General features: G+C 72.0%; 51 protein-coding genes and 1 tRNA gene. 22 read left to right on the top strand and 30 right to left on the bottom strand.

Going from position 1 to position 47,376, the window contains the following annotated elements:
- From GC722_RS18375 to GC722_RS10870, 7 genes are all read right to left on the bottom strand, one after another.
- The coding region (locus GC722_RS18375; protein ID WP_331714695.1) for a hypothetical protein at window positions 1-1,038 on the bottom strand (1,038 nt) is incomplete at its 3' end.
- Window positions 1,039-1,492: 454 nt separating this feature from the next.
- Window positions 1,493-3,112 carry a chaperonin GroEL gene (groL, locus tag GC722_RS10895; RefSeq protein WP_156610052.1) on the bottom strand — a complete coding sequence of 540 codons (1,620 nt, stop codon included), beginning with the start codon at window positions 3,110-3,112 and terminating at the stop codon, window positions 1,493-1,495.
- Window positions 3,113-3,318: 206 nt separating this feature from the next.
- Window positions 3,319-3,777, bottom strand: a complete 459-nt coding sequence (locus tag GC722_RS10890; RefSeq protein WP_156610051.1) for a hypothetical protein — start codon at window positions 3,775-3,777, stop codon at window positions 3,319-3,321.
- Entirely contained in the window at window positions 3,774-4,577 is an 804-nt protein-coding gene (locus GC722_RS10885) for a polysaccharide deacetylase family protein (RefSeq protein ID WP_156610050.1), read from the bottom strand. The genes GC722_RS10890 and GC722_RS10885 overlap by 4 nt, the downstream gene beginning before the upstream one ends.
- 2 nt (window positions 4,578-4,579) lie before the next feature.
- Window positions 4,580-4,894 carry a hypothetical protein gene (locus GC722_RS10880; RefSeq protein WP_156610049.1) on the bottom strand — a complete coding sequence of 105 codons (315 nt, stop codon included), beginning with the start codon at window positions 4,892-4,894 and terminating at the stop codon, window positions 4,580-4,582.
- Window positions 4,891-5,532 carry a hypothetical protein gene (locus GC722_RS10875; RefSeq protein WP_156610048.1) on the bottom strand — a complete coding sequence of 214 codons (642 nt, stop codon included), beginning with the start codon at window positions 5,530-5,532 and terminating at the stop codon, window positions 4,891-4,893. Before GC722_RS10875 ends, GC722_RS10880 begins: the two co-directional genes overlap by 4 nt.
- 82 nt (window positions 5,533-5,614) lie before the next feature.
- The gene (locus GC722_RS10870; RefSeq protein WP_197430003.1) at window positions 5,615-5,917 is read right to left on the bottom strand and encodes a DUF3263 domain-containing protein; all 303 of its coding nucleotides are present in this window, start codon (window positions 5,915-5,917) and stop codon (window positions 5,615-5,617) included.
- A 20-nt stretch (window positions 5,918-5,937) separates the two neighbouring features.
- On the opposite strand from GC722_RS10870, the gene manA reads away from it, so the two are divergent.
- Complete coding sequence (gene manA, locus GC722_RS10865; protein WP_156610046.1) at window positions 5,938-7,203, top strand: mannose-6-phosphate isomerase, class I; 1,266 nt, start codon at window positions 5,938-5,940, stop codon at window positions 7,201-7,203.
- A 33-nt stretch (window positions 7,204-7,236) separates the two neighbouring features.
- On the opposite strand, the gene GC722_RS10860 is transcribed toward manA, so the two are convergent.
- The 4 genes from GC722_RS10860 to GC722_RS10845 are packed head-to-tail and all read right to left on the bottom strand — an operon-like array spanning window position 7,237 to window position 12,440.
- Window positions 7,237-9,207, bottom strand: a complete 1,971-nt coding sequence (locus tag GC722_RS10860; protein WP_197430001.1) for a glycoside hydrolase family 76 protein — start codon at window positions 9,205-9,207, stop codon at window positions 7,237-7,239.
- A 43-nt stretch (window positions 9,208-9,250) separates the two neighbouring features.
- Window positions 9,251-10,591, bottom strand: coding sequence for an ABC transporter substrate-binding protein (locus GC722_RS10855; RefSeq protein WP_156610045.1), 1,341 nt, complete (start codon window positions 10,589-10,591; stop codon window positions 9,251-9,253).
- Window positions 10,588-11,466 (bottom strand): carbohydrate ABC transporter permease, encoded by an 879-nt coding sequence (locus GC722_RS10850; RefSeq protein WP_156610044.1) that lies wholly within the window; start codon window positions 11,464-11,466, stop codon window positions 10,588-10,590. Before GC722_RS10850 ends, GC722_RS10855 begins: the two co-directional genes overlap by 4 nt.
- Window positions 11,467-11,471: 5 nt before the next feature.
- Complete coding sequence (locus tag GC722_RS10845; RefSeq protein ID WP_331714694.1) at window positions 11,472-12,440, bottom strand: carbohydrate ABC transporter permease; 969 nt, start codon at window positions 12,438-12,440, stop codon at window positions 11,472-11,474.
- A gap of 148 nt (window positions 12,441-12,588) precedes the next feature.
- Here GC722_RS10845 and GC722_RS10840 point away from each other — a divergent pair, with 148 nt between their 5' ends.
- Window positions 12,589-13,791, top strand: a complete 1,203-nt coding sequence (locus tag GC722_RS10840) for an ROK family transcriptional regulator (protein ID WP_156610043.1) — start codon at window positions 12,589-12,591, stop codon at window positions 13,789-13,791.
- 71 nt (window positions 13,792-13,862) lie between these two features.
- Window positions 13,863-16,886: an alpha-mannosidase gene (locus tag GC722_RS10835; RefSeq protein WP_156610042.1), complete on the top strand. Its 3,024-nt coding sequence runs from the start codon at window positions 13,863-13,865 to the stop codon at window positions 16,884-16,886.
- 65 nt (window positions 16,887-16,951) lie between these two features.
- Here GC722_RS10835 and GC722_RS10830 read toward each other — a convergent pair whose 3' ends face one another.
- Complete coding sequence (locus GC722_RS10830) at window positions 16,952-17,716, bottom strand: D-Ala-D-Ala carboxypeptidase family metallohydrolase (RefSeq protein ID WP_156610041.1); 765 nt, start codon at window positions 17,714-17,716, stop codon at window positions 16,952-16,954.
- A gap of 93 nt (window positions 17,717-17,809) precedes the next feature.
- A complete protein-coding gene (gene argG / locus GC722_RS10825; protein ID WP_331714693.1) occupies window positions 17,810-19,225 on the bottom strand; it encodes an argininosuccinate synthase in 1,416 nt (471 codons plus the stop codon).
- Between the two features lie 148 nt (window positions 19,226-19,373).
- Here argG and GC722_RS10820 point away from each other — a divergent pair, with 148 nt between their 5' ends.
- Window positions 19,374-20,015 carry a class I SAM-dependent methyltransferase gene (locus GC722_RS10820; RefSeq protein ID WP_156610040.1) on the top strand — a complete coding sequence of 214 codons (642 nt, stop codon included), beginning with the start codon at window positions 19,374-19,376 and terminating at the stop codon, window positions 20,013-20,015.
- Window positions 20,016-20,040: 25 nt separating this feature from the next.
- Here GC722_RS10820 and GC722_RS10815 read toward each other — a convergent pair whose 3' ends face one another.
- Window positions 20,041-20,730 carry a peptidoglycan recognition protein family protein gene (locus tag GC722_RS10815; protein WP_156610039.1) on the bottom strand — a complete coding sequence of 230 codons (690 nt, stop codon included), beginning with the start codon at window positions 20,728-20,730 and terminating at the stop codon, window positions 20,041-20,043.
- Between the two features lie 91 nt (window positions 20,731-20,821).
- Between GC722_RS10815 and GC722_RS10810 the strand changes: the two genes are divergently transcribed.
- Complete coding sequence (locus GC722_RS10810; RefSeq protein WP_156610038.1) at window positions 20,822-21,307, top strand: hypothetical protein; 486 nt, start codon at window positions 20,822-20,824, stop codon at window positions 21,305-21,307.
- Here GC722_RS10810 and GC722_RS10805 read toward each other — a convergent pair.
- From GC722_RS10805 to rpmB, 5 genes are all read right to left on the bottom strand, one after another.
- Window positions 21,240-21,806: a DinB family protein gene (locus GC722_RS10805; RefSeq protein ID WP_156610037.1), complete on the bottom strand. Its 567-nt coding sequence runs from the start codon at window positions 21,804-21,806 to the stop codon at window positions 21,240-21,242. The two genes, GC722_RS10810 and GC722_RS10805, sit on opposite strands and share 68 nt — an antisense overlap.
- A 66-nt stretch (window positions 21,807-21,872) precedes the next feature.
- Complete coding sequence (locus GC722_RS10800; protein ID WP_156610036.1) at window positions 21,873-22,082, bottom strand: hypothetical protein; 210 nt, start codon at window positions 22,080-22,082, stop codon at window positions 21,873-21,875.
- 49 nt (window positions 22,083-22,131) lie between these two features.
- The gene (rpsN, locus tag GC722_RS10795; protein ID WP_156610035.1) at window positions 22,132-22,437 is read right to left on the bottom strand and encodes a 30S ribosomal protein S14; all 306 of its coding nucleotides are present in this window, start codon (window positions 22,435-22,437) and stop codon (window positions 22,132-22,134) included.
- Complete coding sequence (gene rpmG, locus GC722_RS10790) at window positions 22,437-22,604, bottom strand: 50S ribosomal protein L33 (RefSeq protein WP_156610034.1); 168 nt, start codon at window positions 22,602-22,604, stop codon at window positions 22,437-22,439. The genes rpsN and rpmG overlap by 1 nt, the downstream gene beginning before the upstream one ends.
- Complete coding sequence (gene rpmB / locus GC722_RS10785; RefSeq protein ID WP_156610033.1) at window positions 22,604-22,840, bottom strand: 50S ribosomal protein L28; 237 nt, start codon at window positions 22,838-22,840, stop codon at window positions 22,604-22,606. Before rpmB ends, rpmG begins: the two co-directional genes overlap by 1 nt.
- 78 nt (window positions 22,841-22,918) lie before the next feature.
- On the opposite strand from rpmB, the gene rpmF reads away from it, so the two are divergent.
- From rpmF to GC722_RS10765, 4 genes are read left to right on the top strand one after another with little or no spacing between them, the layout of a single operon-like run.
- A complete protein-coding gene (gene rpmF / locus GC722_RS10780) occupies window positions 22,919-23,092 on the top strand; it encodes a 50S ribosomal protein L32 (protein ID WP_114127898.1) in 174 nt (57 codons plus the stop codon).
- Window positions 23,089-24,189: a GTP-binding protein gene (locus GC722_RS10775; protein ID WP_331714692.1), complete on the top strand. Its 1,101-nt coding sequence runs from the start codon at window positions 23,089-23,091 to the stop codon at window positions 24,187-24,189. Before rpmF ends, GC722_RS10775 begins: the two co-directional genes overlap by 4 nt.
- 35 nt (window positions 24,190-24,224) lie before the next feature.
- Window positions 24,225-24,347, top strand: coding sequence for a type B 50S ribosomal protein L36 (gene ykgO, locus GC722_RS18360; protein WP_114127897.1), 123 nt, complete (start codon window positions 24,225-24,227; stop codon window positions 24,345-24,347).
- Between the two features lie 22 nt (window positions 24,348-24,369).
- Entirely contained in the window at window positions 24,370-24,618 is a 249-nt protein-coding gene (locus GC722_RS10765) for a type B 50S ribosomal protein L31 (protein WP_156610032.1), read from the top strand.
- Between the two features lie 241 nt (window positions 24,619-24,859).
- On the opposite strand, the gene GC722_RS10760 is transcribed toward GC722_RS10765, so the two are convergent.
- Window positions 24,860-27,274 carry a beta-N-acetylhexosaminidase gene (locus GC722_RS10760; protein WP_156610031.1) on the bottom strand — a complete coding sequence of 805 codons (2,415 nt, stop codon included), beginning with the start codon at window positions 27,272-27,274 and terminating at the stop codon, window positions 24,860-24,862.
- A 165-nt stretch (window positions 27,275-27,439) separates the two neighbouring features.
- Between GC722_RS10760 and GC722_RS10755 the strand changes: the two genes are divergently transcribed.
- Window positions 27,440-28,228 carry a sulfite exporter TauE/SafE family protein gene (locus GC722_RS10755; protein WP_156610030.1) on the top strand — a complete coding sequence of 263 codons (789 nt, stop codon included), beginning with the start codon at window positions 27,440-27,442 and terminating at the stop codon, window positions 28,226-28,228.
- A gap of 47 nt (window positions 28,229-28,275) precedes the next feature.
- Window positions 28,276-29,286: an NAD-dependent epimerase/dehydratase family protein gene (locus GC722_RS10750; protein ID WP_156610029.1), complete on the top strand. Its 1,011-nt coding sequence runs from the start codon at window positions 28,276-28,278 to the stop codon at window positions 29,284-29,286.
- A gap of 13 nt (window positions 29,287-29,299) precedes the next feature.
- Here the strand turns inward: GC722_RS10750 and GC722_RS10745 are convergent, their stop codons facing one another.
- Entirely contained in the window at window positions 29,300-29,485 is a 186-nt protein-coding gene (locus tag GC722_RS10745; RefSeq protein WP_156610028.1) for a hypothetical protein, read from the bottom strand.
- On the opposite strand from GC722_RS10745, the gene GC722_RS10740 reads away from it, so the two are divergent.
- The gene (locus GC722_RS10740; RefSeq protein ID WP_156610027.1) at window positions 29,484-30,080 is read left to right on the top strand and encodes a MarR family winged helix-turn-helix transcriptional regulator; all 597 of its coding nucleotides are present in this window, start codon (window positions 29,484-29,486) and stop codon (window positions 30,078-30,080) included. The two genes, GC722_RS10745 and GC722_RS10740, sit on opposite strands and share 2 nt — an antisense overlap.
- A gap of 205 nt (window positions 30,081-30,285) precedes the next feature.
- Here the strand turns inward: GC722_RS10740 and GC722_RS19260 are convergent, their stop codons facing one another.
- The 3 genes from GC722_RS19260 to GC722_RS10730 all read right to left on the bottom strand — a co-directional run bounded on the left by GC722_RS19260 (window position 30,286) and on the right by GC722_RS10730 (window position 33,147).
- Window positions 30,286-31,107 (bottom strand): TIR domain-containing protein, encoded by an 822-nt coding sequence (locus tag GC722_RS19260; RefSeq protein ID WP_197430000.1) that lies wholly within the window; start codon window positions 31,105-31,107, stop codon window positions 30,286-30,288.
- Between the two features lie 38 nt (window positions 31,108-31,145).
- A complete protein-coding gene (locus GC722_RS17780; RefSeq protein WP_197429999.1) occupies window positions 31,146-32,642 on the bottom strand; it encodes a P-loop ATPase, Sll1717 family in 1,497 nt (498 codons plus the stop codon).
- Between the two features lie 432 nt (window positions 32,643-33,074).
- Window positions 33,075-33,147: transfer RNA gene (locus GC722_RS10730), tRNA-Thr, on the bottom strand.
- A 190-nt stretch (window positions 33,148-33,337) separates the two neighbouring features.
- Here GC722_RS10730 and GC722_RS10725 point away from each other — a divergent pair.
- From GC722_RS10725 to GC722_RS10705, 5 genes are all read left to right on the top strand, one after another.
- On the top strand, window positions 33,338-34,372 hold the full coding sequence (locus GC722_RS10725) for an ABC transporter substrate-binding protein (protein WP_197429998.1): 1,035 nt from the start codon (window positions 33,338-33,340) through the stop codon (window positions 34,370-34,372).
- Window positions 34,373-34,382: 10 nt separating this feature from the next.
- On the top strand, window positions 34,383-35,426 hold the full coding sequence (locus GC722_RS10720; protein ID WP_331714691.1) for a FecCD family ABC transporter permease: 1,044 nt from the start codon (window positions 34,383-34,385) through the stop codon (window positions 35,424-35,426).
- A complete protein-coding gene (locus GC722_RS10715; protein ID WP_331714690.1) occupies window positions 35,423-36,496 on the top strand; it encodes a FecCD family ABC transporter permease in 1,074 nt (357 codons plus the stop codon). Before GC722_RS10720 ends, GC722_RS10715 begins: the two co-directional genes overlap by 4 nt.
- The gene (locus GC722_RS10710; RefSeq protein ID WP_331714689.1) at window positions 36,493-37,317 is read left to right on the top strand and encodes an ABC transporter ATP-binding protein; all 825 of its coding nucleotides are present in this window, start codon (window positions 36,493-36,495) and stop codon (window positions 37,315-37,317) included. The genes GC722_RS10715 and GC722_RS10710 overlap by 4 nt, the downstream gene beginning before the upstream one ends.
- Before the next feature lie 79 nt (window positions 37,318-37,396).
- Window positions 37,397-37,726 (top strand): YciI family protein, encoded by a 330-nt coding sequence (locus GC722_RS10705; RefSeq protein WP_156610024.1) that lies wholly within the window; start codon window positions 37,397-37,399, stop codon window positions 37,724-37,726.
- A gap of 1 nt (window position 37,727) precedes the next feature.
- Here GC722_RS10705 and GC722_RS10700 read toward each other — a convergent pair whose 3' ends face one another.
- The 3 genes from GC722_RS10700 to tdh are packed head-to-tail and all read right to left on the bottom strand — an operon-like array spanning window position 37,728 to window position 40,783.
- Window positions 37,728-38,531 (bottom strand): DedA family protein, encoded by an 804-nt coding sequence (locus GC722_RS10700; RefSeq protein ID WP_156610023.1) that lies wholly within the window; start codon window positions 38,529-38,531, stop codon window positions 37,728-37,730.
- Window positions 38,524-39,714 carry a glycine C-acetyltransferase gene (locus GC722_RS10695; protein WP_156610022.1) on the bottom strand — a complete coding sequence of 397 codons (1,191 nt, stop codon included), beginning with the start codon at window positions 39,712-39,714 and terminating at the stop codon, window positions 38,524-38,526. The genes GC722_RS10700 and GC722_RS10695 overlap by 8 nt, the downstream gene beginning before the upstream one ends.
- A gap of 46 nt (window positions 39,715-39,760) precedes the next feature.
- On the bottom strand, window positions 39,761-40,783 hold the full coding sequence (gene tdh, locus GC722_RS10690) for an L-threonine 3-dehydrogenase (protein WP_331714688.1): 1,023 nt from the start codon (window positions 40,781-40,783) through the stop codon (window positions 39,761-39,763).
- A 63-nt stretch (window positions 40,784-40,846) separates the two neighbouring features.
- Here tdh and GC722_RS10685 point away from each other — a divergent pair, with 63 nt between their 5' ends.
- Window positions 40,847-41,815 carry an aldo/keto reductase gene (locus GC722_RS10685; protein ID WP_156610021.1) on the top strand — a complete coding sequence of 323 codons (969 nt, stop codon included), beginning with the start codon at window positions 40,847-40,849 and terminating at the stop codon, window positions 41,813-41,815.
- 139 nt (window positions 41,816-41,954) lie between these two features.
- Complete coding sequence (locus tag GC722_RS10680; RefSeq protein ID WP_156610020.1) at window positions 41,955-42,581, top strand: LysE family translocator; 627 nt, start codon at window positions 41,955-41,957, stop codon at window positions 42,579-42,581.
- 116 nt (window positions 42,582-42,697) lie between these two features.
- Here GC722_RS10680 and GC722_RS10675 read toward each other — a convergent pair whose 3' ends face one another.
- From GC722_RS10675 to GC722_RS10665, 3 genes are all read right to left on the bottom strand, one after another.
- Window positions 42,698-43,483 carry a DUF899 domain-containing protein gene (locus tag GC722_RS10675; protein WP_156610019.1) on the bottom strand — a complete coding sequence of 262 codons (786 nt, stop codon included), beginning with the start codon at window positions 43,481-43,483 and terminating at the stop codon, window positions 42,698-42,700.
- Window positions 43,484-43,564: 81 nt separating this feature from the next.
- The gene (gene purE / locus GC722_RS10670) at window positions 43,565-44,065 is read right to left on the bottom strand and encodes a 5-(carboxyamino)imidazole ribonucleotide mutase (protein WP_156610018.1); all 501 of its coding nucleotides are present in this window, start codon (window positions 44,063-44,065) and stop codon (window positions 43,565-43,567) included.
- Window positions 44,058-45,221: a 5-(carboxyamino)imidazole ribonucleotide synthase gene (locus GC722_RS10665; protein WP_331714687.1), complete on the bottom strand. Its 1,164-nt coding sequence runs from the start codon at window positions 45,219-45,221 to the stop codon at window positions 44,058-44,060. Before GC722_RS10665 ends, purE begins: the two co-directional genes overlap by 8 nt.
- Window positions 45,222-45,552: 331 nt before the next feature.
- Here GC722_RS10665 and GC722_RS17775 point away from each other — a divergent pair, with 331 nt between their 5' ends.
- The 3 genes from GC722_RS17775 to GC722_RS10650 form a co-directional block, all read left to right on the top strand.
- Window positions 45,553-46,035, top strand: coding sequence for an NADPH-dependent FMN reductase (locus GC722_RS17775; protein ID WP_197429997.1), 483 nt, complete (start codon window positions 45,553-45,555; stop codon window positions 46,033-46,035).
- The gene (locus GC722_RS10655; RefSeq protein ID WP_331714686.1) at window positions 46,032-46,559 is read left to right on the top strand and encodes a flavin reductase family protein; all 528 of its coding nucleotides are present in this window, start codon (window positions 46,032-46,034) and stop codon (window positions 46,557-46,559) included. The genes GC722_RS17775 and GC722_RS10655 overlap by 4 nt, the downstream gene beginning before the upstream one ends.
- Before the next feature lie 60 nt (window positions 46,560-46,619).
- A partial coding sequence (locus GC722_RS10650) for an SWIM zinc finger family protein (RefSeq protein ID WP_197429994.1) occupies window positions 46,620-47,376 on the top strand: 757 nt, incomplete at its 3' end.

The raw sequence follows: 47,376 nt of genomic DNA, 5'->3' as shown, positions 1-47,376 counted from the left end.
GGGTTGGCCGGTGCGGGGGTCGTTGAGGATGGAGGCGGTGTTGTTGTCCTTGCCGACGGTCTCCAGGACCGGCAGGCCCTGGGGGTTGGTGCGGCCGTAGGCGTAGCGGTAGGTGCCCTCGGGGGTGGTCTGGGTGATCAGCTCGTCGTTGGTCAGGCCGGCGTGGTCGTAGGTGTAGGTGGTGCCGGACCTGGTGACGGTGTCGAGCTGGTTGGCCGCGGTGTAGGTCATGGTGCCCTTGCCGGGCTGTGCGGTCAGGTTTCCCGCCCCGTCATAGGCGAACCCGCTGGTGGTGATCTGGTTGGCCGGGTTGTAGGTGAGGGTCTGGGTGGTGGCACCGGTGCGGGCGGCGGTGAGCCGGTTGCCGTTGCTGTTGTAGGTGTAGGAGTGGGTCTTGGCCCCGGCACCGGTGGTGACCGCACTGGTGAGCCGGCCGGAGGTGTCGTAGCTGTAGGTGGTGACGGCGCCGGTGATGTTGTCCCGCTGCCACTGCAGCTTGGAGCGGTCGCCTGCGGTGTTGGCGGTGCAGTTGGGCGCGGTGGTCGACTTCACGTAGCAGTAGGAGACGTCGACGGTGCGGGTGTAGCTGTTGTCGCCGGTGCCGGTGTCGGCGGTGACCTTGGTGACCCGGCCGGCGGCGTCGTAGCTGGTGTTGGTGCGGGCCCGCCAGGCCGAGGCGCTGTCGCTGTTCATCGTGGTGGCGGTGCGGCGGCCGTTGTCGTCGGTGGTGATGGTCAGGTAGGCCCGGTCGTCACCGTCGGGGTAGTCGATCTTGGTCGGCACCCCGGAGTCGTCGTAGTCGTAGAAGATGACCCCGCCGGCGTCGGTGGTCTGGGCCTGCAGCTGCGATGCCTTGTCCCACACGTAGCTCATGCCTCCCCCGAAGCTCGCGCCGTTGCCATCTGTGTGTTCCCGGTAGGTCAGCCGGTACAGCTGATCGTAGCCGTAGGTGGTGGTGCCGGTGGGGTCGGTTCGGGTAGCCACGTTGCCGGCGGCGTCGTAGGTGTAGGTGACGGTGGTGCCGTCGTCGAACTCCACCCCGGTGACCCGGACACGAGCACGAACCTGCACCACCGGAATCCCCCTGGGAGTGCAACGGAGAAGAGCACACGCAACCGTCGCTCCATTTCTGGAACGGCGAACCGAGAACACGTCGTTGCGCCTGTGTATGTGCGCTTCCGTTGCAGCGACGCAGGCTCATGCCTCACCAGATCGCGCTGCTTGCCCCTGCCGAGACGGTGACAAGCCACTCGCGGATCGCCAGCGTTTTGCGTCTGGGGCCCGAACGCACGGCTGGCGTGTTGAGGCCACGGAGACGAGCACCGCGGCGACAAGCAGTCCCGGCGACACCGCCGATCGCGGTCGCCGTCGACGTCCCCCGTTGCAGTTCATCCGGGTGCGCCCGCACCGTCGGGGGGCGCAGACGCCACGAGGGCGGCTCCCTGGAGTGGGGAACCGCCCTCGCGAAGCCCTGAGCAGGGCCGGGTCGGACTCAGAAGTCCATGCCACCCATGCCACCGTCGCCGGCCGGGGCCGGAGCGGCCTTCTCCGGCTTGTCGGCGATGACGGCCTCGGTGGTCAGGAACAGCGCCGCGATGGAGGCGGCGTTCTGCAGCGCGGACCGGGTGACCTTGGCCGGGTCGATGATGCCGGAGCCCACCATGTCGACGTACTCGCCGGTGGCCGCGTTCAGGCCCTGGCCGGCGGGCAGCGCCGCCACCTTCTCGACGACCACACCACCCTCGAGGCCGGCGTTCACGGCGATCTGGCGCAGCGGCGCGGCGCAGGCGGTGAGCACGATCTGCGCACCGATCGCCTCGTCGCCGGACAGGTCCAGCGAGACGTTCTTCGAGGCCTGCAGCAGGGCCACGCCGCCACCGGCGACGATGCCCTCCTCGACGGCCGCCTTGGCGTTGCGGACGGCGTCCTCGATGCGGTGCTTGCGCTCCTTCAGCTCCACCTCGGTGGCCGCACCGACCTTGATCACCGCGACACCGCCGGCCAGCTTGGCCAGCCGCTCCTGCAGCTTCTCGCGGTCGTAGTCGGAGTCCGAGCGCTCGATCTCGGCGCGGATCTGGGCGACCCGGCCGGCGATCTGGTCGGCGTCACCGGCACCGTCGATGATGGTGGTCTCGTCCTTGGTGACGACGACCTGACGGGCCTGGCCCAGGTCCTCCAGGGTGACGGCGTCCAGCTTCAGACCGATCTCCTCGCTGACGACCTGGCCACCGGTGAGGATGGCGATGTCGGCCAGCATGGCCTTGCGGCGGTCGCCGAAGCCCGGGGCCTTGACGGCGACGGACTTGAAGGTGCCACGGATCTTGTTGACGATCAGGCCGGCCAGCGCCTCGCCGTCGGTGTCCTCGGCGATGACGACGAGCGGCTTGCCCGACTGCATGACCTTCTCCAGCACCGGGAGCAGGTCCTTCAGGGTGGAGATCTTGGAGTTGGCGATCAGGATGTACGGGTCGTCCAGCACCGTCTCCATGCGCTCGGCGTCGGTGACGAAGTAGTGGCTGGTGTAGCCCTTGTCGAAGCGCATGCCCTCGGTGAGCTCGAGCTCCAGGCCGAAGGTGTTGGACTCGTCGACGGTGATGACACCTTCCTTGCCGACCTTGTCCATGGCCTCGGCGATGATCTCGCCGACCTGCGGGTCCGCGGCGGAGATCGAGGCGGTGGCCGCGATCTGCTCCTTGGTCTCGATCTCGGTGGCGGCCTCGGACAGCTTCTCGCTGATGGCCGCGACGGCCTTCTCGATGCCGCGCTTCAGACCCATCGGGTTGGCGCCGGCGGTCACGTTGCGCAGACCCTCGCGGACCATCGCCTGGGCCAGCACGGTGGCGGTGGTGGTGCCGTCGCCGGCGACGTCGTCGGTCTTCTTGGCGACCTCCTTGACGAGCTCGGCGCCGATCTTCTCGTACGGCTCCTCGAGCTCGATCTCCTTGGCGATGGAGACGCCGTCGTTGGTGATGGTGGGGGCGCCCCACTTCTTCTCCAGCACGACGTTGCGGCCCTTGGGGCCAAGGGTGACCTTGACCGCGTCAGCGAGCTGGTTCATGCCCCGCTCGAGGCCACGGCGTGCCTCGACGTTGAATTCAATGAGCTTTGCCATGTGTTCCGGGAGTCCTCCCGCGTCGGGGGCGAGCAGCCCCGTGGGTTGATGGTCTGTCGTTCGTGCTCGTTGACGCCAGACGGTGCCCGCGACGGACGGGACCCGCACGAGGCCCCTCACCGGACTGACGGTGGCACTCGGGGTACCCGAGTGCCAACTCCATGTTTAGCACTCGGCCATGGGGAGTGCAAACAACTCGTGCGGTTTCAGCCGCGGCGCAGCGTGAGGTTCATCAGCAGCAGCACCATGGCCAGCAGTCCGCCGACCACGACGAGGACCACCGTCGGCAGCGCCCAGCCGAGGACCGGTGCCCCGACCACCCAGCCGAGGAGCACGAAGACGAGCAGGACGGAGGCGGCGGCCACACCGGCCACGGCACGACGCGCCTCCCGGGCCTGCAGCACGCTCGTCCAGCTCACGGCGGCCCAGACCATCACCGCCGCCACCAGCAGCCCCGTGCCGGCGAGGAAGAACCCGGTGGTCCACGGCGACTCCGTCACGGCCACCCAGGCGCCGACCAGGGCGATCAGGACGCCGGCACCGACGCCGACCCGTGCGCGCGTGACGCGGGCGGCCGCCGCCTCCAGGGCGCGCAGCTGCGTGGCGTCGACCACGACGCCCCTGGCCTCCCAGGCCCGGCGGTACGGCCCGAGGTCGCGGGTCATCCCCCGGTCGACCAATCCGTCCCGTCGCCGTCGCTCGCGCTGCCGTCGGAGTAGCTGGAGCCCGCCGGCTCCGGCCACCCGCCGGCCAGCGCGTCGGCGGCGTCGGAGAGCGCGATGTAGCCGCTCACGTTCTGGCCGAGCGCGGCCAGCACGGCGGTGACGACACCCGCCACCTCGGCGAAGCCCACTCCGGCCGCGGCGCCGGCGGCCGCCGGCCCGCCGGGTCCGGTGACCGGTGTGCTGGCCGTGCTCGCCGTGGCGACGGTGATGAACTTGACGACCGCGACGGCGATCCCGAGGTAGCAGGTCAGTCCCGCCGCGGCGGTGGCCCAGCACTGGGTCCGCATGCTCTTGGCGAGCTCGGCCGCCGCCTCCACCTGCGCCACCTGCTCGCCGGCGTGGACGGCGAAGGCCCGCTGGCCGCGCCCGGTCCACGTGACCGACACGGCGTCGACGGCCTCCTGCAGGTTCGAGGCGTGGGTGGAGAGCGCCTCGTGCTGGTCGGCCCAGTAGCGCCCCCTGAGGAAGGCCGTCACCGGCACCAGCATGCCCTCGAACAGGTCGACCAGGCCGTTGACCAGGGACTCGAGCATCTCGAAGGCCCACTCGACCACCTTGTAGCCGGCCTGCCGGATGAAGTCCGGGACCGGTAGCAGGAAGGCGTCGAAGAAGACGTCGATCAGCGGGCGCAGCTGCGGGAAGACGGCGTCGACCGCCTCGTCGATGCCCTGGCGGATCTTGTCGCAGGCCTCCTCGAAGGCCGCGGGGTCGAAGTCGACCTCGATCGCGGGGATCCCCATGGTCACCACTCCCCCTGGCTGAGGTGGACGTTGTTCTCCTCGTCGCGCTCGTAGGCGTCGGCCACCGACCTGAGGGTGGTGGCGACCTCCTGCAGGGCTGTCCCGCCGGCCTCCGCCGCACCGGCGAGCGCGGTGCAGCCCCGGTCGTAGGCGGCGCCGACGGCCAGGAAGATGCCGAAGCTCAGCGCACCGGTGCCCTGGGCGCCGAACTCCCCTGCCCGCCCGGCCAGCGCGACGCCCTCGCTGTCGAAGGCCTCGGCACAGGCGCGCAGGTCCGACAGCGACCGTGCGATCTCCTCCGCGCTGGGTCCGCTCACGACCGGGCCTCCCGGTGGTCCTCGAGGGGTCGGTTGAGCGCCTCCAGGAGGCGCGGCAGCGGAGCCGACCGCTGCCAGGACTCGGGGACCGAGCAGGCGACGATGCCGCCGAGGGCGTCGAGCACCACCTCGACCTCGTCACCGCCGGCACTCGTGGTGGCCGTCGTGGCGGTCGGGGGCGTCGTGGGGGTGCCCGCCTCGCGGGCCCGACGGACGCCGGCCAGGGCCTCGGCGAGCTGGGCGTCCACCTCGGCCAGCGACGGCAGGGTGCGCTGCAGCTGGGCCAGGTCGACCGGGGCCGGGGTGGCGGCCGCCAGGTCCGCCTCGGTGACCGGCACGTCGTCCAGGCGCTCCGGCAGCCGGGCGACGTTCTCCAGCCCGGCGACGACCTGGGCGCGCCGGGCGCTCTGGTAGGCCTCGACCACGGCCTCGCCGAGGGGGCCGGAGACCCGGTTGCGCCACCCGTCGTCGAGCAGGACCGCGGTGGCGGCACCGGTGGCGTCGACCTGGACGGCGACGGCGCCGTCGCCCGCGCGTCCCTCGACCGCCTGCACGCCGTCGTGCATCGCCCGCATCGCCGCGGTGAACGCCGCCAGCTTGCGGATCCCGCGCTGCATCCGCTCCTCGATGGGTTCCATGCTCCTCCTCGTGGCCGCGGCCACTCTGGCACGGCCGGGGTTCACGCGAAGGCCGCCGCGGAGCGCGGCGAGGGGCAGCAGGTCAGGCGTGCGCGTCGGGGTCGAGGCCGAGCCGGCGGGCGGAGCGGGCCCGCATCCGCTGGGCGCGCAGGCGCTGCAGCCGCTTGACCAGCAGCGGGTCGTGGGCCAGGGCCTCGGGCTTGTCGATGATGGTGTTGAGGACCTGGTAGTAGCGGGTCGCCGACATCGAGAACCGCTCGCGGATGCCGTCGTTCTTGGCGCCGGCGTACTTCCACCACTGGCGCTCGAAGTCGAGGATCTCGGCGTCACGCTCGCTGAGCCGCGCGCCGCCGTCGGTGCCGACGTTCTCGATCTCGGGCTGCATGGGCGCCATCGTACGCCCGAATGACACAGGTGTCATTCGTCGCCGCTGCCGCCGAGCGGCTCGGCGGGCGGGTGCACCACCGGTTCTGGTTGGATGACGACGTGCAGCGACTCACCGGCCAGGTCCAGGAGTACGCGTGGGGGTCCACGGTGCTGATCCCGGAGCTCCGGGGCCAGACACCGACCGGCCGGCCGCAGGCCGAGCTGTGGCTGGGGGCCCACCCGGGAGCACCCTCGACGCTCGAGGACGGCCGGACCCTGGCCGAGCTAGTCGAGAGCCGGCCCGAGGTGGTGGGGCGGGAGTCGGTGCGGCGCTTCGGGCCGCGGCTGCCCTACCTGCTCAAGCTGCTGGCGGCCGCCGCTCCGCTGTCGCTGCAGGCGCACCCCACCCGCGAGCAGGCCGAGGCCGGCTGGGCCCGGGAGGAGGAGTCGGGTCCGGACCGCGGGGACCCCACCCGCAACTACAAGGACGACTGGCCCAAGCCGGAGATGATCGTCGCCCTGACCGACTTCGAGGCGCTGTGCGGCTTCGCCGACCCCGGCACGACCGCGCGGCTGTGGCGCTCGCTGGGGGTCCCCGCGCTGGAGCCTCTGGCCGAGCTGCTGGCCGGTGCCTCCTCCGACGCGGTGGCCACGGTCGTCCGCCGGCTGCTCTCGGAGGACGGCTGGGGGGCGGTGTGCGAGGACGTCGTCCGGGCGGCAGGAGAGGTGACCCGTGACGGCGGGGCCGGGGAGCCGCTGGCGCGGTTGTGCCGCACCGCCCTCGAGCTGGCCGAGCACTACCCCGGCGACCCCGGTGTGCTGGTCGCCCTGCTGATGAACCGGGTCTCGCTCCGCCCGGGCCAGGCGCTGTTCCTCGGCGCCGGCAACCTGCACGCCTACCTCTCCGGGCTCGGGGTGGAGCTGATGGCGAACTCCGACAACGTGCTGCGCGGCGGCCTGACCCCCAAGCACGTCGACGTCGAGGAGCTGACCTCGGTACTGGACACCCGCACCGGCGCACCGGACCTGGTCCGCACCGTCGACGAGGGCGAGGGGCGCACCCGCTTCGACACCCCGGCGCCGGAGTTCACGCTGTGGCGGGTGGACTGCAGCGACACGCCGACCACCGTGCCGGCTACCCCCACCGGACGGGTGGTGGTGGTGACCTCCGGACGCGTGCTGCTGCGCACCGGGGACACCGCCACCACCCTGCACCGCGGCGAGTCGGCCTTCCTGGCCGCCGGCGAGCAGGTCGCCGCCAACGGCGCCGGGGTGGCCTGGGTGGCCGCCCCCGGCGTCCGCTGACGGCCGTCCGCTGACGGGGTCCGCCGACGGGGGTCAGCGCACCGAGAGCAGGGCGCTCAGCCCGCTGGCCTGGGTGCGCCAGTCGGCGACGTTCGGCCGTCCGGGCTCGGACGAGCCGTCCCAGCGGACGCCCATGCGGTTCAGCGGGTCGCGCGCCTGGTTCCAGACGGCGTCGGCCTGGGCCGCCGACACCGACCGGTACTCCCCGCCCGTGGCGGTATCGAGCTCGGTCAGATAGCGCATGAAGATGCCCTTGAACTGCTTCTGGTTGTCGTCGCAGGGGTTGCCGCCGGCGTCGCAGGACTCGGTCAGCACGCCGTCGACGAACAGGGTGCCGGAGCCGATGGCGGCGTCGGCGAGCTCACGGGCGGTGTCGAGGTAGGCCTCGTCACCGGTGATCCGGTACAGCTCGACCCCGGCGCCGATCGGCAGACCCTGGTTGTAGGTCCACACGGTCTGGCCGTTGTTGCGGCAGTCGTCGGTGAGGCCGTCGTCGACCAGCCCGTCCTCGCCCACCATGCCGATCTGGGTGTACCAGTCCCAGGCGGTGACGGCCCGGTCGCGCCACTGCCAGTCCCCCGGTATCCGCCGGTGCAGCATGGCGGTCAGCTTGATGTACTGCCCGTTCGTCACGGCGTTCTTGTAGGTGCGCTCGGCGTTCCACCACACCCCGCCGCCGCAGGTGGAGGGGTCCCAGTAGCCGTGCATGAACTCGCCGATGGTCTCGGCCATCTCCAGGTACTTCGCGTCCCCGGTCAGGTCGTAGGCGTTCAGCCAGGCCAGTCCCCACCAGCCGGCGTCGTCGATCGCGCGGCTGAGGAAGTTGCCCTCGATCTCGTCGGTGCTCTTCTCACCGGCCGGGAACGGGACCCGGTTGACCTCGAAGGTCCGATCGATCATCCAGGCGTAGGAGTCGTCGCCGGTCTGGCGCTGGTAGTCGATCACGGTGCTGATGGCCACGGCGGAGTTCCACCAGCTCGACGGCCACCAGGCGGTGTAGGGGTCGTAGTCGTAGACCAGGGCGTCCACGGCCGCGGCGGCCCGGTCGACGGCCGGGCGCGCCCAGCCGGTGCAGCCGGTCTCGTCGGTGGCCGCCACCCGCACGCAGGCCCGCAGCGAGCCGCCGGCCATCTTGAGCCGCGGCTCGGCGGCCACGAACACCGGGGTGCTGGCCCGCGACGCCCCCGTCGGCACGGCGGTGCGGCCCAGCCGTCCGCCGCGGTTGCTGGTGCCCTCGTCCCAGGAGCGCTCGACCCAGACCTCGTCACCGGCGGTGGCCCGGTCCAGCTCGGCGTAGCCGACGCCGGTGGTGTCGACCTGCAGGCTCACCCGGCGCTGGCCGACGGTGCGCGGGTCGACCGGAGACGCGCCGGCCCGGCCCAGCGGGGCGTCGCCGTCGCAGGCCTCGGCGCACACCTCGCGGTAGGCCCAGTCGGTGCAGCCGACCTCCTCGCCGGCGTAGAGGCAGGCCCGGACCACGCCGCGGCGGTGCTGGCCCGGGTCGGTGAGGTTGGTGGTGGGGGTTTCCAGCCGGGTCCGTCGCGCCGCGGTGGTGGGCTCGACGGTCTGCTCGCGGGTGGCTCCGGCGTCGAAGGAGCGCTCGAGCCAGACGCGGTCGCCCTTGCGGGGCCGCTCCACCACGGCCCAGCCGACGACGTCGTCCAGCGAGGTGCGCAGCTCGACCGTGCGGCCGGCCACGGTGACCGGGTCCACCGGTCGCTCACCGGCGACGTCGGGGGCCTCGCCGCCGTCGCAGGTGAGCACGCAGACCACCCGGGCGGCGACGAGCTCGACCTGCGCGGCGTCGGGTGGTTCGGCCGTCCAGGCCGGCATCGCGGCTGGTCCGGTGGGGCGGGGTGGCAGGGCCCGCTGCTGGACGCCCGCGTCGTCGCGGTCCTCGGCCGAGGCCGGGGCCGGGACGGCGACGAGCAGTCCGGCGAGCAGGGCGCCCGCGGCCAGCAGGGCCGTGAGCGGGCGTGCCGAGGTGGGGTGGGTGAACATCATCGGTCTCCCGGGGGTGGGGGTGGGGGTGGGTGGTGCGGCGGGATCACTCCCGCTGGGTGAGGGTGATCGGGCAGTAGGGGTCCAGCTGGGGCTGGATGCGCCGCTCGATCTCCTGCATGACCTCCTCGGGGGTGGAGTCCCCGAGCAGGACGGCTTCGCGGCCGGTGTTCATGGTCTCCCACAGCTCGGAGCCGACCGGCAGCGGCGGGCGTGAGCTGGAGTAGCCGTCGAGCAGCAGCTGGGCGAAGAACTCGGCGTCGTCGCCGATCACCGTCGGGTCGTCCAGCAGCGAGGCCTGGGTGGGCAGGAACTGCTGGGTGCTCGACCACTCCCGCTGCCCCTCCTCACCGGTCATGTACTTGGCCAGCTCCCAGCCGCCGTCGGCGTTGGTGGCCCCGGTGGGGATGGTCCAGGCGGGCCCGCCGGACCAGGTGATCGGGTCGTCGCCCTCGTCCAGCACCGGCGGGTAGGTCACGCCCCAGTCCAGGTCGGGGGCGTACTTCTCGATGTTGGGCGCGAACCCGGAGTAGACGATCTGCATGCCGATCCGCCCGCTGTAGAAGGGCGAGGTGCCCTCGGGCGCGGTCTCGGGGGCGTAGGTGGCCATGAACGCGTCGGTCTTGGTGTAGTCGAGGTCGGCGGCCCACTCCTGGTAGAGCTCGTAGATGCCGCGGAAGCCGGGGTCGTCGACGTCGATGGTGCAGGTCTGCTCGTCGAAGTAGTTGGCCCCCAGGATCTGGCCCCAGGTGAACGGCCACGCCTGCTGGTCCCAGGGCACGAAGCCCATCCGCTCGTAGTTGCCGGAGTCGTCGGTGACCGTGATCTGGTCGGCGATCTCGCGCAGCTCGGCGATGGTGAGCGGACCGTTCTCGGGGTCCATCACGGCCGGGTCGACGCCGGCGTCGCGGAGCACCTCCTTGTTGTAGAAGAGCCCGCGGGTGTCGGTGTGCCAGGGCAGCCCGTACAGCTCGCCCTGGTAGGTGGCCTCGTCGAGGGCGAAGGGCAGGTAGCCGTCGGTGAAGCCTGGGCCCTCGGCGTCCACCCGCGGCTGCAGGCTCTGCAGCAGGCCGAGGGAGGCGAACTGGTTGGTGGTGAAGCGGTCGGCCACGAAGACGTCCGGGCCGGTGCCGCCGCGGACGGCGGTGATCAGCGCGGTGGCGTCGGCGTCGCTGCGGGTGGCCACCGGCACGAGCCGGGTGGTGACCCCCGGGTGGTCGGCCTCGAAGGCGTCGAGCATGGCCTGCTGCTGGGCGAGCTGGTCGGTGCCGATCTCCTTGGTCCACACCACGATCTCGTCGGGCTGGCGGGCCGGCGCGCAGCCGACGGCGGCGGCGGTGACCGCGACGGCGAGGGCGAGGCCGGCGGCCCTCAGAACTCTGCTCATCGGAACCCTCCCACGTTGAGGCCCTTGACGAAGTAGCGCTGGAAGAAGATGAAGAGGACCACCATCGGCAGCACCGTCAGCGTCGAGGCGGCCATCAGCTGGTTGAAGGACGTGTCGGTCTCGGTGGAGAAGGACTGCAGCCCGATGGCCAGGGTCTGCACCGAGGGGTCCTGCAGGTAGATCAGCGGGCCGAGGAAGTCGTTCCACGAGGCCACCGCGGCGAAGATCGCCACCGCGATCAGGGCGCCGCGGGCGGTCGGGAACACCACCTGCCAGCAGATCCGCCACTCGCTGGCCCCGTCGACGCGGGCGGCGTCCATCGCCTCCACCGAGGCCTGCAGCAGGAACTGGCGCAGCAGGAAGATGTAGAAGGCGCTGCCCAGGGCGTTGGGGACGATCAGCGGCAGCAGCGTGTTGACCCAGCCGAGCCAGGCGAAGAGGTCGAACAGCGGGATGATGGCCACCGGGAAGGGGATGAAAATGGTGGCCAGCACCAGGTAGAAGACCTTGTCGCGGCCCGGCCAGTCGATGCAGGCGAAGCCGTAGGCCACCACGTAGCTGGACAGCACGGCCAGCACGGTGCCCAGCACGGTGACGAGCAGGCTGTTGCCGAACTGCAGCCAGAACGGGAAGGCGTTCACCGCCTCGCCGAAGATCGACCAGTTCCAGCTCTGCGGCAGCAGGCTGGGCGGGAAGTCGGCCAGCTCCTCGTCGGTCTTCATGGCCGTGATGACCATCCAGTACAGCGGCACCAGGAAGAGCAGGGAGACCGCGATCAGGATGGCGCGGGCGATGATGCCCGTGGTGGTGCGGCGGACGCGGTTCTGGGTCTTCAGCGAGACCCGGCGCCCGGGTGCGGTGGCTGCGGTGCTCATCGGCGTCACCCCGTCACGTCGTAGTTGACGAACCGTCGGGACAGTCCGTAGATGATGAGGGCCAGCACCATGCCGACGCCGAACAGCACCACCGCCAGCGCGGAGGCGTAGCCCAGCTGGGCGTAGGAGAAGGCGGAGTTGTACAGGTGGAACATGTAGAACAACGTCCCGTTGTTCGGTCCCCCGCCGGTGACGATGTAGGCCTGGGTGAACACCTGCAGCGCCCCCGACACCCCCGTCACCAGGTTGAACAGGATGCTGGGCGAGAGCAGCGGCAGCGTGATGGAGAAGAACTGCCGCAGCGTGCCGGCGCCGTCGACGGTGGCGGCCTCGTACAGGCTGTCGGGGATGTTGTTGAGCCCGGCCAGGAAGATCAGCGCGGCGTTGCCGGCACCGAGCTGGGCCATCGTGACGATGATGAGCTTGGCGGAGGTGGGATCACCCAGCAGGTTGGTCTCGGGCACCCCGAACAGGGCCAGGAACTGGTTCAGCAGCCCGAAGCTCGGGTTGACGAAGACGATGAAGATGAAGCTGAGGGCGAAGACCGGCACCAGCGAGGGCAGGTACAGGGCGGTGCGGTACAGCCCGACCTCGGGGACCTTCCGGTTCATCGCCAGCGCCAGCACGACGGCCACCACCAGCCCGATCGGCACGGCCAGCGCCGCGTAGAACAGCGTGTTGGCCGAGGAGATCGCGACCAGCGGGTCCTGCACCAGCCGGGAGTAGTTGCCCAGCCCCACCCACTCCGGGGTGCGGAACCCGGTGTGGTTGAACAGCGAGATCCCCAGCGAGTACACCAGCGGGTAGGCCACCAGCACGAGGAAGCCCAGGATCCAGGGGCTGATGAACAGCAGCCCCAGCCGCAGGTTGCGGCGTTGCCGGGCGGTGTAGCGCCGGCGGCCGCCGGGGCGCACGCCCCCGGCCGGACCCGGCAGCTCGGCCGGGTCGGCCAGTCCGGTGACGGTGGTGGTCACGGCCCCTCACTTCCTGACGTCGGTGTCGGTCCCGCAGAACAATTACTCACTTCGATGGATAAACTCTGCGACGAGACGTGACAGTAGGCTCCTCCTCCAACCAGGTCAAGGGGGTCGCCACCCACCTGCACCCGGCGGAGGAGGACGCGTGGCACCCCGAGGGACGAACCAGCCCAGGCTGGGCGACTACAACCAGAACGTCGTGCTCGACGCCATCCGGCGCCACCCCGGCGGTGTCAGCCGGGTCGAGCTGGGACGGCTCACCGGGCTGACGCCGCAGACCATCAGCAACATCACCCGGCGGCTGATCGAGCAGGCCGTGGTCGACGAGGGCGAGCGCGTGGTGGCCGGTCGCGGGAAGCCGCGGACGCTGCTGCGGGTCCGCCCCGAGCGCTGGCACGCGATCGGGGTCCACATCGACCCCGCCACGCTGACCGTCGTCTCGCTCGACCTGGCCGGCAACGTGCAGGCGCGGCTGACCCGTCCGGCCCCCCGCTCTCCCGAGCCGGAGGAGGTGGTGCGGCTGATCGTCGCGCTGAGCGAGGAGGTCGGGGCCGAGCTGGACCCCGGCAGCGTGCTCGGCATCGGGGTGGCGGCACCGGGGCCCATCGACGTGGTGGCCGGGCGGCTGCACCGCCCGCCCCAGCTGCCCGGCTGGGAGGACGTCCCGCTGCGCAGCGAGCTGCACCGCGTCACCGGGTGGCCGGTGCTGCTGGACAAGGACGTCACCGCCGCGGTGACCGGGGAGCACTGGAGTCCCGAGGGCACCCGCGGGGACTTCCTCTACCTCTACCTGGGCAGCGGCATCGCCGCCGGGGCCGTGCTCAACGGCTCCGTCCACCGCGGCGCCACCAACAACGTGGGGGAGGTCGGCGACATGTACGTGTCGCGGCGCCGGACCGACTCCGACCCCCGGCTGTCGGGGATGCTGCACACCACGACCATGCCGTCGTCGCTGGTCCGCAAGGCCCGGGCCGCGGACGTCCTCGCCCGCCGGGAGGGCCCGGCGAGCGCGGAGGAGTTCGCCGAGCTGTGCCGGCTGGCCGACACCGGCCACCGGGGTGCGCTGCGGGTGCTGCGCACGGCCGCCCGCGACCTGGCGCGCGGCGTCGCCACCCTGGTCAACTTCCTCGACCTCGGCACCGTGGTGATGGGCGGCCCCTCCTGGCCGGCCCTGGCCGAGCACCAGCTCGAGGTGCTGCAGCGCGAGGTCCCCGCCATGCTGACCGCCCGCGAGGACCTCGAGGTCCGCAGCAGCCGGCTCGCCGACGTGGGCGCCGCCCGAGGCGCGGCGGCCCTGGTGCTCGACCACTTCCTGGCCCCGCGGCCGTCCGGGCTGATGATGGAGTGAGGGTTATTAACTCAACCTGTTTGAGTTAGTGTCGGGGCATCCCCTCTTCCCGAACCGAGGAGCCCAACAGCATGCACGATCAGTCGACCCTGCTCGAGGGTCGGGTGCGCCGCTTCGTCGTCGACCACCTGATGCCCGCCCTGCACCGCGGCCGGGCCGCCCTGGACCTCACCGCCTGGCACGTGCCCGACGAGCCGGTGCCGGTGTCCGAGGCGCTGGCGGCCGACTACGAGCCGATCGAGGTGGGCGCCCGGTGGGGCCGCCCGTGGAGCACCACCTGGCTGCACGTCACCGGCGCGGTGCCGGCGGAGTGGTACGTCGACGGCGCGCTCCCCGAGGGCACCCGGGCCGAGCTGTCGGTCGACCTCGGCTTCACCGGCGGCCCGGGCTTCAACGCCGAGGCGCTGGCCTGGCGTCCCGATGGCACCACCATCAAGGGCGTCGCCCCCGACAACAGCTGGGTGCCGGTGGAGGACCCGGCCGCCATCGACCTCTACCTCGAGGCCGCGGCCAACCCCGACGTCGCCCGCGGCTGGGGCTTCCGGCCCACCCCGCTCGGCGACAAGGCCACCGCCGGCGACGAGCCGCTGTACCAGCTGCGCGCGGTCGACGTGGTGCTGCTCGACGTGGCCGTGCAGGAGCTGCTGGCCGACGTGGCCACCCTCTCGGGGCTGATGGTCACGCTGGACCCGGCCGACCCCCGGCGCAGCGACATCCTGCTCGCGCTGCAGCGGATGGTCGACGCGGTCGACCCCGCCGACGTGGCCGGCACCGCGACGGCCGGCCGCGAGGCGCTCGCCGGGGTGCTGGCCTCCCCCGCCGTCCCCAGCGCGCACCGCGTGGCGGCGGTCGGCCACGCCCACATCGACTCCGCCTGGCTGTGGCCGCTGCGCGAGACCGTGCGCAAGTGCGCCCGCACCTTCAGCAACGTCGCCGACCTCGCCGACGCCCACGACGACTTCGTCTTCGCCTGCTCCTCGGCCCAGCAGCTGGCCTGGATCGAGCGGGACTACCCGGCGCTGTTCGAGCGGATCCGCGACCTGGTGCGGCGCGGGCAGTTCGTCCCGGTCGGCGGCATGTGGGTCGAGTCCGACACCAACATGCCCGGTGGTGAGGCGATGGCCCGCCAGTTCGTGGCTGGCAAGAGCTTCTTCCTCGACCGCTTCGGGGTGGAGACCGAGGAGGTCTGGCTGCCGGACTCCTTCGGCTACTCCGCGGCGCTGCCGCAGATCGTGCTGGCCTCCTCCTCGCGCTGGTTCCTGACGCAGAAGATCTCGTGGAACCAGACCAACACGATGCCGCACCACACCTTCCGCTGGGAGGGCATCGACGGCTCGCAGGTCTTCACCCACTTCCCGCCCGCCGACACCTACAACGGCACCATCTCGGGTGAGGAGCTGGCGCGGGCGTCGCGGCAGTACCGCGAGAAGGGCCACGGCTCCATCTCGTTGCTGCCCTTCGGCCACGGCGACGGCGGTGGCGGACCCACCCGCGAGATGGTGGCCAGGGCGCGGCGGACGGCCTCGCTGGAGGGCTCGCCCAAGGTGGAGCTGATGAGCCCGCGGGACTTCTTCACCGCCGCCGAGGCCGAGTACCCGCAGCCGCCGGTGTGGTCGGGCGAGATGTACCTGGAGCTGCACCGCGGCACCTACACCAGCCAGCTGCGGACCAAGCAGGGCAACCGGCGCAACGAGCACCTGCTCCGCGAGGCCGAGCTGTGGGCGGCCACCGCGGCCAGCCGGACCTCTTTCGAGTACCCCTACGCCGAGCTGGAGGAGCTGTGGCAGATGCTGCTGCTGCTGCAGTTCCACGACATCCTGCCGGGCAGCTCGATCGCCTGGGTGCACTCCGACGCCGAGCGCAACCACGCCGCCATCACCGAGCGGGCGCAGGCGGTGACCGACGCCGCGCTGGCCGCCCTGGTGGGCGAGGGCGACCAGGTGCTGCTGGCCAACGCCGCCCCGCACCCCCGCGACGGCGTCCCCGCCCTGGGCGTGGGCCCGGTGGTGGTGTCCGGGTCGGCCTCCCTCGAGCAGGACGGCGACGGCTGGACGCTGCGCAACGAGCGGCTGACGGTGCGGGTGGACGCCGACGGCCTCGTCACCTCGATGGTGGACGCCGCCACCGGGCGCGAGGCGATCGCCCCGGGCACGCGGGGGAACCTGCTCCAGCTCCACCGCGACGAGCCGGTGGCCTGGGACGCCTGGGACATCGACGAGTACTACCGCCGCACCGTCCGCGACCTGACCGAGGCGGAGTCGGTGGAGCCGGTGGAGGCCGGCGAGGCGGCCTGCCTGCAGGTCACCCGTCGCTTCGGGGAGTCCACGGTGGTGCAGCGGCTGGTGCTGGCCCCGGGAGCGGAGAGCCTGCGGGTCGAGCACGACCTGGACTGGCACGAGCGGCAGAAGCTGCTCAAGCTGGCCTGGGGCTTCGACGTGCACGCCGACCGGGCCGCCTCGGAGACCCAGTTCGGGCACGTGCTGCGCCCCACCCACACCAACACCTCCTGGGAGGCGGCCCGGTTCGAGACCTGCGCCCACCGCTGGGTGCACGTGGGTGAGCCGGACTACGGCGTGGCGGTCAGCAACGACTCCACCTACGGTCACGACATCCGCCGGCACGCCCGCCCCGACGGCGGCACCACCACCACGGTGCGGCTGTCGCTGGTGCGCGCGCCGCTGTTCCCCGACCCCGAGGCCGACCAGGGCCGTCACAGCCTGGCCGTCACCGTGCGTCCGGGCGCGCTGGTCGCGCACGCGGTCGAGGAGGGCTACCGGACCAACCTGGCGCCGCGCCAGGTGACCGGTTCCGGGCCGGTGGAGCCGCTGGTGACGGTGTCGGACCCGGCCATCGTGGTCGAGGCCGTCAAGCTGGCCGCCGACCGCAGCGGCGACGTGGTGGTGCGGCTCTACGAGTCCCGCGGCGCCCGCGCCCGCGGCACCGTCGCCGTGGCGGGCGCGACCTCGGTCCAGGCCGTGGACCTGCTCGAGCGGCCCGGCACCCCGGGCGTCCGCCCCTGCGGCGACCTGTCGGGAGCGACGGCCCAGCTGGAGCTGCGTCCCTTCCAGCTGGTCACCCTCCGCTTCAGCCGCTGAGGCCCGCCGCAGACGCGACAGGCTCAGCCCGCAGCACGCGGGCTGAGCTTGTCGGCGTCCGGGGGTCAGACCGCCCAGTAGTAGCTGGCCGAGCCGTAGGCCGGGTACTCGGCCCGGCTGTCGACGTGGGTGAAGGTGCTGTAGCGGATGATCCCGGAGAACCCGGAGGTCTGGGCGTAGCCGATGGTCTGGCTCACCGAGCGGCCGCTGATCACGATGTCGGCGGCGATGCCGTACATGTGCTGGCTGTTGGAGGCACCACCCACGGCGGCGTTGTGGCTGGCGCTGCGGAACCCGCTGTTGACGGTGATCGGCGCGTTCCCGGCCTTCTTGCGGACGGCCTCCAACTTGTACATCAGCCGTCGCACGTTCTCGCGCACCTCGGCCGAGCCGACCTTGCCGCCGCTGAAGCCGGCGCCGTCCTTGGAGTGGAACTCGGCGAAGTCGAAGTGGCGGGTGGAGCCGTCGGCGTCCTCCAGCGCGTTGAGGGCGGCGTGGGTGGCGGGGCCGACCACGCCGTCGGCGGTCAGGCCGTAGGCGCGCTGGAAGCGGACGACGGCGGCCCGGGTGCCGGGCCCGAACTGGCCGTCGACGGCGACGTGGGTGCGTGACGGTCCGTCGGCGGCCCAGCCGGCGACGCGGATCTGGAGCTCGCGGACGTCGGCGCCGCTGGATCCCTCGCGGAGCGTGCGGGTCCAGGTGTAGGCCGAGGCCTCGGGCGCGGACACCAGGCCGACGGTGCCGAGGGACAGCAGCGCGGCCAGCAGCAGGGTGAGGACGCGCACCGCGGCGCGGGAGCGGGCGGGCGAGGGTGTGCGGGGGTGGGTCATGACGAGCCTTCGGGGGTGGGGGCAGGGACAGCTGCCAGGCTAGGCAGCGCCCGCCTCCCCCGTACAGGGCCAAACTCGCCGACCCCCGTCCGGTCAGTCGGTGCCGGACTCCATGGCGGCGCGGTCGAGCAGCTCGGCCTCGTCGTCGGGCCCGGAGCCCCGGGCGATGGCGAGGTACTCCCCCGGGTCCATCGAGCCGACCAGCTCGCCGGTGGCGCCGCCGACCAGGCCCTGCGCGGCGTACTGCTCCAGCCGGGCGCGGGAGTCGGCGATGTCCAGGTTGCGCATGGTCAGCTGACCGATGCGCTCCTCGGGGCCGAAGGGGGCGTCCTCGACGCGCTCCATCGACAGCTTGTCGGGGTGGTAGCTCAGACCCGGGCCGGTGGTGTCGAGGATCGAGTAGTCCTCGCCGCGGCGCAGCCGGACGGTCACCTCGCCGGTCACGGCCGAGCCGACCCAGCGCACCAGCGACTCGCGCAGCATCAGCGACTGCGGATCCAGCCAGCGGCCCTCGTACATCAGCCGGCCGAGGCGGCGTCCCTCGGAGTGGTAGGTGGCGACGGTGTCCTCGTTGTGGATGGCGTTGAGCAGCCGCTCGTAGGCGATGTGCAGCAGGGCCATGCCCGGCGCCTCGTAGATGCCCCGGCTCTTGGCCTCGATGATGCGGTTCTCGATCTGGTCGCTGACGCCGAGGCCGTGGCGGCCGCCGATGGTGTTGGCCTCGTGCACCAGGTCCACCGCGGAGCCGAAGGTCTTGCCGTTGATCGCCACCGGGCGTCCCTGCTCGAACCGCACCGAGACGTCCTCGGGAGCGATCTCGACCGCGGGGTCCCAGGCGGCGACGCCCATGATCGGCTGGACGATCTCGACACCGGTGTCCAGGTGCTCCAGCGACTTGGCCTCGTGGGTGGCGCCCCAGATGTTGGCGTCGGTGCTGTAGGCCTTCTCCGCCGACGCCCGGTAGGGCAGCTTGCGGGCCAGCAGCCACTCGCTCATCTCCTGCCGGCCGCCGAGCTCGCGGACGAAGTCGGCGTCCAGCCAGGGCTTGTAGATGAGCAGCCGCGGGTTCGCCATCAGGCCGTAGCGGTAGAAGCGCTCGATGTCGTTGCCCTTGTAGGTGGAGCCGTCGCCCCAGATGTCGACGCCGTCCTCCTTCATCGCCCGCACCAGCAGCGCGCCCGTGACGGCGCGGCCGAGCGGGGTGGTGTTGAAGTAGACCCGGCCGGCGGAGCGGATGTGGAAGGCTCCGCACTGCAGCGCGACCAGCCCCTCCTCGACCAGCGCCTCCCGGCAGTCGACCAGCCGGGACAGCTCGGCGCCGTACTCGACGGCACGGTCGGGCACGGAGTCGATGTCGGGCTCGTCGTACTGGCCCAGGTCGGCGGTGTAGGTGCAGGGGATGGCGCCCTTCTCACGCATCCAGGCGACGGCGACCGAGGTGTCAAGACCGCCGGAGAAGGCGATGCCGACGCGCTGGCCGATGGGCAGGGAACGGAGGACCTTGGGCACGGACCCACTCTAGGCATAACTATTCCATCTGTCGAATAACTATGCCTCGCACGGGCCAGGCTTCGCAGTCTTGCCGTTCTCGCAAGCACCCTTGCCTCATGCGGGCGGACGACGCACCCTCGACACGTCCACCAGCACGAGGAGACCGATGACGCACGCACCTGACCACGGCCACGCGTTCGACCAGGACTACTGGCAGCAGCACTGGCGGAGCAGGACGAGCGGTCCTGGGTCCATGGCGACGAACCCGCCGAACCCCCACCTCGTCCGCGAGACCGCCGGCCTGACCCCCGGCACGGCCCTGGACGCCGGCTGCGGCGTCGGCGCCGAAGCCCTCTGGCTCGCCGCCCGCGGCTGGCGGGTGACGGCCGTGGACATCTCGGCCGAGGCGCTGGCTGTGGCCGCCGGACGTGGTGCCGGCTCGGGCGTGGAGTGGGTCGAGGCCGACCTCGGCGACTGGGAGCCGGAGACGAGCTTCGACCTGGTGATGACGCACTACGCCCATCCGGCGATGCCGCAGCTCGACTTCTACCAGCGCATCGCCGGCTGGGTGGGCGTCGGAGGGACGCTGCTGGTGGTGGGCCACCTGCCGAGCGCCGCCGGGACCGCCGGCCACCAGCACCAAGCCCCCGCGGAGGCGACGGCCACGGTCGCGGGCATCACCGCGCGGCTGGACGCCGACCGATGGGAGGTCGTCACCGCCGAGGAGCGGTCGCGCACGGTGCCCGGCCACGACGGGAGGGAACGGGCCCTGTCCGACGTCGTCGTGCGGGCCAGGCGGCGCGGCTGACCCACGGCGGCCGGCCCGCCCGGGCTCAGCCGGGGCGTCCGCCCCAGGTCTTCAGCCAGTCCTGCGCCCGCCCGTAGACGGTGGGGATCTGGTTGATGAACTTGTTGGTCGGGCACGTCTTGCCCTGGGCGCTGGACCAGACGGCACCGGTCTGCTTGCGGCACCAGGTCCGACGGTCGTCGGGGTCGTAGGCGCCGAAGTTGCCGTCGATGCCCAGCCGGTGCCAGGCCAGCCCGCTGAGGTTGCCGACGGTCGCGATCCGGTTGGGCACCCCGCAGTGGATGACGGCCCAGGCGAAGATCTTGGCCAGGTTCGTCAGCTGGCTGTCGGTCATCGCGTCGCCGACGAGGCCGGCGTGCTCGACCGAGATGCTCGCGTTGCTGCCGTTGAGGTCGGCGGCGGCGCGGCGGTCCATGGTCTGGTGCTGCCGGGGTGCACCGGAGCGCGGGTTGTAGAAGTGCGCGTAGCTGCCCCCGGCTCCCTTCTGGGGGCCGTAGATGTCGGCGCTCCGGGTGACGGCGATGTGCACCGTGACGCGCCGGGGACTCATCGCGGTGGTCGAGCGGTCGGTGATCGGGTCCCAGACGGCGAAGCGGGCTCGGCGTCGGGGATCGAGGGCCGCCTCGGCCGGGAGGGCGTCGAGTCCGGCCACGGCTGCCGCGGCGGCGGAGCCGATCATGAGCGTCCTGCGCGGGATCTTGCGCGGTTCTGTCATGTCGGGACGCTAACCGGCGCCCGGGTCAGCGCCGCCTGCCGGCACGCGGCTCCTCCGACCACTTATGCCGGCCTGCTGCCACACTGGCCGGATGGAGCGGCGTCACCGGCTGCGGGAGGTCGGCAACTGGCTCAACCTGTCCACGCCGCTCGGGCTGGCCGTCGCCCGGGTCGGCGGCGCCCGGGTCGGCCGCGGACCGCGCGGGCTGTGGCTGGCCGGCGGCTACCGTCCCCGGTTCCCCTTCGCCGCGGCGTTCACCGTGGGGAACGTGATCATCAGCCGGGGACGGCCGGAGCAGCTGCGCGGCGGTCTGCTGGACCACGAGGAACGGCACAGCTGGCAGTGGTTCGCGCTGCTCGGCGTGTTCTTCCTGCCCGCCTACCTGCTGGCGACGGCGTGGTCGTGGCTGCGCACGGGCGACCGGGCCTCGGCCAACGTCTTCGAGGTCGACGCCGGGCTCGAGCGGGGCGGCTACCGCCGGGCACCGGTCCGACCGTTGCCGGACGCCCTCAGCGGTGGGCGTAGAGGTCGCGGAGCAGGGCGACCTCGGCCAGGTGGTGGATCACCTCGCGGTTGATGTGCAGCACCAGCTCGGCCATGGGGTGCTCGGCCCAGTCTCCCTCGGCCGGACCGACCGGTCGGGCCAGCCCCTCGGCGTCGAGGGCGGCCACCCCCGCCCGCCAGGCGCCGTAGGTGGCGTCCAGCTGCTCCAGCGCCTCGGCAGCCGTGCCGACGTAGCGCCACCGGAAGTAGTCCGCCGGCCCCCAGGCGAACTCCGCGCCGAAGTGGGACGCGGACCGCTGGCCCAGCACGCCGACCACCACGTGGGCCAGCCGCCAGGCGATGGTGGTGACCGGCTCGGGCTGCGGCGGCGGGAAGGTGAAGTCGCAGGTCCACTCCCCCGATCCGGGGGCGTCCACCGGGGTGTCGGGCCCGCGGCGACGCAGGCTCCAGCAGCCGGCCACCGGCTCCCACAGGTACTCCTCGTCGGTGAGCCCCTCCAGCCGCGGGCGGGCCTGCTCGCGCCAGTGCCAGTCGAGCTGCTCGTCCAGCTGCTGCGTCCAGTCGATCGCCATGCCGGTCACGATGCCACCCAGCTCTGACAGTTCACCAGACCCGACGGTGGTCGCCGGGACATGGATTCACTCCGATGGTGGTGTCCCTCGCACCGCCAGCGCCCCGAACAGGGTGACGGTGACCGCACCGACCGAGGCGCCGGAGGTCATGCCGCCGCTCACCGCGGCCCACAGGTAGCGGGCCGTGTCGGCGGGGTCGATCACCGCCGACCCCAGCCCGATGCCCAGCAGCCCCGACACCACCAGTGCCGCGGCGGGCGCGGACGGCAGCAGCACCCCGTGCCGGAGCGCGGGCAGCCGGGCGGCCGGGGGCGGTGCAGGGTCGTCACCAGCTGGACTTGGTGACCCCGGGCAGCACGCCCTGGTGGGCCAGCGCGCGCACCCGCACCCGGGACAGCCCGAACTTCCGCAGGTGCCCGCGGGGACGTCCGTCGACGGCGTCGCGGTTGCGCACCCGGGTGGGCGAGGCGTCGCGCGGCAGAGCGGACAGCGCCCGGACGGCGGCGAGCCGCTCGTCGGGGGTGGCGTCGGGACGGCGGACCTCGGCCTTGAGCTCGGCCCGGCGTGCGGCGTAGCGGGCGACCGTCCGCTTCCGCTGCTCGTTCGCGGCGATCTTGGAGCGCTTGGCCATCAGCGGGTCTCCTTGAACTCGACGTGGCGCCGGGCGATCGGGTCGAACTTGCGCAGGGTGAGCCGCTCGGGGTCGTTGCGGCGGTTCTTGCGGGTGACGTAGGTGTAGCCGGTGCCGGCGCTGGAGCGGAGCTTCACCAGCGGACGCAGGTCGTTGCGCTTGGCCATCAGAGCCGCCCTCCTCGGGCGCGGATGTCGGCGACGACGGCGTCGATCCCGCGGGCGTCGACGGTCCTGATCCCGCGGGCGCTGAGGGTGAGCGTGACCTGGCGCCCCAGGCTGGGCACCCAGTAGGTCTTGCGCTGCAGGTTGACGTCGAAGCGTCGCTTCGTGCGGCGGTGGGAGTGCGAGACGGAGTGGCCGAACCCGGGGGTGGCCCCGGTGACCTGGCAGGTGGCTGACAAGAGGTCCTCCTCGTGTACGGTGTGGTTCGAGCATACGAGAATCATTCTCATTAAGCACATCGACCTGGAGGAGCAGAAGTGGCCGTCCCCAAGCGCAGGATGTCCCGCAGCAACACCCGGCACCGGCGGGCGCAGTGGAAGGCGACCGTGCCCGACCTCGTCCCGGTGACCGTGGACGGCCGGGTCGTCCGGGTGCCGCGGCGCCTGGTCAAGGCCGTCCAGCGGGGCCTGGTCGAGGTGCGGGAGCGGTGAGCCGGGTCGGGACGGTGCCGGTGGTCCTCGTCACCGGGATCGACGCCACCGCGATGGCGTCGGTCACCATCGGCTGCCAGTGGGACCTGCCGCGCGCGGTGGTCGTCCGGCACGACCTGCACGTCGAGGCACAACAGCTTCACCGGGTGGTCAGCGACGCCGACGGGGTGGTCGAGCAGGTGGTGCACCAGCTCGACCACGCCTGCGTCAGCTGCGCGCTGCGGGAGGACATCATCCCCACCCTCGAACGGCTCTGCGCGGACGGGCGGTGGGAGGCGGTGGTCGCCCACCTGCCGGTGGCCGCGGAGGCGGTGCAGGTGTGCCGGCTGCTCGAGCTGGACCCGACCGCCGCCCCCCACGCCCGGATCAGCTCCGTGGTGACCGCGCTGGCGGGCACCACGCTGGCCGCCGACCTGCTCGGCGACGACCTGCTGCGTGAACGGGGGCTGCACGCGGCCCCCGACGACGACCGCGGGGTCGCCGAGACCTGCAGCAGCCTGGTCGAGTACGCCGACCTGCTTGCCGTGACGGGGGCCAGCGACGCCGAGGGCCGGGCGCTGCTGCGGGCGCTGGCCCGTCCGGGGGTCGAGCTCGTCACCGACACCTCCCGGCTCGACGGCCGGGGTCTGCTCGAGGGGCTGCACCAGCACGCCCGCACCGAGGCGTGGGTCTCCCCCACCCGACCGCCGACCGTGCCGCTCGTGGTGAACCGGCACACCTGGAGCCTCGAGCTGTCCTCGGTGCGGCCCTTCCACCCGGAGCGGCTGCTGGACGGGATCGAGCTGCTCGGCAGTGCCGGCGTGCGGACCCGCGGCTGCTTCTGGCTGCCGACCCGACCCGGGGACGTCGGCGTCTGGGACGGCGCGGGCGGCCAGCTCAGCATCGGCACCGGCTCACCGTGGGGCTCCACCCGCCCGTTCACCCGGATCTCCGTCACCGGCACCACGGCCAGCCGGGTCCGGATCGGCCGGCTCCGGGAGGACTTCGACCGGCTGCTGCTCGACGACGCCGAGATCGAGGCCCGCGGGATGCTCTGGGAGGCCTTCTCCGACGGCTTCGAGCCCTGGCTGGGCGCCATCCGGCGCGCCGCCGCCTGACCACCGACACCGACCACCGACCACGAAGGAGACCCGTGAAGGTCCGCAACTCGCTCCGTGCCCTGAAGAAGATCCCCGGCGCCCAGATCGTGCGCCGGCGGGGACGGACGTTCGTCATCAACAAGCGCAACCCGCGGTTCAAGGCCCGGCAGGGCTGAACGCCCGGAAGAGGAGACCGCCATGAAGAAGGACATCCACCCCCGCTACGGACCCGTCGTCTTCCGCGACCGCTCGGCCGGCTTCGCCTTCCTGACCCGCTCGACGCTGCAGCCGACCGAGACGGTGGTCTGGGAGGACGGCCGGACGTACCCGGTGCACGACGTCGACGTCTCGACCGCCAGCCACCCGTTCTGGACGGGGCGCGGCCGGCTCGTCGACACGGAGGGTCGCGTGGAACGTTTCCGGCGTCGCTACGGCAGCACGAGCTGAGGCGCGCGGCCTGCTCGGTTTCCCCCCGGACGTCGTCCTCCTGACATGCAGGCATGGCGATGCACGCACACGCCTGCGGGGACGTCGCCCGTGGTCGATCCCCGGTGGTCGCCGCGGCGGCGTCGTCGTCCGGTCCGCGGACGGCGGTGCTGCTGCCGCTGGCCGCCGGGTGGTGGCGGCGGTCTCCCCCGCCGCTCGCGGTCGGCGACCGCATCGCAGCCCACCGAGCGGGCCGAGGCGCTCACTCCACCGTGATGGTGGTCCCGACCTGCCGGTCGCCCTGCTGCACGACCAGCTCGTGCTCCCCGGCCGGCGTCCCGCGCGGGACCAGCGCCGTCCGGGCGAACCGGCCCTCCTCGTCGGTGCGCAGCCGGTAGACCAGGGTGTCGTCGATCCTCACGTCGAGGTAGGCCTCCGGAGCGAAGCCCGCCACGGTCAGGTAGAACCAGCTCCCGCTGGCGAGCGGGCCGTCCTCGACCTCGAGCGTGGGCTCACCCGGCTCGACGTCGGGCGCCGGCCCGCGTCCCAGCCCGATCGACACCGGCACGCCCGCCCCCGCCGACGTCCGCAGCTCGCAGTCGGCGGAGGTGGTGAAGCTGCCGGTGACCTGCGCGGTGTAGGTGCCCGCGCCGTGCAGCACGCCGCGCGCCTCCTCGGAGGTGAAGGTGACCGGGAGCTCCTGGTCCCCGCAGACCAGCACCGCGGTGAGCGGCTCGGTCAGCACGCTCTGCGAGGCGGGGTCGCCGTCGGTGGTGACGGTGTCGGGCACCAGCGAGGTGCCGTCGGCGGAGACCTTCGTGCCGGGGGCGGCCACCAGGGCCACGTCGAGGGTGGTGCTGCGGCCACGGCGCACGGTGGCGTCCAGCCCCGCGGCGGTCCAGGCCCAGGGGGCGCGGCGGCTCTCGTAGTAGTTGGTGTCGGTGACGGTCAGGTGCGGTCCCAGGGCACCGAGGCGCGAGGAGAAGGAGGCGAGGTCCTTGTCCTCGGCACGGCTCCAGCCGGTCTCGAGGATGGCCGCCGCCCGGGGCAGCGCCATGTACATCGCCTGGTCCTCACCGCGGATGGTCTCCGACCACATCGGCGCCTCGACGCCGAGGATGTCCTCCTCGGCCAGCCCGCCCTCGACCACGGTGGTGGGCTCCCACTCGTAGTAGCGCGGGTAGTCGCAGTCGCCGCGGCAGGCCCAGGTCAGCCCGATCGGCGTCATCGAGTCGTACTTCATGTCCAGGTAGGACCGGCCGGCGTCGGAGACCACGGCCTTGCCGCCCTTGGAGACGAAGTCGCGCACCCAGTCGCCGGAGCCGACCCAGTAGTGCACGACCGAGCCCTCCCAGTAGCCCTCGCCCTGGCTGAGGCCCGCCTCGGCGAACTCGGTCCAGCCCATCACGCCTGCGCCGGTGGTCTCGCGGACCTCGGGCACGGCGCGGCTGACGAAGTCGACGTAGCGCTCGTGCCCCATGGCGTGGGACTCGTCGCCCCCGACGTGCACCAGCGGCCCCTGGGTGAGGTCGGCGATCTGGCCGAAGACGTGGTTGACGAAGTCGTAGGTGGGCTCGTGCAGCTCGTCGAGGGCGGAGTAGCCGACGTCGCCGGTGCCGTTCCAGTCGACGACGCCCGTCTCGGGGTCGCGGGCCGGCAGCGAGCGGTCGGTGTTGAGCTCGGGGATGGCGTGCAGGGCGGCGTTGGTGTGCCCGGGGACGTCGATCTCGGGGACGACCGTGATGAAGCGGTCCCGGGCGTACTCGACGATGTCGACGTACTCCTCCTGGGTGTAGTAGCCGCTGCGGCCGAGCTCCTGCTGGTAGCCCTGGGTGTTCATGGCGGTGCGGCCCGAGATCTCGGTCAGCCGGGTGTAGTCGATGGTGTCGCCCTCGACCCGGCCCTCGTTGGTGATCTCGATCCGCCAGCCCTGGTCGTCGGCCAGGTGCAGGTGGAGGTGGCTGGCCTTGAGCGAGGCGAGCGTGTCGATGTAGCGCTTGACCATGTCGACGTCCTGGAAGGACCGGGCCACGTCGAGCATCACGCCGCGGTAGGCGAAGCGCGGGGCGTCCTCGATGTGCACGCTGGGCACCGACCAGTCGGCGTGGACGGGTCGCTCGCTGCCGACCCAGGCCGGCAGCAGCTGGCGCAGGGTCTGCACGCCGTTGTGGGCGCCGTGGGCGGTCCGGGCGGTGATGCGGGCGCCCTCGGCGGTGACGTCGAGGGTGTAGGACTCCTCCGCCGGGGCCTCGCCCTCGACGGTGTAGTCGGCCTCGGCGTCGACCACGATCTCGAGGTCGCCCGCCTTCGCGCGCGCGGGCACCGGGATCCGGTACCCGGTGGCGGTGCGGAGCTCCTCGGCGAGGGCCCGGGCGACCGGGCGGGCGTCGCCGGTGGCGGCGATCCGGGTGGCCGACGTCAGCCGCCACGGCTCCCCCTCACCCTGCTCGACGAGCACGGGCTGAGGCACCAGCGGCAGGGTGCCGGTCTGGGCGACCTCCTGCGGCGAGGCCGCGGGGGCGGGAGCCACCGGGGTGGCCTCGGCGGTGGCGGCGATGGGCAGCAGCGGCGCCGCGAGGGCGGCGGCGGCGAGCCAGGCCGCCGCGACCGCGGCGGGACGGCGGCGACGGGACGAGGGCTCGACGGGGGTCGGCGGGTCGACAGGACGAGGTGACATGGCGGGTCTCCTGCTGGGCGACCCGTGCCTTCGTCGGACCAGGTCGCCGGGGTGGGGTGGGTGGTTCCCGTCCACAGCACCACAGCGAGGAGGTCGTGACAAGGGTCGACCGCCGGTAACGGCGTTTTCATCCTGGTACGGCCCTTTTCAGGGCGTCGAGGTGTGATGGGGTGCCGACATGCACGATCGTCCCGCCGCTCGGAGGGCAGCGCGCTGACCCCCGTCCTGGTCTGGGCGCTGACCCTGGTCAGCGTCACCGCCGGCGCGACGCTGCAGCGGGTCACCGGTGTCGGGTTCGCGCTGGTGTCGGGGCCGGCCATGGTGCTGCTGCTCGGCCCGCTGGACGGCGTCGTGCTGGCCAACCTGATGTCGGCCTGCGTCTGCGTGCTGGTGCTGAGCCGGCTGTGGCGCTCGGTCGACCGTCGGCTGGCCGGGGCGCTGCTGCTGGGCGTGCTGCCCGGCGTACCGGCCGGCGCCCTCGTGGTGCGGCTGCTGGACGAGCGGGTGCTGCTGCTGGTCGTGGGCGGTGTGGCGACGCTCGCGGTCTGCCTCGCGCTGTCGCGTCGTCCGCTCCGGGTGCTGCAGCACCGGGCGGGCCCGGTGCTCGCCGGGGCCGTGTCGGGGTTCAGCAACGTCACCGCGGGGGTGGGCAGTCCAGCGCTGGCCGTCTACGCCGCCTCCACCGCGCTGATCGGCACCACCTTCGTGGCCACCGCCCAGCTGGTGTCGCTGGCCACCAACGTCTTCTCGCTGCTGGTCAAGCACCACCTCGACCTGCCGCTGCCGCTGGTGCTGGCCTGCCTCGGCGCGCTGCCGGTCGGCATGCTGGTCGGCTCCGTCCTGTACGAGCGGATCCCGCCGCAGCACGCCCGGGGGCTCGTGCTGGGGGTGGCGCTGGTCGGGTCTCTCGCCGCCGTCGGCAAGGGGTTGTGGCAGCTCGCGCTGGCCGGCTGAGCCGCCCCACCCGCCCGGACGGCGAGGACGGCTGGCAGCATCACCGTATGACTTCTCTCGACGTGCTCTTCATCGGCGGCAGCGGGATCATCAGCGCGGCCAGCGTCCGGCTCGCGGTGGCGAAGGGGCACCGGGTGACGGTGCTCAACCGCGGCACCTCCACCACCCGGGAGCTGCCGGAGGAGGTGGAGCACCTGACCGCCGACGCCACCGACGCCGACGCGGTGGCGGCGGCGGTGGGCGACCGCGAGTTCGACGTGGTCGCCCAGTTCCGCGCCTTCACCCCCGACCACGTCGAGGCGGACCTGCGCACCTTCGCCGGACGCACCGGGCAGTACGTGTTCATCAGCTCGGCCTCGGCCTACCAGAAGCCCCCGGCGCGGCTGCCGATCACGGAGTCCACGCCGCTGCACAACCCGTTCTGGCAGTACAGCCGCAACAAGATCGCCTGCGAGGACCTCCTGGTCCGCGCCAGCCGGCAGGACGACGTGCCGATCACGATCGTGCGCCCGTCGCACACCTACGACCACACCCTCATCCCCACCACCGGCCAGTGGACCGACGTGGCGCGGATGCGCGCCGGCAAGCCGGTGGTCGTGCACGGCGACGGCACCAGCCTGTGGACGCTGACCCACACCGACGACTTCGCCGTCGGCTTCGTCGGGCTGCTGGGTCACCCGGCCGCGGTGGGTGACACCTTCACCATCACCGGCGACCACGCACCCACCTGGGACCAGATCTACACCTGGCTGGGGCGCGCGGCCGGCGTGGAGCCGGAGCTGGTGCACGTGGCCTCGAAGAGCATCGCCCGCGCCATCCCCTCCGTCGGTGACGGCCTGGTGGGCGACAAGGCGCACTCGGTCGTCTTCGACTGCGCCAAGCTGCGCGCCCTGGTGCCGGAGTTCGGCACCACCATCCGCTACGACCAGGCCGCGCACGACCAGATCGCCTGGTACGACGCCGACCCGTCGCGCCAGCAGGTGGACGCCGAGCTCGACGCCGGCTTCGACCGGCTGGTCGAGTGGGCCGACTCCCTCGGCGAGGTCCCGGCCGGCTGAGTAGACCGCGGTCTCAGCGGGCGGCGCGGCGCTGCTCGTGCAGCGCCTTGCGCCGCTCGTACTCGCGCTTCATCTGCTCGCGGGGGTCGCGCGCGGAGTCCATCCGGGGCGGGCCGGCCACCTGCAGCAGGGCGTAGGTGACGTGGTGGTCCAGCCGGTACCAGAGCGAGAAGCTGTCTTTCCGCGGCGACCTGGGCATGTCGACTCCTGTGGTGAGGGCGCGAACTGTTCGTGCACTAACTACTATAGGTTCGAGCAGCAAGGCGGACCGACGGGAGGACGAGGTGGCCGAGGACGGCGAGGACCTGCTGGCGCTCGAGGCACAGGTCTGCTTCGCGCTCGCGGTGGCGTCGCGACGCGTGATCGCGCTCTACCGCCCGGTGCTCGAGCCGCTGGGGCTGACCCACCCGCAGTACCTGGTGATGCTCGCCCTGTGGCAGCACGGCCCGCTCACCCTCGCGGGGCTCAGCACCCTGGTGCACCAGGAGCCTCCCACGCTCTCGCCGATGGTCAAGCGGCTGGAGTCGCTCGGCTACCTCGTGCGCGAACGCGACCCCGACGACGACCGGGCGCTGCGGCTGGTGCTGACGGAGCGGGGACGCGCGCTGCGCGAGCAGGCCCTCGACATCCCGCCGACCATGCTGGCGCGTCTGGGCATGGACGCCGAGCAGCTGGCCGCTCTCAACGGGGTGCTGGCCGACCTGATCAGGGCCGGCGACCTGGCGGACACCAATCAACGCGCAAGAGTGGCTCACCAACACCGACTCCGACCGACCACTGCACGGACGCGATAGCTAAGTGCGTTGATTACCAGTCCCGGCTTCGCATGGAAGCCGAGTACCGCTGCAGGGGGATCGTCCCAGGCGTCCTGATGACTGCTGTCACGTCGTTACGCCGGACGAGTCAAGAATCCAAGAAACGCAAACGTTGCGGTCCAATTCATCACCACGTGGAGGTGCGCGACTCGAGTCTCAGACCTGCCGAAGTTAGCGATAACCTCTAGGACGCCAAGAAGGGCAGCTCGAGCCACCGGCTGCCGGTTGTAACCGCATGCGCACCACAGGCACGCAGTCGCTCCGCTATAGTATTCCGCGCAGTTGGCGACCCGTCATAACGCACAACATGACGGCCAGAAATGTCACTGAAAGATTTAAGCTTGCCCACCTCAACCATGAGCGTCGCTCTCGCATCCAACCCGTTAGCCATACCCGCCTCGTAAATCACGTTCGCCCGCGCCTGATACTGATAGTCCGATTCATTCGGTCCATCTTGAGGCTCAACGAGTTCTGGGCGCAACCGGACCTCGTCATCGGGCGTGAATAGCACCAGCGTCGCACCGGCAGCGTTCATACCCGCTACGATGACGTCCCCGATATACGGAGACGGATCGCCGGTTATTGCGACAGCCTGCTCCCATTCGATAACCCGCAACTGCATCCGTTCCAGCAGAGCCTTCAGGTGTGACGCCGACCGAGCTTCCCTCCCATGGACGACAAAAACTGCTTTCGGATCGCGACTCATGGTAACCCTCCCTGCTCCTCGAGGGGCTCGAAACCGGTTGATGAACTTGGTGGTCACGTCTTGCGCGAACTGAGCCAGGAGGAGGAAGTTCTCGTTTCGGTCATTACCTTCTCCCCCACGGAACGCCCGGGTGTTTTGCACGGCCTCACTGAATGGAACCTCTGTGCGCAGAATTATCAGTTGCGACAATTGGTACACGACCTCGCCCGAACCGATGCCTGGACGACTGTTCAGAGCGGCGTCGGAAAGCAATGCCTCCTCCGACAAGTCGACACGTACAATGGGTTCGCTCTGACCCACCTGAACACGGAGGTGAAAAAAACCCGCACTCATTGGCCTCACTGCCTCTGCGCCTGGTACAAACGCTGGCTTTCCTGACGTTGACGTTCCGGCCCCGACCGCCTCGGCGAGGTGCGTCGTGACGGTTCTTGTTGACAACGCAGCGCGGCGCGATAAACGCGTCCAACTTGAAACTTTCCACCCGCCTCGCCGAGAACCCCGCAGTACTTCAGCATCTCGACAATAGTACGCAAATCCTTGATAGTCGCTTCGTCTTGGAAGAACCGGTGACCTAGTTGCTCCAGACTCCGGTACTGCCAGGGCCCATACTCGAGTCGTTCGACGAAACCACGAATAGCGGGGAACTCCGCATAAACATACGAGTGCAGGCGATTCTCGCTCAGTTGCATCCATGCCGCGTGCAGCGCTTTAGGCGAAAGGATTGGGCCGTGGGACGGCACGAATTCTAGATGACGATCCTCGCACAACCTCCGTTGCTGCACGATTGCCATCCTTATGTAGGCCAGCACATTTCTAGCAGAATATCGACAAGAACCGTCAGTGGTATCGAAGAAGTATCGCCCATACAGATCCTGCAAGTTCGGCTTGGCCCTGACATTGCGATTCCGCTTATCCGGAAGGATAAGTCTCATCACTTCCTTCAACTCACTATCGCTGGACAACCCAGGAATGGCGGCCTGCAAGCCGAAGTATGCACGAAAAACTCCTGATCGCATGAACCGTCTGGCAATCAGCTGGCTAATGTCTCGAGCATTCATGTTCAGGCGCAGCGTCGGCACCTTATCCAGATTTCGCAACCCGTCCCTCAAGGTTGCCCTATCAAGGATGTCGCTACGGAGAAAAAGCTTCGACCGTACCCGTCGACTGGCTCTGGACAGGTAAATGTGGGCCCGAAGCAGTCCTCTTAGGATCGTCTGTTCGTCCTCCGGCTTAGTGAAGGTAACGTCGTCTAATCGGTCATACAGCACCCAGACGGTCTCGTCCGCTTGGTCCAGCGAGTCTCCGACGGCCCGCAGCATGCGCGTCACCACGTCACGATTGTTGGTGTTAACATCCCGCATCACACGACCGGTGGATACCCAGATGGAGATCTCCGACTCTGAGCTGTCGGCGGGCAGTCCGCACTGCTGCAAGAGCTCCGTGACTTCTCCGGCGTTATCAAGGTCCAGCGTCGCGTAGGCCGCCGTTAGCGCTGTATGCAGGAGCCACCGCTCCAGATAATACTCTTCTAGATCCGTACCCTTCAATGCCGTTGGTAAATCCGTCTCGTAAATGACGGGACCTCGGAGAGGCTGCGCTGCCACCATTCTGACTTTCAGAGGCGGCGAACTCATGCCCATAAGCAGGAGAGCGCTCTTCCCACTTCCCTTGATCCCCGTAATCAGGTCACATCGACCGGAAAGGAACTCGTCGAAGTCGGTCGTCTGTACGAAGCTCTCAGTAAGTGCCGCATCAACCTCCGCGACTTCATCCCCCAAGTCGATACTCAGGAGCAGCTGAGGATAGGGAACCGTGGCTTCGATGCCTTGATTCACGGCTGCCGCTACCCCCTCTCGCTGACCCAGCGACTCGCTGCGGGACTCCTGCGCCGAAGATACAGCGGTTGACCCCCTTGGGTCTTCCGGCCTTGCGCCTTGAGGGCCAAGAGGCGAAGCCACAACGGGCCTCGGCGTCGAAAGGGCAGAGTGGCGCACGCCCCGGGTGACCGACGGGCCCCCAGCCCCCTACTGACGGCCGGCATACAACGGCGGTCTACGCGCGAGCCGTCCCAAGCCGACACTCCTACCGGATCCTGATCCCGGCTGTTGGATTGGCGCCAGGCGCGGGCACTCCAAGGATGCGGGCGTCGACCCCGCGGCAACGCAGGAGCCTGATACGCCGCGGCAGCACCACCACGTCGCCATGCCGACACCGGACGCGCAGACGCGGGCGGTATTCGAGCGCCGCTTTCGGTCGGCACGCACGCGAGCCCCCGACAGGATTCGAACCCGCGACCTGCTGTTTACAAGACAGCTGCTCTACCAGCTGAGCTACGGAGGCAACCCGACCAGTGTGCCGGACCGACCGGCCACCCGGCCACCGAGAGCCACCACGGACGCCGGGTTGCCGCCACGACGAAGGTCTCCCTATGCTAGGTAAGCCTGACCTAAGTGGTGCTCCTTCGGGGACCTCATCCGCGTCACTCGGGAGGCAGCCCAACCGTCGTCCTCCTGAGAGCGAGCCCTCCACCGTGCCTTCCTCCCGCGTCCTCGTGGCGGCCCTGGCCGCCGCCACCCTGGCGCTGTCCGCCTGCGGCGGTACCGCCCCCGAGACCTCCGAGCAGCCGGCGGCCCCGGCCGACGACTGGACCCCCGTCACCATCGAGCACGCGCTCGGCACCACGGTGGTCGAGACCAGGCCCGAGCGCGTGGCCACGGTCGACTTCGCCAACCAGGAGGTGCCGCTCGCGCTGGGCATCGTGCCGGTCGGCATGGCCAAGATGACGTGGGGCGACGACGACGGCGACGGCATCCAGCCCTGGACGGAGGAGAAGCTGGCCGAGCTGGGCGGGGAGACCCCGGTGCTGTTCGACGAGACCGACGGCTACGACTTCGAGGCCGTCGCCGGCACCGACCCCGACGTCATCCTGGCCGGATACTCCGGCATGACGCCGGAGGACTACGCGACGCTGAGCGAGATCGCGCCCGTGGTGGCCTACCCCGACGACCCCTGGGCGACCGCCTGGCGCGACTCCATCGCCATCAACGCCAAGGGCCTGGGCATGGAGGAGGAGGGCCAGCAGCTCGTCGCCGAGCTCGAGCAGACCATCGCCGACGCCGCCGCCCAGCACCCCCAGCTCGAGGGTGCGAACGGCATGTTCATGACCCACGTCGACCCCACCGACCTGAGCGAGATCAACTTCTACAGCGCCGCCGACACCCGCAGCCAGTACTTCGACGACCTCGGCATGCAGACCGCGCCCAGCATCGTGGAGGCCTCCGGCGACTCGGGCAGCTACTCCGGCTCGATCAGCACCGAGCGGGCCGACGAGCTGGCCGACGTCGACGTCATCGTCACCTACGGCGGCCAGGAGCTGGTCGACGCCCTCAAGGGCGACCCGGTGCTCTCCCAGCTGCCGGCGGTCGAGAACGACGCGATCGTCAACCTCGACGGCACCCAGCCGATCGGCACCGCGGCCAACCCGACCGCGCTCTCGATCCCCTACCTGATCGAGGACTACACCGCCCTGCTGGCCGAGGCCGTCTCCCGCACCGCGGACCAGTGAGCCGCACCGCGTGAGCACCGCCACCGACGCACCCGTCCCGACCACCACCCTGCTGCGGCGATCGCGGCGGGTGCGTGGTGGCGCCCTGGTCCTGCTCGCCGTCGTCCTCGTGCTGGTCTGCGCCGGGTCCATCGCCCTGGGATCGCGCGGCGTCGGCCTGGCCGACATCTGGGCCGGGTCCACCGGGTCCACCGACGGCTTCGACCAGGCGGCCGTGGCCAAGCGGGTCCCCCGGACCCTGCTCGCCGCGCTCGCCGGCGCAGCGCTCGCGGTCTCGGGCCTGGTCATGCAGGGCATCACCCGCAACCCGCTCGCCGACCCCGGGATCCTCGGCATCAACACCGGCGCCTCGCTGGCCGTGGTGGTCGGCATCGCCTGGTTCGGTCTGGCCGCGCCCACCAGCTACATCTGGACCGCGATCCTCGGCGCCGGGCTGGCCGCGACGTTCGTCTGGTTCGTGGGCTCGCTCGGCCGCGGCGGTGCCACCCCGCTCAAGCTGACCCTCGCCGGCGCCGCCACCGCGGCCGCGCTCACCTCCTTCGTCACCGCGGTGGTCCTCCCCCGCCCCGACATCTCCGAGAACGTCGTCTCCTGGCAGATCGGCGGGGTCGGCGGCGCCACCGACGAGGGCCTGCTGCGGCTGGTGCCCTTCCTGGCCGTCGGCGCCCTGGTCTGCGCCGTCACGGCCCGCGGGCTCGACCTGCTGGGCCTCGGCGACGAGCTGGCCGCCGGCCTCGGCGTGCACGTCACCCGGACCCGGCTGCTCGCCGCCGTCGGCGGGGTCGTGCTGTGCGGGGCCACCACCGCCGTGTGCGGGCCGATCGCCTTCGTCGGCCTGGTGGTGCCCCACGTCTGCCGGCTGCTGGTCGGGGTGGACCACCGCTGGCTGGTGCCCTTCAGCGCCCTGGGCGGGGCGTGCGTGCTCGTCGCCGGAGACGTCCTGGGCCGGGTGGTGCTGCCGCCCGGCGAGGTCGACGTCGGCATCGTGACGGCCGTCCTGGGAGCACCGGTCTTCATCGCCGTGGTCCGCCGGCGCCGGGTGCGTGAGCTGTGACCGCCCTCGCCGCCCCACCGCCGGCGACCGCGCCCCGGCAGGACACCGTCGACCGGGTCCGCGCCGGTCGCCGCCGCCGCTCCCGCCGGCGCCGGGTGGTGGTCGGCGTGCTCGCGGTGCTGGTGCTGCTGGCCTTCGTCGCCAGCCTGGCGCTCGGCCCCACCGTGTACACCCCGCTCGAGGTGCTGCGGGTCGTGCTGGGGCAGGACGTCCCCGGTGCGGAGTTCACCGTCGGCCGCCTCCGGCTGCCCCGCGCCAGCCTGGCGCTGCTGGTCGGGCTCAGCTTCGGCCTCGCCGGGGTGACGTTCCAGACCTTGCTGCGCAACCCGCTGGCCAGCCCGGACGTCATCGGCGTCACCGAGGGCGCCAGCGCGGCCGCGGCGGTGGCCATCGTCTCCTTCGGGCTGAGCGGCGCCGGCGTCTCGGTCCTGGCGGTGGCGGCCGGGCTGGCCGTCGCGCTGGCCATCTACCTGCTGGCCTACCGCCGTGGCCGGGTGGCCGGCACCCGGCTGGTGCTGATCGGGATCGGGGCGGCCTACCTGATGCAGAGCGTGGTCGCCTGGCAGCTCGAACGGGCCACGGACGTCGAGATCGCCGGTGCGCTGCGCTGGCTCACCGGCAGCCTCAACGGCGCCCGCTGGTCCGACGCCGTGCCCGTGCTGCTCACCCTCGTCGTGCTCGGCACGCTCGTGCTCGTGCAGGACCGCGACCTGGCGGCGTCCCGGCTCGGTGACGACGCCGCCTCCTCCCTCGGCGTCCGCGTGGAGCGGATGCGGCTGCTCACCCTGGTGGCCGCGGTGGGCGTCATCTGCGTGGCCACCGCCGCCTGCGGACCGATCGCCTTCCTGGCCTTCCTCGCCGGTCCCATCGCCGCCCGGGTGGTCGGCCCCCACGGGTCGCTGCTGGTCCCGGCCTCGCTGGTCGGCGCGCTGCTGACCCTGGTCGCGGACTTCGCCGGGCAGCACGCGTTCGGCACCAAGCTGCCGGTGGGCGTGGTGACCGGCATCCTGGGGGCGCCCTACCTGCTGTACCTCATCGTCCGCGTCAACCGAGCCGGAGGCACGCTGTGAGCCCCTCTCCCGACCGGCCCCGCCCGGGCCTGCGCATCGAGGACCTCACCCTCGGCTACGGCGACGAGGCGGTCGTCCACTCGCTGGACCTGGAGATCCCCGCCGGCCGCATGACGGCCGTCGTGGGCCCCAACGCCTGCGGCAAGTCGACGCTGCTGCGTTCGATGTCGCGGCTGCTCAGCCCGCGCACCGGGCACGTCCTGCTCGACGGCCGGGCCGTGCACTCCATCCCCGCCAAGCAGCTGGCCCGCCGGCTCGGCGTGCTGCCGCAGTCCCCCATCGCCCCCGAGGGCATCACCGTGGCCGACCTGGTCGGCCGGGGACGCCACCCGCACCAGCGCGTGCTCGCCCGCTGGAGCGCCGAGGACGACCGAGCCGTCGCCGCGGCGCTGGAGGCCACCGACACCGTCGAGCTGGTCGACCGGGCCGTCGACGAGCTGTCCGGCGGCCAGCGGCAGCGGGTCTGGATCGCGATGGCGCTGGCCCAGCAGACCGAGGTGCTGCTGCTCGACGAGCCCACCACCTTCCTCGACGTCAGCCACCAGGTCGAGGTGCTGGACCTGCTGACCGACCTCAACCGCTCCGCGGGCACGACGATCGTGATGGTGCTGCACGACCTCAACCTGGCGGCCCGCTACGCCGACCACCTGGTCGCGCTCTCGCAGGGCCGGCTGTACGCCTGCGGCAGCCCCGCCGAGGTGCTCACCCCCGAGCTCGTGCAGGACGTCTTCGGGCTGCCCAGCACGGTGATGACCGACCCGGTCTCGGGCAAGCCGCTGATGATCCCCATCGGACGCCACCACGTCGGCACGCTGGTCTGACCACCCGCGCTCAGTTCCGGGCCCGGGCGGAGTCGAACCTGGCAGAGGGCCGCACCCGGGGCCCGGAGCAGGAGGAGCGATGACGCGGTACCTGATCTCGTTCGACGACGGCGACATGACCTTCCCCGAGGAGGACCTGCCCGACGTGAGCCGGGACTCCCACGAGGTGGTGGCGCGGGCGAAGGACGCCGGCGTGTGGGTGACCGGTGGCGGCGTGCTGGGGCACACGGTGGCCGTCGTGGCCACCGACGGCTCGGTCACCGACGCCACGACCCGCGGTCACCTCGGCGGGTTCTCGGTCCTCGAGGTGGCCTCGCGTGAGGAGGCGCTGAGGTGGGCGGCCGATCTCGCCCGGGCCTGCCGCTGCCCGCAGCAGGTGCGGGAGCTGATGGACGACCCGGACGTCTGAGTCAGCTGCGCGCGGCGGCCCTGCTCTGCCGGGACTGGCGGAGGAAGACGGTGACGAGGACGACCACGACCAGGCCGATCGCGACGTAGCCGGAGATGCGGGCGTAGGCCTCGACGACCACCCGGGCCGGCTCGCCCAGCCAGAAGCCCAGCGCCACCCAGCCGCACTGCAGCACGACGGCGCACAGGATGCTGGTGATCCACCAGGTCCGCCAGCGCATCCCGGCGATGGCCACCGCCGGCGTGACCACCCAGGTGGGCAGCGGCAGCGGCAGGTAGCTGAACACCAGGGCGGGCACCCCGTAGCGGCGGGCCAGCCCCTCGAGCCGGTCCACCATCCGCTCGGTCCGCCTCGAGCGTCCCTGCAGCATCATGTCGATCAGCCCGCGGCCCCAGAGCCGTCCGGCCAGGAAGTAGACCCACTCGAACTTGAGGTAGGACAGGATCCCCAGCACCAGACCGAGGCCCCACAGCGGGTGGTCGGTCACCCCCAGCACCACCAGCGCGGAGCGGCTGCCGGTCAGCGCCGCCTGCAGCACCGGGTTGGCCACCACCAGGTAGGCCCGCAGCGGGATCATCACCAGCGCGAAGACGCCCATGAACATGATCCCGAACCAGCAGACCAGGTCCCACCTCCCCGGCTTCCCCTTCCAGGGCATCCGCGGGTCGTCCCACCACTCCGCCGGCGTGTCCGTCGCGCCGTCCGCCCCGTCGGTGGTCTCGCGCGCTCCGGGACGCTCCGGCTCCGCCGAGGGGGCGTCGGGACGCTCCGGCTCCGCCGGGTGGGCCTCGCGCGGCTCAGGCACAACGCTCCCGGGCCAGCTCGAAGGCCGCGACCGCCCGGTCCAGGTCCTCGGTGCTGTGCGCGGCCGACATCTGGGTGCGGATGCGCGCCTTCCCCCTGGGCACGACCGGGTAGCTGAAGGCCCGCACGTACACCCCCTGCTCGAGCATCACGTCGGCCATCCTCCCCGCCGTGGCCGCCTCGCCCACCATCACCGGCACGATGGCGTGGTCGGACTCCGGCACGTCGAACCCGCGGCGGGTCATCTCGCCGCGGAAGTAGGCGGTGTTGGCGCGCAGCCGCTCCAGCAGGTGCCCGGAGTCGGCCAGCATCCGCAGCGTGGCCAGCGCGGCGGCGGCGATCGAGGGGGCCAGGGAGTTGGAGAACAGGTACGGCCGCGACCGCTGGCGCAGCAGCTCGACGATCTCGGCCCGTCCCGAGGTGTAGCCCCCGGACGCCCCGCCGAGGGCCTTGCCGAGCGTCCCGGTCACCACGTCGACCCGGTCCTGGACGCCGAACAGCTCCGGCGTCCCGGCCCCGGTCGGGCCGGTGAAACCGACGGCGTGGGAGTCGTCGACCATCACCAGGGCGTCGTAGCGGTCGGCCAGCTCGCAGATGCCGTCCAGCGGGGCGAGGTAGCCGTCCATCGAGAACACCCCGTCGGTGGCGATCATCCGGAACCGGGCCCCGGACGCCGCCTGCAGCTGGGCCTCCAGGTCGGCCAGGTCGCGGTTGCGGTAGCGGAACCGCTGCGCCTTGGACAGCCGCACCCCGTCGATGATCGAGGCGTGGTTGAGCTCGTCGGAGATGATCGCGTCCTCCGCGCCGAGCAGCGTCTCGAACAGCCCGCCGTTGGCGTCGAAGCAGGAGGAGTACAGGATCGTGGCCTCGGTGCCGAGGAAGCGGCTGAGCTCGCCCTCCAGCTCGGTGTGCAGCGTGGTGGTGCCGCAGATGAAGCGCACCGACGCCATCCCGAACCCCCAGCGCTGCAGCGACTCGGTGGCGGCGGCCACCAGCTGCGGGTGGTCGGCCAGCCCCAGGTAGTTGTTCGCGCACAGGTTGACCACCTCGCGCTCGCCGCCGTCGCCCGCCACGGTGATGTGCGCGGCCTGGGGGCTGGTGAGCGGCGCCTCGTCCTTGTACAGCCCGTCGGCGCGCAGCTGGTCGAGCTCCCCGCGCAGGTGCTCCCTCAGCGCTGCGTACATGTCGTCCCTCCGCTCGTGTCCCCCGACCGGGTGCAGGTCCCGGTGGTCACCACCGCAGCACCACCTTGCCGCCGTGGCCGCTGCGCGCGGTCTCGAAGGCCTCACGGTAGTCCTCGGCCGCGAACCGGTCAGTGATGACGCCGGACACGTCCAGCCCGGACTGCACGAGGACGTCCATCTCGTACCAGGTCTCGAACATCTCCCGGCCGTAGATGCCCTTGATGGTCAGCATGTTGAGCACCACGGTGGCCATGTCGATGCTCACCTCACCGGCCGGCAGGCCGAGGGCCGCGATCCGGCCGCCGTGGGTCATCTGGGCGAGCATGTCGCGCAGCGCCGCCGCGCTGCCCGACATCTCCAGCCCCACGTCGAAGCCCTCCCGCATGCCGAGCTGCTGCTGGGCCTCGGCCGCGGAGGAAGAGCGGACGTCGACCGCGAGCGTGACGCCCAGCCGTTCCGCCAGCGCCAGCCGCGGCTCCGACAGGTCGGTGACGACCACGTGTCGGGCGCCGGCGTGGCGCACCACCATGGCCGCCATGATGCCGATCGGGCCGGCGCCGGTGACCAGCACGTCCTCGCCCAGGCAGGGGAAGGCCAGCGCGGTGTGCACCGCGTTGCCGAAGGGGTCGAAGATCGCGGCCACGTCGGGGTCGACCGGGTTGCGGTGCACCCAGGCGTTGCCGGCGGGCAGCCGGACGTACTCGGCGAAGCAGCCGTCGGTCTGCACCCCGATGCCGACGGTGTGGCGGCACAGGTGGCGTCGGCCAGCGCGGCAGTTGCGGCAGCGTCCGCACACCAGGTGGCCCTCGCCGCTGACGAAGTCGCCGACCGCCACGTCGTTGACCGCCGAGCCGACCTCGACCACCCGGCCGGAGAACTCGTGGCCGATCACGGTCCCGGGCGCCACCCGCGTGCTGGCCCAGCTGTCCCAGGCGTCGATGTGCAGGTCGGTGCCGCAGATGCCGGTGCTGGCCACCTGGATCAGCACGTCGGTGGGCCCGGGGGTCGGCACGGGCACGTCGACCAGCTCCAGCCCCGGGGCCGCCTCGGTCTTGACCAGTGCCCGCACGCGACGACCGTAGCGCAGCCGGGCTTGGCAGGATGGCGGGGAGCGCCCACGAGAGGAACCGTCATGGACCACACCCGCCTCGGCCCCACCGGCCTGACCGTCAGCCGCATCGCGCTGGGCTGCATGAGCTACGGCGACGCCTCCCGGGGCGGCCACCCCTGGGTGCTCGACGAGGACGCCGCGCAGCCGTTCTTCCGGCAGGCGGTCGAGCTCGGCATCACCTTCTGGGACACCGCCAACGTCTACAGCCTGGGCTCCTCGGAGGAGTTCACCGGCCGGGCGCTGCGCCGCTACAGCCGCCGCGAGGACATCGTGCTGGCCACCAAGCTGCACGGCAGGATGCACGACGGGCCCGGCGGCTCCGGGCTGTCCCGCCGGGCCGTGATGGAGCAGGTCGACGCCTCGCTGACCCGGCTGGGGGTCGACCACATCGACCTGTACCAGATCCACCGCTTCGACCCGGCGACGCCGGTGGAGGAGACGATGGAGGCGCTGCACGACGTGGTGAAGGCGGGCAAGGTCCGCTACCTCGGCGCCTCGTCGATGTACGCCTGGCAGTTCGCCAAGCTGCAGCACGCCGCCGACCTGGGCGGCTGGACCCGGTTCGTCTCGATGCAGGACCAGTACAGCCTGCTGATGCGGGAGGAGGAGCGGGAGATGTTCGGCCTGCTCGCCGACTCCGGTGTCGGGTCGCTGCCGTGGAGCCCGCTCGCGCGCGGCCGGCTGACCCGCCCGTGGGGCGAGCAGACCACCCGCTCCGAGTCCGACGCCTTCGGCAAGACGCTGTTCCGTGACTCCGACCGGGCCATCGTCGAGGCGGTGGAGCAGGTCGCCGGTGCCCGTGGCGTCCCGATGGCCCAGGTGGCGCTGGCCTGGGTGCTGCGGAACCCGGTGGTGGACGCCCCGGTCGTCGGGGCCACCAAGCCGCACCACCTCAGCGACGCCGTGGCGGCGCTGGAGCTGGAGCTGACCGAGGACGAGGTGGCCACCCTGGAGGCGCCCTACACGCCGAGGGAGCCCGTCGGGTTCTGACCGGCGGGCCGGCCCTGCTGCGCGGTGACGTCGCCGTCGTCCCTCGCTCGTCTCCTCCGGCCGGGATCCGGCACCGGCGTCGGCCGTCGCGATCCGGGACGGCGCCGGGGCGTGATCGTCCGCTGCGTAACCTCCCCGCATGACCTGGACGACCTACACCAGCTTCCTCGTGTTCGCCACGGTGCTCGTCCTGGTGCCGGGTCCGGACTTCGCCGTCGTCGTGAAGAACACGGTGGCCGGCGGTCGCCGACGCGGCTGGTGGGCCACGGTCGGGGTGGTCAGCGCCAACGCCGTGCAGGGGGTGGCGGCGGCCACCGGGCTCGGGGCGCTCATCGCCGCGTCCCAGCCGCTGTTCGAGGTGATCCGCTGGGCCGGCATCGCCTACCTCGCCTACCTCGCCGTCCAGGCCATCCGCTCAGCCGTCCGAGGCACCTACCCACCCCTCGGGGACGGGGCGGACGCCGGCCGGGGGTACGCGCTCGCCGGATGGCGCCAGGGGTTCCTGTCCAACATCACCAACCCCAAGGTGCTGGTCTTCTACCTCGCCGTCCTGCCCCAGTTCCTCGGCCCCGAGGTCGGTCTGCCCGTCCTGCTCGCCCTCGCCCTCAGCCACGCGGGCCTGTCGCTCATCTACCTCGCCCTGCTCGTCCTCGGTCTCGTCCGCGCTCGCCGGCTCCTCAGCCGACGTCCGGTCCGGCGCACGCTCGACGCACTCACCGGCGTCGCGCTGCTCGGCTTCGGCGCCCGTCTCGCCACCGACTACTGACCACCGACCACTGACCACTGACCACTGACCAGGAGCCTCCTCGGCCCCAGCTCCACCCGACGGTGGCCTGCTGACCGAAAGCCCGCTGGCCCGCGGGCACCCCGACGCCGTCGCCGCTAGTGGCAGTGCCCGGCCGGGGCGCCTCCGCTGGTGCCGAGGTCGTCGGACCGGCCTGCGGCCAGCCGCGACCACTGCGGGATGGGCCGGCCGTCGGGGCGGCTCACCGGGCGGCCGTCCCGGTCGGTGCGCATCTGCGCCGACGTGGTGTTGAAGAAGGGCTGCGGCCAGCCGTCGGGTGAGTCCTCGCCGGCCTCCTGGCGGCCGTAGACGGTCATGTCGAGCATCGCGTAGGAGCTGCCCATGTGCTCGCAGCCCCGTCCGGTGGTCCAGTAGGTCTCGAAGACGCGGTCGCCGTCGCGCAGGTAGCAGACCCGCATGCCGAAGTGCCGACCGGCGACGAGCGCCTCCACCGAGCCGGCGGGGACGGAGTACCAGGGCATCTCCCAGCCCAGGAACTGCCGGTAGCGGTCGCTCTCGGGGAACGGACCCTGGCAGAGGACGGCGAAAGTGACGTCGCGGGAGTGCAGGTAGTCCAGCTCGCGCACGTGGGCGATGTTCATGGTGCAGCCCTCGCACTGGTGCTCCGCGCCCGCGCCCTCGTACCACATCATGTAGGCGGCGAAGAGCTGGCGCCGGCCCTCGAAGACGTCCACCAGCGGCACCTCGCCGGCCGGTCCGACGACCGGTGTGGCGGCGTCGACCTCGACCATCGGCAGCCGCCGCCGGGCCGCGGCGAGGGCGTCACCCTCCCGGGTGTGGGCCTTTTCGCGGACGCGGAGCCGGTCGACCTCGCGCTGCCACTCGGCGCGGTCGAGGAGAGGAGGGAGGGCCGGGTCGGACATGCGCGGACTCCTGGTGAGGGGTTCCTGCCACCCTCGCCCCCGGGCACGCCCGGCGTCAACGGGCCGGGGCCGCCGCCGCGGTCACTCGCCGGAGCGGACCCGGGCCCCCTTGGCCTCGGCCACCCGTCGCAGCTCGTCCTGGAACTCCAGCACCCGCCGGGTGAGCTCGGGGTCGCCCGCGGCCAGGATCCGCACCGCGAGCAGCCCGGCGTTGCGGGCCCCGCCGATCGAGACGGTGGCCACCGGCACCCCCGACGGCATCTGCACGATCGAGAGCAGCGAGTCCATGCCGTCCAGGTGCTTGAGCGGGACGGGGACGCCGACCACCGGCAGCGGGGTGAGCGCCGCCAGCATGCCGGGCAGGTGGGCGGCCCCACCGGCGCCGGCGATGATGACCTCGATCCCGCGGGTGTGGGCCTCCCGTCCGTAGGCCACCATCGCCTCCGGCATCCGGTGGGCGGACACCACGTCGGCGGTGTGCGGGACGTCGAACTCGTCCAGCGCCTCGGCGGCGGCGCGCATGGTCGGCCAGTCGGAGTCCGACCCCATCAGGATCGCGACACGGGCACGGGTCTCAGGCATCGGGGTTCCCCATCAGGTAGCCGGCGGCGTGCAGCGCCCGCCGGCGGACGTCGTCCAGGTCGGCGCCGAAGGTGGTCACGTGGCCCACCTTGCGGCCGGGCCGTACGGGCTTGCCGTACAGGTGGGCCCGCAGCCGCCGGTCGCGGGCGAAGCAGTGCAGCAGCGCCGAGGGCAGGTCCTCCTCAGTGCCGCCGAGCACGTTGCCCATCACCGTCCACGGCTGGCGGGTGGTCGGGTCGCCCAGCGGCAGGTCGAGCACGGCCCGCAGGTGGTTCTCGAACTGGGAGGTGTGGGCACCGTCGATGCTCCAGTGGCCGGTGTTGTGGGGCCGCATGGCCAGCTCGTTCACCACCACCGACCCGTCGGCCCGCTGCATCAGCTCCACCGCCAGCAGCCCCACCACGCCGAGCTCGGCGGCGATGGACAGCGCCAGGTGCTGCGCACCGGTGGCCTGCTCCTCGCTCAGCCCGGGAGCGGGGGTGGTGGTCTCGACGCAGACACCGTCGCGCTGCACCGTCTCCGAGACCGGGTAGGCCACCGCCTGGCCGGAGGGTGAGCGGACGACCAGCGCGCTCAGCTCGCGGGTGAAGTCGACGAACTCCTCGGCCACCACCTGCACGCCCTCGGCCAGCCGCTCGAAGGGCAGCCCGGCCTGCTGCGGCCCGTCCAGCTTCCACACGCCCTTGCCGTCGTAGCCGCCCCGGGACGTCTTGGCGATGACCGGCCAGCCGGTGCGGTCGCCGAAGGCGACCAGGGCCGCCTCGTCGGGCACCACCTCGTACACCGGGCAGGGCGCCCCGAAGGCGGTCAGCCGGTCCCGCATCACCGCCTTGTCCTGGGCGTGCACGAGGGCGTCCGGACCGGGCCGGACCACCACACCCGCGGCCTCCAGCGAACGCAGGATGGCGGTGGGGACGTGCTCGTGGTCGAAGGTGATGACGTCGCAGCCGGCGGCGAAGGCCTCCACGGTGGCCGGGTCGGTGTAGTCGCCGACGGTCACGTCGGCCACCACCTGGGCGGCGGACACGTCGGGGCCCTCGGCCAGCAGGCGGGTCCGGACGCCCAGCCCGATCGCGGCCTGGTGCATCATCCGGGCGAGCTGGCCGCCGCCCACGATGCCCACCACGAACGGTCTGACGCTCCGGTCCTCGGTCACAGGCACGCAGCGTAGTCGCGCCCGTGAGCAGCCGCAGCCGCGTCCGCACGGCGTGCGGACGGCTCCGGCGGTGGACCGGTGTCTCACCACCCGGTCATTCCCTAGTGCAATACCAGGGAATTGTGGGAACCTGCAGCCATGCCTGGTCGCGACGCGCCGTGCCACCGCCTGCCGATCCCGTCCCCGGTCGGCTGTCCCTGCTGCCGCTGATCCCGCTGCTCCGAGGGGCTGCCGCACCCGGTCGTCACCCGTCAGGCCGCCGAGCAGGACGCGGCACCAGCCTGACCCGCCCCTCGTCCGTCCTGCCCTCCTCCCGACCCGAGAGGCCACCATGCCCACCACCGTCCTGGGCGGCGACCCCCGCCCGGGCTCGCGCACCCTGCTCGCGGCCCGGCGGGTCGCGGCCGCCCTCGACCCGGACGAGCCGGCCACCGAGACCGAGCTCGCCGCGCTCACCCGCGAGGTCCTCGACCCCTCCTCCCCGCACGTCGTCCGGGCCCTGGCGCGGCTCCGCGAGGCCGACCTCGCCGTGGTGGCCACCCCCTCCTGCAAGGGCTCCTTCAGCGGGTTGCTCAAGGGGTTCCTCGACCACCTGCCGGCGGGGGGCCTCAGCGGTGTCACGGTGGTGCCCGTCGTCGTGGCCGCGTCGAACGCCCACCTGGTCCGCACCCAGCTGCACCTGGGAGACGTGCTGGGCGAGCTCGGCGCCGACCTGCTCTCCGGCTTCTCCGCCCACGAGCAGCACCTGGACCGGCTGGACGTCCTCGTCGAGGAGTGGCTGGACCTGCTGGGGACCGACGCGGTGCTGCTGTGACCCTCCCGGTCCCCCGCCGGGTGGAGGCGGACGGCCGCGGCCACCGGCTGGACGCCGCCAGCTTCGCCGCGCTGTTCCGCCAGCACCCCGCCGGGGTCGCCGTGGTCACCCTGCACGACGGCCAGCGCCCGGTCGGCTTCACCGCCACCTCGGTCATCTCGGTCTCGGCCGAGCCGGCCGTGGTCGCCTTCTCCGTCGGCGCCGGCTCCTCGTCCTGGCCCAGCCTCGTCCGGACCGACCGGGTGGCGGTCAACTTCCTCTCCGACGAGCAGCGCGACGTCGCCGCCAGCTTCGCCACCTCCGGCGTCGACCGGTTCGCCGACGTGGGCTGGAACCGGCTGCCGACGGGTGAGCCGGTGCTGGCCGGCACCGCCGGGTGGATCAGCGGACGCGTGCTCGAGCGCGTCCCCGCCGGCTCCGCCTGGCTGGTGGTCGTCGCCGGCTGCCGTGCGCAGGTGGCCGACCGCGAGCCGCTGGTCTACCGCAACCGCGGCTACCACCGCCTCGTCGACTACGAGATCTGACCCGGGCGCGGCGCCGGGGAGGCGGCGGGCTTGTCGGTGCCGCGTCGTACCGTCGGGGCTGTGCTCTCCCTCGCCGAGCTGGTCACCCCGCAGGCCCTGCCGCAGTGGATCGACCCCGAGACGGCCCGCCGGGGTGAGGAGTACCTGCGCAGCGGGCAGGTGGAGCGCACCCGCGTCGAGGCCGACGGGCCCTACAGCGTGGAGGTCCGGGGCTGGGTGCGGGGGTCGCGCACCTACCGCACCCACGTCTCGGTGACCGAGCTGACCGGCGCGCTGCGGCGCCGGGCCGGCGGGTGGCCCTACGAGATCACGCCCCGCTGCACCTGCCCGGTGGGCTGGGCGTGCAAGCACGCGGTGGCCACCCTGCTCTCGGCCGCCCAGGACCAGGCCCCCGACGCCCCGGGGTCCTGGCGCCGGTCGCTGGACGTGCTGGTCGACGACGTCGAGCAGGCGGTCACCGCTCCTGCGGTGGAGCAGACCCCGGTCGCGCTGATGATCACCTGGACCCGTCCCCACCACGGCTACCCGGTGGTGCGCGCCCACCCGCGGCTGGCGGTGCGGCTGTCGCGGCGGGGACGCTCCGGGCGGTGGGTCAAGAGCGGGTTCACCTGGCGCGAGCTGGTCGCGGTCGAGCACGACCCGACGACCCGGTACGACCCGCGGCACGTGCAGCTGCTCCGCGAGCTGCAGGTGGCCCTGCAGGGCACCAACCCCTACTGGAGCCCCGGCTCGGAGACCCTCGACCTGCACACCGCCGCCCCCGCGCTGTGGCCGCTGCTGGAGCGGGCCGCCGCGGCCGGCATCCCGCTGCTGTGCT

Source organism: Auraticoccus cholistanensis (assembly GCF_009742705.1).
GTDB lineage: Bacteria > Actinomycetota > Actinomycetes > Propionibacteriales > Propionibacteriaceae > Auraticoccus > Auraticoccus cholistanensis.
This window is presented reverse-complemented; position numbering and strand designations above follow the sequence as displayed.

Coding starts and splice junctions, on each gene's coding strand:
- GC722_RS10765 (WP_156610032.1), top strand. CDS start 24,370: ATGAAGAAGGACATCCACCCCCGCTACGGACCCGTCGTCTTCCGCGAC.
- GC722_RS10860 (WP_197430001.1), bottom strand. CDS start 9,207: ATGATGTTCACCCACCCCACCTCGGCACGCCCGCTCACGGCCCTGCTG.
- GC722_RS10705 (WP_156610024.1), top strand. CDS start 37,397: ATGACGCGGTACCTGATCTCGTTCGACGACGGCGACATGACCTTCCCC.
- rpmG (WP_156610034.1), bottom strand. CDS start 22,604: ATGGCCAAGCGCAACGACCTGCGTCCGCTGGTGAAGCTCCGCTCCAGC.
- GC722_RS10740 (WP_156610027.1), top strand. CDS start 29,484: ATGTCGACTCCTGTGGTGAGGGCGCGAACTGTTCGTGCACTAACTACT.
- groL (WP_156610052.1), bottom strand. CDS start 3,112: ATGGCAAAGCTCATTGAATTCAACGTCGAGGCACGCCGTGGCCTCGAG.
- GC722_RS10885 (WP_156610050.1), bottom strand. CDS start 4,577: ATGGGGATCCCCGCGATCGAGGTCGACTTCGACCCCGCGGCCTTCGAG.
- GC722_RS10675 (WP_156610019.1), bottom strand. CDS start 43,483: ATGTCCGACCCGGCCCTCCCTCCTCTCCTCGACCGCGCCGAGTGGCAG.
- GC722_RS10685 (WP_156610021.1), top strand. CDS start 40,847: ATGGACCACACCCGCCTCGGCCCCACCGGCCTGACCGTCAGCCGCATC.
- GC722_RS10755 (WP_156610030.1), top strand. CDS start 27,440: ATGGGGTGCCGACATGCACGATCGTCCCGCCGCTCGGAGGGCAGCGCG.
- purE (WP_156610018.1), bottom strand. CDS start 44,065: ATGCCTGAGACCCGTGCCCGTGTCGCGATCCTGATGGGGTCGGACTCC.
- GC722_RS10815 (WP_156610039.1), bottom strand. CDS start 20,730: ATGACAGAACCGCGCAAGATCCCGCGCAGGACGCTCATGATCGGCTCC.
- GC722_RS10835 (WP_156610042.1), top strand. CDS start 13,863: ATGCACGATCAGTCGACCCTGCTCGAGGGTCGGGTGCGCCGCTTCGTC.
- manA (WP_156610046.1), top strand. CDS start 5,938: ATGACACAGGTGTCATTCGTCGCCGCTGCCGCCGAGCGGCTCGGCGGG.
- GC722_RS10875 (WP_156610048.1), bottom strand. CDS start 5,532: ATGGAACCCATCGAGGAGCGGATGCAGCGCGGGATCCGCAAGCTGGCG.
- GC722_RS10805 (WP_156610037.1), bottom strand. CDS start 21,806: ATGGCGATCGACTGGACGCAGCAGCTGGACGAGCAGCTCGACTGGCAC.
- rpsN (WP_156610035.1), bottom strand. CDS start 22,437: ATGGCCAAGCGCTCCAAGATCGCCGCGAACGAGCAGCGGAAGCGGACG.
- GC722_RS10820 (WP_156610040.1), top strand. CDS start 19,374: ATGACGCACGCACCTGACCACGGCCACGCGTTCGACCAGGACTACTGG.
- GC722_RS10750 (WP_156610029.1), top strand. CDS start 28,276: ATGACTTCTCTCGACGTGCTCTTCATCGGCGGCAGCGGGATCATCAGC.
- GC722_RS10760 (WP_156610031.1), bottom strand. CDS start 27,274: ATGTCACCTCGTCCTGTCGACCCGCCGACCCCCGTCGAGCCCTCGTCC.
- GC722_RS17775 (WP_197429997.1), top strand. CDS start 45,553: ATGCCCACCACCGTCCTGGGCGGCGACCCCCGCCCGGGCTCGCGCACC.
- GC722_RS10830 (WP_156610041.1), bottom strand. CDS start 17,716: ATGACCCACCCCCGCACACCCTCGCCCGCCCGCTCCCGCGCCGCGGTG.
- GC722_RS10855 (WP_156610045.1), bottom strand. CDS start 10,591: ATGAGCAGAGTTCTGAGGGCCGCCGGCCTCGCCCTCGCCGTCGCGGTC.
- GC722_RS10870 (WP_197430003.1), bottom strand. CDS start 5,917: ATGCAGCCCGAGATCGAGAACGTCGGCACCGACGGCGGCGCGCGGCTC.
- GC722_RS10850 (WP_156610044.1), bottom strand. CDS start 11,466: ATGAGCACCGCAGCCACCGCACCCGGGCGCCGGGTCTCGCTGAAGACC.
- GC722_RS10695 (WP_156610022.1), bottom strand. CDS start 39,714: ATGTACGCAGCGCTGAGGGAGCACCTGCGCGGGGAGCTCGACCAGCTG.
- GC722_RS10680 (WP_156610020.1), top strand. CDS start 41,955: ATGACCTGGACGACCTACACCAGCTTCCTCGTGTTCGCCACGGTGCTC.
- GC722_RS10745 (WP_156610028.1), bottom strand. CDS start 29,485: ATGCCCAGGTCGCCGCGGAAAGACAGCTTCTCGCTCTGGTACCGGCTG.
- GC722_RS10810 (WP_156610038.1), top strand. CDS start 20,822: ATGGAGCGGCGTCACCGGCTGCGGGAGGTCGGCAACTGGCTCAACCTG.
- GC722_RS10890 (WP_156610051.1), bottom strand. CDS start 3,777: ATGACCCGCGACCTCGGGCCGTACCGCCGGGCCTGGGAGGCCAGGGGC.